This window comes from Streptomyces sp. NPDC017529 (assembly GCF_044329785.1).
GTDB lineage: Bacteria > Actinomycetota > Actinomycetes > Streptomycetales > Streptomycetaceae > Streptomyces.
On record NZ_JBIRJY010000003.1, the window covers coordinates 645,797 to 700,412 of the forward strand.

Here is a 54,616-nt window from a genome sequence, read left to right on the forward strand (position 1 = left end):
GTTGAGCGCTGGTGTCTTTTACTCGGGGGGGCGGGGTTTGGTGCCCCTGGCGGCGCACCTGAGTGTGGGCCTCTCGGAGCACAGCTCCGAGAGGCCCACTCGTGTTTTCCGTACCCGTCCGGTCAGAACTGGACGTCCGAACAGGCGTAGAAGGCGTTACCGGTGTCGGCGATCGTCCACACGCCGACGATCAGGTGCTTGCCGGTCTTCCCGCTGGGCAGCGTGCCCTGGTGCGTGTACGTGTACGGCGGCCGCTGCCCGTTGTACGGGACCGTGAGGAACGGCGCCGGCTCCAGGTCCGCCCTGGTCAGGGGGCGGCTGGGGTCCCACCCGTTCTTGGTGATGTAGTAGCGGAAGTCCGTGGTGGCGTGCGGGGCGGTGAACCGCCAGCCGAACGTGTACGTCCCCGCGCTCACCTTGGTCGCCGGCCACTGGCCGCCGCGCGGATCGTCCAGCTCCGCGAAGCGGCTGTTGCCGCCGGAGCAGATCTTCCCGTCGGCGGGGCCGCGGGCGGGGAAGCCCTTGGGGCCCTCGACGCTCTGCGGCTCCCACTGGATGGCGCCGCAGTTCTTCACCGTGCCGTTGGCGCACAGCTTCTGTCTGCTGACGGGGGAATCCGTGTAGCCGTGGCTACTGGCGCCGCTCGTCGACAGGACGGTCGCGCCGATGATCCCCAGGCCGATGACGGCCGCACTGATCCTTTTGCGCATGCTTCGCTCCCGAAGGATGAGGGGGTTTCCTGCGAGCCGAGTGCACTGCGGTCCAGACCAACCAGCAGAATATTCCCGCTGGTTCAGGCTGCCTAGGGGTGGCGGAGCGGTGGATCGGGGCGGGCCTCGCGGGGTGGGAGCGGGTGGGGCGGAGGGGGCCTCCCCGGAGGAAGGGACGGGGAGGCCCGGTGGGCTCCGGCGCCGGGTTACGAGAGGTTGACGTCGGAGCAGGCGTAGAACGCGTTGCCGGTGTCGGCGATGTTCCAGACGCCCAGGATGATGTGGTGGCCGGTCTTCTGGGTGGGCACGGTGCCCTGGTGCTGCACGGTCGCGGCCGGCTGACGGCCGCCCATCGGCACCGTGACGAACGGTTCAAGTTCGAGGTCCGCCCTGGTCAGGGGCTTGCTCGGGTCGTAGCTGTCCTTGGTGATGTAGTAGCGGAAGTCCGTGGTGGCGTGCCGCGCGGTCAGCCGCCACTGGAAGGTGTAGCCCTGGCCGCCCTTGAGGTTGGTGGCGGGCCACTGGCCGCCGCGCGGGTCGTCCAGTTCCTTGAAGCCGCTGTTGCCGCCGGAACATATCTTGCCGTCGGCGGGGCCGGCGGCCGGGAAGCCCTTGGGGCCCTCGACGCTCTGCGGCTCCCACTGGATCGCGCCACAGTTCTTGACGGTGCCCTTGGCGCAGAGTGCCTGGCGACTGGGGGGTGCGTCGCTGTAGCCGTGGCTGGAGGCGCTGCCGGTGGCGAACAAGGACACTCCGGCGATGCCGAGACCGACCACGGCAGCGCTGAGCTTTTTGCGCATGCTTTGCTCCTGGAGAACGAGGGGGTGTTCCGTGAGCTGCTGACTTGCGTGCTGTGCGGTCTAGACCAAACGGCAGACTAGTGACGGGGCATGAGCATGTCCAGACCAATAACAGAGGGACAATCGGTTGCCGGTGCCGTACCGCCCGCGCAACAGCCGACCGGCGAGCGCCCTCGGCGTACCGCCTTTTCACGCCATGACCTGCGCGTAAACCAGCCGACGCGATCCCCTCCCGCGGCTCTTTCGCGCCACGGACCGGCGGATCGCGCCGGCCCGGATTTCGTCCCCGGATCAGGCCGCGGCGGTCAGCGGTCCCCCGTCCGGGCGCGCGGCGCAGCACACCAGGCCCGTGTACGCGCGCCGCAGCGCGATCAGCGACTCCTGCGCCTCGCGGTAGACGGCGGCGCCCGGACCGCCCCGGTGCGCGAGAGTGCGTACGGGCGCGCAGTGCCGGTCCATCGCGCTCAGCCAGGCGCGGTGCCGGGCCGGCAGAAGGCGGCGCGCCTGCTGCCGGCTGCCGTCCCCCGCCCGGCGCGCACCCATGAGCACCGCGTCGGCGGCCTGGAGCACCGGCGGTTCCAGCATCCCCTGCGCGGCGAGCGCGGCCAGCACCGCGCACTGCCGCGCCGGTGCGGGCGCGGCCCGCAGCGCCGCCGCCTCGGACCGGAGCTGGGCGCGCAACGTGTGCTGGACCCGGATCAGGCGGCGCAGCGCCGTAGCGGTGGACGCGTCGGCGGGATCGCACCCGGCGAGCGTCTCGGCCAGCCGGAACAGCCAGCTGCCGTGTGCCTCCAACCGGGTGGTGGCCAGCATCAGCCGGTCCAGCCGGCCGAGCGGCTGCCCCTGCGGCGACCACCGCACGACGGGCACGAGCGTCTCCGTACGGGCGAGCTGGTCTATCGGCAGGTGGCGGCGCGGCTTGCGCTCGGGCGCCCAGTTCAGCAGGGCCAGAGTGGGCAGTGCGACGAACTGCTGGTGGCCGACGCGGTGCGCGACCGCCGCCCACAGGTCGAGGAAGGCCGCGTCGGCGGCGCACCGGGCGGCGGGCGCGACCGGGTCGAGGCCGGTCCAGCCGCAGGCCGCGACGGTCACCGCCACCCGCATCGCCGCGGCGTCGGCGTTGCGCGGCGACAGCCGCGAGACCCGCTGCCGCAGCGCCGTCAGCGCGCCGTCCCGCGCCGCGCGGGCGACCAGGTCGCGGGCGGTCTCCAGGTCGGGCGCGGTGGCGGCCGCGCCGGCCAGCGCGGTCAGCCGGGACCAGGTGCCGGCCATGGTCCGTACGGGTGGCCGCTCGGGCAGGAAGCCGTGGGTTCTCGGGTCATGCGCCGGTACGGGTACGGCGGCCGGGGTGGTGCCGGCGGATATCTCCGGTCCGGTCGTGGCCGTCAGCCGCAACCCGGGGGTGCGCTGAGCTGTCGACAGCATGACGAGCAACCTTTCCGTGGGAGGGACTGGTGCGCGGGGCGGCTGTGCGAAGCCGTACGGGTCAGCCGACGCGCGCGTACAAAGTGGGGTGGTAGGCGGCGAAGGACGAGACCCGGACCGCCCGGCCGGACCGCGGCGCCTCCAGGTAGCGGCCTCCGCCGAGGTAGATCGCCACGTGGTGGATGCCGGAGGAGGAGCCGTTGGACGACCAGAAGACCAGGTCGCCGCGGCGCAGCTGGGAGCGGGCGATCGGCGTCGCGGCCCGGTACTGGGCGCCGGCGACGCGCGGCAGCGAGATGCCCGCGCGCTGGTACGCCTGCTGGACCAGGCCCGAACAGTCGAAGGAGTACGGGCCGTTGCCGCCCCACGCGTAGGGCTTGCCGAGCTGGGCCAGCGCCCACTGGACGGCGGCCTCGGTGCCGTAGCGGAGGGGGGTGCCCGTGCCGCCCGCGGAACCGGGACCGGAACTGGTGCGTCCGGGGGTGCCGACCGATCCTCCCGACATGCCGGTACGGGCCTCGTAGCGGTCCCGGCGGCTGGTCCACCACCAGCTGCCGCCCTGCTGGTACCAGTACACCCGGTCCGTGGCGTCCCAGCCGGACCTGCCCCGGAACGTGGGACGGGGGTTGTGCCCGCGCTTGGCCTTGCCGGCGGAGGGGGCCACGGCGGACGCGCCGGTCCTGCCGCCGCCCGACCCGCCCGCGTGCCGCTGGTACGTGGCATACCGGCTGGTCCAGCGCCACCAGCCGGTGGCGTCCCGGTACCAGTACTTCGCGCCGTCCCAGCCCGCGCGGGCCGGCGCCGGCTCGGCGTCCGCCGTGCCCGCCGCCGAGCCGACGAGCGTCACCGCGCCCACGGCCGCCGCGACCGCGCCCCGTACCGTGCACCGCGCCCGGCTGCCGCCGTTGCGCGCGGCGGACTCGACCGCGGCCCCGGCGCAGAAAGCGCATCCGCAGTCGGCCGGTATTACTTCGACGAATGCCGGTGTCCGCATGTGCTGCCTGCCTTTCCGCTGTGTCAGCTCTTGGCGGCGGCGCTGCCGCGCGCCGTGTAGAAGGCCACGGTCAGGTCCTTGACCAGGGCTTTTCGTTCGTAGTCATCAAGTTCCACCAGTCCTCTGCTGGTCAGCCGCTGCACGGTGTCGTCGACCGCGTCCACGACCGAGGTCAGCACGCTGTCGCGGTGCTTGGCGTCGATCGCCGCGATCTGCCGGCGCTGCATCGCCGCCGCCACCTCGGGCGCGTACTCGATCCGGGTCGGCTGGGCGGAGAAGACCTCGATGCCGACCGGGCGGCAGTCCGCCGACAGGGCCCGGGTCAGCGCCTCGCCGACCGCCTCCGCGTCGCGCAGGGTCGGCGCCTCCTCGTGGTACGCGTCGGCCGGGAGCTGCGAGAGCACCCGCGCCATCGCCGACTCGACCTGTTCACGCAGGTAAGCGGTGTGGTCCTGGACCGCGAACAGCGCCCGCGCGGTGTCCCTGACCCGCCACACGACGAGCACCACGACGCGCAGCTGGATGCCCTGCGCGTCGACCGCCGGCATCGCCTCGCTGCGCCAGTGCCGCAGCCGTACGTCCACCCGGCGGCGCAGCACGAAGGGGCTGATCCACACCAGGCCGGTGCGGCGCACGCTGCCGCGGTAGTGCCCGAAGAGGCTGAGCACCCAGGCGCTGCCGACCCGGCCGCGGGTCAGCCCGCCGAAGGCGTACAGCGCGGCCAGGCCGCCGAGCCCGACCACGGCCCACTCCCACAGGTCCGGGGCGGGTCGGACGGCGATCGGCAGGCCCAGGGTCCGTTCCACCGGGGCGGGCAGCATGTCCCGCCACCACAGGAACGCCACCGAGCAGGCGACCGCCAGCAGGCCGAGGAACAGGGCCAGCCAGCCGGACAGGGACGGGCCGCGCCGTTCGGCCAGGCCGTCCTCCTCGTCGGGGGCCCGGCGCACGGCGGACCGCGACAGCTCCCGCAGGAGCGCGGAACGGTTGGCCGCGGTGGCGTCCGTACCGCGGCCCGCGTGCCGGTCGGCCGCCGCGCCGTCCGTACGGGCCCGGCTGCCCGCGTCGACCACGCCGAGGGCGTCGTCGAGTGCGGCGCGCTCCGCGGTGTCCAGCAGGTCGGTCGCCGCCGCGATGCCGGCCACGGCGGCGTCGGCGGGGGTGAGCCGGGCTTCCCGGGCCGGCTGCGGGGCGGTGATCCGCGGCTGTTCGGTGGTGTCCGCCTCGCTGAACGCGACGTCCGCCGGGCCGCCGGCGCCCTGGCCGCCCGCCGTGTCCTGCGGGCCGTCCGGGCCCGCTGCCCTGGGGCCGGACGGCTCGCCGCCGTTCGGGCGGCGCGGGCCCTTGGTGAAGTCCAGCTCCCGACCGGTCCGGGCGGGGGCCGCCTCGTCCGCTTCCGGTTCGGCACGGAAGAGCAGGTCCATGGGGATGCCGTCGCCGTGCCCGACGGGGCGGGAGCGCGCCGTCCAGAGGGGAGGCCGGGCGGGCGATTCCGGGTCGGTTGCTGAGGCCGGATCAGGCCGGGGCGTGGAGTCGGGAACTGAGGCCTGGTCAGGCTGGCCGTCCGGGTCCAGGGAGATCGTCACCTCCGGCTCGGGGGTCGGACCCGGTTCCGGTTCCGGTTCCGGTTCCGCATGTGCCGGTTCGCTGCGCGCCTCCCCCTCCTCCACCGCGTCCCCCACCGGCCCGCCGCTGACCTGCGTGGCGCCCGCGTCCGTACCCGCCACCGCGCCGTCCCCCGCGCCGGTGTTCGCTGCCCCGGTGTCCGCTGCCGCGCCGCCTCCTGCCCCGTTTTCAGACGTTCTGGGGTTGTTGTCCGCTGTCTCGATCTTCGTTGCCATCGTGCGCTCCGTCATCGGAAGAGTCGCCGCCATGTCTCGGGGCCGGGGTAGCCGTCCGCGTCCTGGCCGGTCCAGCCCTGGGCCCGCTGGAACGCCTCGACGTTGCGGCGGTCCGCCTCCGTCCACCGGGGTCCGGGGCCGGAGGTGTAGTACTTGCCGAAACCTTTTCTCACCAGCTGCTTTCCCAGCGCCGTGACATAGCCGTTGGACTGGCCGGGCCGGAAATATCCCGTCCCGGGGAAGACCGTGACACCGCCCGCGGCCTCGCCGATGTCCCGGCCCACCCCGTTGACCAGGTACGACCAGGTCGACGGGCCCGGAATGCCGTCCGCTTCCGCACCGCGCCAGCCCTGCGCCCGCTGGAACGCCTCGGTGGCCCGGCGGTCCGCCTCGCTCCAGCGCGGGCCGGGACCCGACGTGTAGAAGCCTCCCCCGCCACGGGCCACCAGCATCCGGCCCAGCCGGGTGACGTACGCGTTGTCCGCACCGGGTCCGAAAAGCCCGGCGCCGGGAAACGCCGACGTGTCACCGCCCGTACCGCCGTCCGAATTCCCGCCGTCGGTCAGACCGCGGTAGCGAAAGGCGACGTACCTTCCGGAATTGCTCCAATAGGCGTACGGAGTCGGCCGTTTCACCGCGTGCGGCCGGGTCTGCTCGTATGCGATGTAGCGCGTGCGGGAGGAATCCGTCCAGCCGCCGAAGAGGGTGACGTGGGAGCCCGCGCCCGGATTCGCCGCGTTGTGGAACAGCAGCATGTCACCGGGCCGCAGTTCGCTCTTCGGTATACGGATTCCGAACTCGGCGAGGCTTCCGGTCCACTGGTTGCGGCCGAGGTTCCAGGCCATCGAGATGAATCCGGAGCAGTCCTGGCGGTAGCCGTCCGACCAGTAGCGGTACATGTTGTACGGGACCCGGGCGGCGACCCAGCGCTGGGCCCGCTCGATGATCTGCGCACGGGTGAGGGGCCGGACAGCGGCGGCCGCGACGACGCCGCGCGCGCTGCCGACACCCCCGTACAGCCCGCCGACCGGGCCTTGCGGGGTTTCTTCGGACGCCGCGGTGGGGGGTGGCACGGCCGGACCGGCCACCGGGGCCCGCAGGAGGCCGGGGCCAGGGGGACCCGCGGGGAGGGCGGAAGCGCGCCCGGGGCCGCCGGCCTGGCCCGTACCGGTCCAGCCGCCGAGCGCCACGGCCTGCGCCGCCGTGGAAACGCCGCTGCTCAGGACGGTTCCGGCGGTCGCGACGAGGACCAGCGCACGGCGGGCGCCGTGCGCGCCGGGGTGCCCGCCGTCGCGGACGGCCCGGGCGTGCTGGAGTGCGCGCCGCTCCTGGACGCAGCCGCCGCAGGAGCAGCTGCCCGCGGGGTCGAATTCCACGAATCCCGGCACTGTCATTCCAGTTCCCCTCCAGGCCCGTTCCGTTCTCATTCGCCTTCGCACCTGCCACAGCTTCTCAACTGGTAGGAGATACCGCATGTTGACGGGGCAACTGATGATCATGCACTACGAAACGATACTCACAGACCAAATCGGGCAGGCGCTCCGGCGAAGGTCCCGAGATCCCGGGACTTTCGCCCCGGTGGCCCAGGGATTCCGGCGCGACGGAAAAGCCCGCCGGGCCGCCGCCGCCCCGGTGACCGAGGTCACACATTCGGCGGGTGGGAGCGGCGGCGCAGGTGGTCAGAAGCACCCCCGGAGTTCGTGTAAAGTTTTCTACGTCAGCGCGCGCCGCTAGCTCAGTTGGTTAGAGCAGCTGACTCTTAATCAGCGGGTCCGGGGTTCGAGTCCCTGGCGGCGCACGTCACACCGAGGCCCCTCGCAGCTGCGAGGGGCCTCGGTGCTTTTCCCGGCCAGTCGGGCGGCACCCGGTGTTTTCCGGCACTCCCCCGCCGCTTTCCGGGCGCCCGGCCGGTGTATCGCTGGTCAAAACGGTGATCGGGGTGCACAGTCGCACAATGGCGCGCGACAACCAGGAGCGGATCAAGAAGCTCATCATCGACCGGCGGCTGGCCCCCGGGGACCCGCTGCCGACCGAGACGGACCTGATGGAGCTGCTCGGGGTCAGCCGGAACTCCGTCCGCGAGGCCCTCAAGGCGTTGCAGGCGATGGGCATCGTGGAGATCCGGCACGGCTTCGGCACGTACGTCGGGCCGATGTCGATGGCCCCGATGACCGAGGGGCTGGCCTTCCGCACGGTGGCCGGCCACTACCGCGGCGAGGACAGCCTGCTCCAGCTGCTGGAGCTGCGCGAGGCGGTGGAGACCGGCCTGATCGCGCGGCTGGCGGGCCGGGTGCCGGCGGCGGACCTCGCGGAGCTCGACGAGCTGGTGGAACGGATGGCCGCCGAGGCCGCGGGGGGCGCCGTGCGGGCCGACACCGACCGGGCCTTTCACGCCGCGCTCTACCGGGGGCTGGACAACCGCTTGCTGAGCGAGGTGCTGGACGCGTTCTGGGACGCCTTCCACCGCGTCCGTACGGACTTGGCCGGCCTGCCGGCCGACCCCCGCGTCACCCACCGGCAGCACGGGGAAATCCTCGCGGCGGTCCGGGACGGCGACGCGCTGCGCGCCGAACAGGCCGTACGTCTCCATTTCGACAACATCCGTCAGCGGCTGAGCAGTTCGGGTTCCAAATAAGACCCACTGCGACCTAACCCGTCCACCAATGCACTCGCATGTCCGGTAAACACCTCGTTTAACCCTTGCGATCAAGATATGAGGTTCGGGACCCTGACGAGAGACTGGAGCCCAACTGAGCCTGTTAGCGCTCAAGTTGGGTGACACACCGGTTGCGTCGAATGTGGGAGTGGGGGCTCCGCCGCACAGACGGAAGTCGGGGCGGGCATCATGCAACCGGAAGACGGCCGTCACGCGTCCAACGACGTAGGCGGCCGACACCATTTGCGCCCGGGTCGGTCGAGGGGGACCGGAGGCTCGGGCCAGGAGAAGACGGGCACGCAGCCAGCATGCGTGCCGGGGGGATGGACTCATGACGTCGCCGCCTACCGGCGCCCGGCAGGAGCACCAGTACGACCCGTCCGCGACGACACGCCTGCGCGTGCCGCGCCAGCACTGGCAGCGCAGGCAGACGCGCAAACCGCTGCCGCGCTACGACTACGAGCACTACAGCCGTCTCGCCGGGCCGCTGACCCAGCCGGACCCCGACCGGCCCTACAAGGTGCGCTACCGCAGCCTCTTGGCGGACGAACCGCACCGAATACGCGCGGCGCTCCTGCTCGGCGCCGCCCCCCTGCTCTCGCTCGGCCTGCTCGCCTGGCTGATGCAGCCGGCCCACTGGACCGACCGCGACCACCCCGCCTACGACTTCCTGCCGGTGCTGGACATCGTCATGCTGGTCTCGATCGGCCTGATCGAGTTCTTCCGCTGCATGAACGTGCTCTCCAACGCCCACGCCACCCTGGTGGCCCGCGACCCCATCCCGGTCGTCCCTGAGCACGGCACCCGCGTCGCCTTCCTCACCTCGTTCGTACCCGGCAAAGAGCCGCTGGAGATGGTGACGAAGACGCTGGAGGCCGCCGTCAAGATCCGCCACCGCGGCCTGCTGCACGTCTGGCTGCTCGACGAGGGCGACGACCCGGACGTCAAAGCGGTCTGCGAACGCCTCGGGGTGCACCACTTCACCCGCAAGGGCATCCCGCAGTGGAACCGGAAGAAGGGCCCGCACCGCGCCAAGACCAAGCACGGCAACTACAACGCCTGGCTCCAGGCGCACGGTGACGCCTACGACTACTTCGCCTCCGTCGACACCGACCACGTGCCGCTGCCCAACTACCTGGAACGGATGCTCGGCTTCTTCCGCGACCCGGACGTCGGGTTCGTCATCGGCCCGCAGGTGTACGGCAATTACGACACGTTCGTCACCAAGGCGGCCGAGTCGCAGCAGTTCCTCTTCCACGCACTGATCCAGCGGGCCGGCAACCGCTACGGCGCGCCCATGTTCGTCGGCACCTCCAACGCCGTACGCATCAAGGCCCTCAAGCAGATCGGCGGCCTGTACGACTCGATCACCGAGGACATGGCGACCGGGTTCGAGATGCACCGGCACCGCAACCCGGACACGGGCAGGAAGTGGCGCTCGGTCTACACGCCCGACGTCCTCGCGGTCGGCGAGGGCCCCACCGCCTGGACGGACTTCTTCACCCAGCAACTGCGCTGGTCGCGCGGCACGTACGAGACGATACTCAAGCAGTTCTGGAAGGCGCCCTTCACGCTGCCGCCGGGCAAGTTCTTCAACTACACCATGATGGTCATCTTCTACCCGATGTCCGCCATGAACTGGATACTGGCGGCGCTCAGTTGCGCGCTGTTCCTGGGCCTGGGCGCCTCGGGCGTGCAGATCGACCCGTCGGTGTGGATGATGCTGTACGGCAACGCCTCGGCGCTCCAGATCGGACTGTACGTGTGGAACCGCCGGCACAACGTCTCGCCGCACGAACCGGAGGGCTCCGGCGGCGTGGCCGGCATGGTGATGTCCGCGCTCTCCGCGCCGATCTACGCGCGCTCGCTGTTCGACGCCGCGCTGCGCCGCAAGAGCAAGTTCGTGGTCACGCCGAAGGGCGACTCCTCCAGCCCGGACACCCTCTTCGGCACGTTCCGCGTCCACCTGTTCTTCATCCTGGTCTTCGGGGGCTCGCTGGGTGCCTCGTTCCACTTCGGCCACAGCCACCCGGCGATGATCACGTGGGCGACGCTGGCGCTGCTGATCACCGCGGCGCCGATCTTCGCGTGGCGCTGGGGCATGCGGCAGGACAGGCGCAAGAAGCCGGCAGGGGACCCGCCGTCCGGCGGCGGGCCGCAGCAGGCGCCGCACCCGCAGCGCCAGCCCGGCTGGGCGGCGCCCGCCGGGCGCGACGCCCCGGGTAAGCCGGAGCACCGTACCGCCGCCGGCCAGGCCGAGCAGATCGCACTTGGGGGACGCAACGCATGAAGTACCGTCCGAGCCGTCGCACCCGGCGCGTCGCGATAGGCGCGGCGGTGGTGCTGGCGCTGGCCGGGATGAACGGCCCCGCCCTGTTCAACTTCGCCTCGGAGCAGTACCACCAGTACAAGATCAACAAGCCGGAGTACAAGGCGGCGAACGGCCACTGGGACGTGGTGGACGTGCCACCCGAGTACAAGATCAATACGATCCACGCCGCGCTGCTGCACACCGGAAAGGTGCTGCTGGTCGCCGGCTCGGGGAACAACGCCAAGAACTTCGCGGCCAAGTCGTTCCGCACGGTCCTGTGGGACCCGGTGAAGAACACCTTCAAGAACATCCCCACCCCGAAGGACCTCTTCTGCGCGGGCCACACCCAGCTGCCGGACGGCAAGCTGCTGGTGGCCGGCGGCACCCAGCGCTACGAGAAGCTCGGCGGCGACGTGAAGAAGGCCGGCGGGCTGATGATCATCTACAACGAGGACCCGGACGCGCCGAAGACGTTCCCGGCCGGGACGCTGTTCACCGGCAAGCAGAACGGCAAGACCTTCGCCTCCAAGGACCCGGTCGTCGTCCCGCGCGCCAAGAAGAAGGCGGACCCGAAGACCGGCAAGGTCACGGTCACCCACAGCGAGGCCCGGGTCTACGTGGAGGCGCTCAAGGAGGGCCGCGAGCACTCCACCGGCGCCCAGGACAACTACCGCATCCACGGCCTGACCGGCGCCGACGCCCGCAACCTCTACGGCATCGCGCAGAAACTCTCCTTCGACAAGAAGGACTTCCAGGGGATCAAGGACTCGTTCGAGTTCGACCCGGTGGCCGAGCGCTACATCCCGGTCGACCCGATGAACGAGGCCCGCTGGTACCCGACGCTGACCAGCCTGGAGGACGGCAAGGTGCTGTCCACCTCGGGGCTCGACGAGATCGGCCAGGTCGTCCCGGGCAAGCAGGAGATCTACGACCCGAAGACGAAGAAGTGGACCTACCTGCCCAAGCAGCGCTTCTTCCCGACCTACCCGGCCCTCTTCCTCACCGAGAAGGGCCGGCTCCTCTACACCGGCTCCAACGCCGGATACGGCCCCGACGACATCGGGCGCACGCCCGGCATCTGGGACCTGAAGACCAACAAGTTCCAGGTCATCCCGGGGATGAGCGACCCGGACGTGCTGGAGACCTCGATGTCCGTACTGCTGCCGCCCGCGCAGGACCAGCGGTACATGGTGCTGGGCGGCGGCGGGGTCGGCGAAGACCCGAAGGCCACCGACAAGACGCGGCTGGTGGATCTCCACGCCGACCAGCCACGCTTCAGGGACGGCCCGCCGCTGTACGCGAAGGCACGCTACCCGAGCAGCGTGATCCTGCCCGACGACACGGTGCTCACCACCAACGGGTCCGGCGACTACCGGGGGCGCAGCGACAGCAACGTCCTCAAGGCCGAGCTGTACGACCCGAAGGCCAACACCTCGCGCCCGGTGGCCGATCCGCTGGTGGGGCGCAACTACCACTCCGGCGCGCTGCTGCTGCCGGACGGCCGGGTGATGACGTTCGGCTCCGACTCGCTCTTCGCCGACAAGGACAACACCAAGCCCGGCGTCTTCCAGCAGCAGATCGACATCTGGACGCCGCCGTACCTCTACCGGGACTCGCGGCCGGTACTCGCCGACCCCGGGCCCAAGACCGTGAAGCTGGGCGGCAAGGCCACGTACGGGACCAAGCACGCCTCGTCCGTCAAGAAGATGCGGCTGATCAGGCCCGGCTCGTTCACGCACGTCACCAACATCGAACAGCGGTCGATCGCCCTGGACTTCACGAAGACCAAGGACGGCGTGACGGTCACCCTCCCGAAGGACCCCACGCTGGTGCCGCCCGGCTGGTACATGCTCAACGCCGTGGACGACCAGGGCACACCGTCCAAGGCGGTCTGGATCAAGGTACCGACGGCTTCCCAGGCCGAGTTGGCGGGGCTGGGGCTGAACTGAGCCGGTGACGGCGTAGGGCCGCTCGGGCCGGCGGCCGGAGCGGCCCTACGCGTCAGTTCGGTCCGCCGTGCCTACTTCGCATTGCGGGCCAGCTCCAAGGCGTAGCTGGGCCACCATTCGCCGGCCTTGGGGCCGCCCTTGCAGGTGCCGTCCGATTCGCCGGGGCGTTTGATCCACAGGTAGGCGTCCACGAGCGGGTCGCCGGTTCGTGTCGTCGGTGTCGCGCCCAGGGCGCGGCCGCGCGGGTTGCACCAGTTCTCCGGGTCGTCGCCGCCGGGGGCCGGCCCGTTGCCGTTGCGGCTGGTGTCGATGACGAAGTGCTTGCCGCCGACCATCGCGGAGAGCTGCTTGCCGTACTTCTTGTTCTCCTCGGTGGTCTGGTAGTTGGAGATGTTGAGCGCGAAGCCGTCGGCCTTGTCGATGCCGGCCCGCTTCAGGGGCTCCACCATGCGGCCCGGGTCCTTGATCCAGTGCGGGTTTCCCGCGTCCAGGTAGACCTTGGTGTGCGGGAGTGCCTTGAGCTTGCCGACAGCCTCCGTCAGCAGGGCGTACCGCTCCTCGTGGAACTGCTCCGGGGTGCACTTGTCCTCGATGTGCGGCAGCGCGTCGGGCTCCAGCACGACCGTCGTCGCGCGGTCGCCGATGCCCTTGACGACGCCGTCCAGCCAGGCGCGGTAGGCGTTGCCGTCCGCGGCGCCGCCCTTGGAATAGCTGCCGCAGTCGCGGTGCGGGATGTTGTAGAGCACGAGCAGCGCCTCGCGGTCGGCCTTGGCCGCCGCCTCCGTGAAGCCGCGCGCCTCCCCCTGCGGGTCCTCCACGCCTATCCATTCGGCCACCGGCTGCTCGGCTATCCTCCCGATCAGGTCGGCCTCGGCGGACTTGCCGTCCTTGGCGTAGGCGGCGGCCTGCCGGACCGCCTTGCCGTCCGGGTTGACCCAGTACGGCACCGTGGACTTGGGCTGTTGGCTCGGCTTGGACGCGGTCTCACCGTCGCCCTCGCCGCCGTCGGACGAAGAGAAGCACCCGGACAGCAACAGCAGCGCCCCCAACGCCGATGCCGTGCCGAATGCGCCGCGCCGGCGGCCGGCGCGGGGCTCACCCGGGGGGCCTCCCCCGGACCCCCGAACATTGCCGTACATCCACTCCCCCCTCGGAGCACGGAACAAGACCGGTCGAATCCATCCTGGCACACGCCTCCCAACGGCAGGCCGGCCTGTGGACAACCTGTTACGCCACCGCCGAACGGGTGAAAAGCGGCCGACGCGACCGGTCCGTCCCCAACTCCCCCTAGGCGGCGCCGTTCTGCCGTTCTACAGTGAACTCCAGTGTGAACTTTCGGTTAGTCACCTGGCCCCAGCCCCCGGCCGGGCCGTGCACACGCCCGCGTACGGGCGTCACGCACCTCCCGCCGGCGGCAGGGCAACTCCCGCAGTCCTGACATCACGGCGGTCGAGGACCGGCCGGTCGGCGGTTCAGGGGGAGCGGGCCGCCGACCGGGATCGGTCTGCAGCAACGGACTCCCGGCACTCAACTCGCCGGCGCGGGCAGCGTCTTCGTGAGGTAGCCGTGGACGACGACGTTGGCGGTGTAGCTCTCCCGCTCGGCGTCGAACGTGCCGGCACAGGTGATCAGGCGGAGTTCCGCGCGTCCCGGCACATGGCCGCCGTAGACCTTCTCCGGAGCGAAGTTCGCACTGTCGTAGATCTTGACGTCCTCGACGGTGAACCGCGCGGTGCTGCCGTCCGCCCTGCGGACGTCCACCCGCTGCCCCGTCTTCATGCTGCCCAGCCGGTGGAAGACCGCGCGCCCGCTGGTCGTGTCCACGTGCCCGGTCAGTACCGCGGCGCCCGCCGCCCCTGGTTGCGGCCCTCTCGCGTACCAGCCGACGAGGCCGGGGGTGCGGTACGGCGGCGTGGCCACCGCGCCGCTCGCGTCCAGCCCGCTCTCGACGACCCGGGCCCGCACGCCCAGCGCGGCGATCTCGACCTGGGCGGGGCGGCCGTCCGGGGAGGTGGCCAGCGGGTCGTGCGCCGGGGGCAGTTCCGCTGCGAGCGGGCGGCCGACGGCCGCGACGTCGCCGGTGGTCGGCGGCTGCGCCAGGCTGCTGCCGTCCGTCAGGCCGCGGCCCCACAGCCACAGCCCCAGCAGCAGTGCGGCCCAGGCCACGCCGGCGGCCATCCGGCGGTGGCAGTGGCCGTGCGGGGGGCGGCGGTCCGCCACCGGGTGGTCCTCAGCCGGCATCGCCATCGCCCGATCCCTTGCGCCGCCGCCGGATGCGCAGCAGCTGTCCGGTGAGCGCGAGGACCGCGCCCCCTGCCAGCACGAGTCCCACCGCGTACGCGCCGTCGCCTTCGCGGCTCGCCGCCGTCCGTACGAGCGTGGTCCGCAACGCCTTCGGGGGCGCCGCGGTCACGCGGTGCGCGGCCGTCCGCACCGTCCGGCTCGCGGCCGGGTGCCGCCGCGGCGCCGTACCGCCGCCGCCGGCTCGTACCGGAGCGGTGGGCGAGGCGGGCGGCACGGCGGCGTCCTCGGCCGTGCGGGCGTACGCGGCGGTGCCGGCGTCTTCGGGAGGCGCGGGGGACGCGGAGGTGACCTCGATCGTGCCCGCGGCCCGCGCGTCCTCGCCGTCGCAGTTGACGGCGACGGCGTACGCGCCGGGCTCCGCCGAGGAGCGCACCCGCGCGTCGCCCACCAGGCCCGCGGCGACCCGCCCGAGCGGTACCGCGTCGACGAAGACCTCGGAGGTGGCGCGGCCCGTGCGACCCGCGCAGCCGGTGACCTGGAGAGCCGCCTCGGTACCCGGTCCGACGGCCGAAGGCGTGACCGCGACCGCCCCGGCCGCGGCGCCCGGGGCCCGGCCGGCGGCCGTCGCGGGCGCCGGGGTCAGCGCCGCCACCGCGAGAGCGGCACAGAGTGTGAATGCCGGTGTGCGCATGGTGAACCTCCGAACACTTCCGAAGGTCCGCCCGGCGGCGCGGTCCCGCATCCGCTGGGGCCCGTGGCTGGGCCGTCCGGGTGAGTGGCCGCCCCTGCGGGGCCGCCGCGCCCGGGGCGCGTCCGGTCTACACCAGGTCGACGAGGTCGGCGATGGAGTCCACGACCCGCGAGGGCCGGAACGGGTGGCGTTCGATGTCGCCCTTCGCGGTGAGCCCGGTCAGCACCAGGAACGTCTCCATGCCGGCCTCCAGGCCGGCCAGCACGTCGGTGTCCATCCGGTCGCCGATCATCGCGGAGGTCTCGCTGTGCGCGCCGATGACGTTCAGGCCGTGCCGCATCATCAGCGGGTTGGGCTTGCCGACGAAGTACGGCTCCACGCCCGTCGCCTTGGTGATCAGCGCGGCGACCGAGCCGGTCGCGGGCAGTGCGCCCTGCGCCGAGGGGCCGGTCTCGTCCGGGTTGGTGGCTATGAAGCGGGCGCCGTCGTTGATGAGCCGGATGGCCTTGGTGAGCGCCTCGAAGCTGTAGGTGCGGGTCTCGCCGAGCACGACGTAGTCGGGTTCGTGGTCGGTGAGCACGTATCCGATGTCGTGCAGGGCGGTGGTCAGGCCGGCCTCGCCGATGACGTACGCGGTGCCGGACGGCCGCTGCTCGTCCAGGAACTGGGCGGTGGCCAGCGCGGAGGTCCAGATGGACTCCCAGGGCACGTCCAGGCCGATGCGGTTCAACCGGGCGTGCAGGTCGCGCGGGGTGTAGATGGAGTTGTTGGTCAGCACGAGGAAGGGCTTGCCCGATTCCCGCAGGCGCTTGATGAAGGCGTCGGCGCCGGGCACGGGGATGCCTTCGTGCATCAGCACCCCGTCCATGTCGGTCAGCCATGACTCGATCGGCTTGCGCTCTGCCACTGCCGGTCTCCCGCCGTGCGTGTCTGCCAGGGGTGCCGGCCGCGCCCGCGCCGTCGCGGGTCCCGTACGCGCCGCACACCACAGCGGTGACCTGCGTCTCGTACGTATGGCCGACGCCCCCAGCCTAAATCAGCCACCGCGATCTCGACCCCGCCGGACGCCCGGAACCCGGGGCCGCGCCCGCGGCGGGTGCGGCGGTCAGCTGCCCGTCGCGGACTTCCAGGCATCGAGGTAGGTGGACAGGTTCTTGTCGATGTCGTTCCAGTCCGGCCGGAAGACCTCGACGCCGTCCATGATCTTGGCGAGTTCGGCGGCGTTCCGGTCGGCGGGCCTGATGTCCGTACGGGCCGCGAACCCGCCGCCGACCGCGGAGACCTGCTTCTGGACCTCGGGGGACAGCAGGTGGTCCAGGAACTTCCTGGCCCGGGCCGCGTGCGGTGCGTTCTTGACCAGGCCGGCCGCGTACGGCAGCGCGAACGTGGACGGTTTGCCGCCGGGCCCGGCGGCGGGGAAGAAGATGCCCTGGTTCGGCATGGACTTCGTGTTGGCGTAGTTCATCTGCACGTCGCCGTTGGCGACGAGGAGTTCGCCCTTGTCGGTCTTGGGAGCGAGTTGTCCGGTGGAGGAGGCCGGGCCGACGTTGTTGGCCTGGAGCTTCTGGAGGAACTCCATGGCCGGGCCCTGGCCGCCGAAGTCGTGCAGCGCCTTGACGACGACGGCGGTGCCGTCGCCGGCGACGCCCGGCGTGGAGTACTGGAGCTTGTTCTTGAAGCGGGCGTCCGTCAGGTCCTGCCAGGTGCGCGGCGGCTGCTTGAGCTGCTGCTTGTTGTAGATGAAGCAGAAGTAGTTGTTGACGACGGCGGTCCACTTGCCGTTCGGGTCCTTGTCCGCGGCGGCGACCCGTTCCGCGCCCTTGGGGCGGTAGGTGTCCAGCAGGCCCTTGCCGTCGGCCTGCTGGATGAACGGCGGCAGTGTGACGAGGATGTCCGCCTTGGTGTTGGCCTTCTCGCGCGCCAGCCGCTGTACGGCGGCGCCGGAACCGCTCTCCACGAGGTTGACCTTGATGCCGGTCTTCTTCTCGTAGTCGGCGAAGACCCGGTCGTAGAAGCCGTCACCCTTCTCGCCGCGGAGGCCGTCGGCGCTGTAGACGGTGATCTCCTTGGCGTCGGCGCGGGACACGCCTGGCGGCCGGGCCGCCGGCCCTGCTTCCGTACGCCCTCGGTGTAACTCGCCAGGGACAGCGGCTGCTCCAGCTTCGGCCCCGCGACGACGGTGCCGCGCCCGAGACGCCGCAGCCGCCCCTCCAGGTGGAGTTCGCGCAGCGCCTGGCGCAGGGTCTCCCGCGAGACCTCGAAGCGCAGGGCCAGGTCGCGTTCGGTGGGCAGGGCCTGCCCTTCGCCCAGCTCGGCGAGCAGGGCCGCCAACCGGGCCTTCGCCGCGTAGTACTTGGGGATGCGCCCGTGTTCGGGAATGCCGGAGCGGATCGGTGCGCCAGGTTCCTGGCCGTTCGGGTAGTCCACCGGGCGATCCTCGCACTCCCGGCAGCACGCGGACCGGCGGGCTCAGCGCCGGCGGAGGCGGCGGGCCGCCGTCACGAGGAGCGCGCCGGCGGACAAGGACACCAGGGCGGCGGCCCCCACGCGGCTCACGGACGCCGAACCGGTGTCCGCGAGGTGGGGCGGGCGGTGGGGACGGGCGGGCGCGCGGACCGCCTCGCTCGCCGCGGGGAACGGCCCGGCCGTCACCCGCTCCCCCGCTCCCTGCCCGGTGCCCCCGGCGGCGGCCGCGTCCGGGCACGCCAGGGAGACGGCGGCCAGCAGCACGGCCGAGACGGTGGCGCGCACCAGCGCGCGGGGCGGACGCACGGGCATGACGGACGCTCCTGCTCGATCAGCTCAGGCGGCGCGGACCACGCCAGGCCGCTCGTATGACCGGTCGGTTCCGGACCCTGCCACGTGCGGCCGTCACCACGGCACCGACGCCCCCGGCGACGGCTCCCGATCGCCCGAATGCCGCGCGTTCAGCGCAGTTCCGCCGCCGAACGGCGCGCCGGGCGCCCCGAACAGCGGCGCCAGGACGAGCTGCGCCGCGCCGTCCGCCACCGCCCGCGCGCCCCCCGCGGCCAGCGCCACCGGGACCGCGGGCGCGCTGCCGTCCCCACGCGTGCGGGCCTGTTCGGCCAGGGCGCCGGCCACGCCGCGTACGTAGACGCCGGGGTCCGCCAGCACCGCGCGGCCGCCGAGCAGCACCCGGTCGACGTCGAGCAGCTCCACCAGGTTGGCCGCGCCGACGCCCAGGACGCGCGCCGCCTCGGCGGGCCTGCCACGCTCCGCGCTGTCCAGGCACAGGGCCTCGATACAGCCACGCTTGCCGCACTCGCAGCGCGGGCCGTCCAGTTGCAGCACCTGGTGACCGAACTCGCCCGCGCCGGTCCTGGCCCCCCGGTACAGCGCGCCGCCGAGCACCAGCCCCGCGCCCAGCCCCGTACCGAGGTGGAGGTAGCCGAAGGAGCCCCCGCCGCCGGACTCCCGCTGCGCCAGCCCGAGCGCCGCGGCGTTGGTGTCCTTGTCGAGGACGACGGGCAGGCCGAGCCGGTGGGCGAGCGCTTCGCCCAGCGGGAAGCCGTCCCAGTCCGGGAAGCCGGTGACCCGGCGCAGCACCCCGGCCTCGTGATCCAGCGGACCCGGGCAGGCGGCGCCGAGCCCCAGCACACGCGGCGAGCGGGCCTCGTCCGGCAGCGCCGCGAGCTGCGCGGCCACCGTGTCGAGCACCGCCCGCGCGCCCGCGCCGAAGTCCAGCGGGGCGGTCCGTTCGGCGACGGTGGTGCCCGCGAGGTCGGCGAGCACCACGGTCAGCTCGTCGCGGTCCAGGTGCAGCCCGATCGCGTAGCGGGCCTCGGGCACCAGGCGCAGCACCGTACGCGGCTTGCCGCCGGTGGAGGCGCGCCGGCCCGCCTCGGCCGCCAGGCCCCCGTCCCGCAGCCGGGCGGTGATCTTGCTGACGGCCTGCGGGGTCAGCCCGGTGTGCGCGGCGAGCTCCAGCCGGCTGACGCCCGACGGCCCCGCCGCGCGCAGCAGGCCCAGCACCAGCGCGGTGTTGTGGCCCCGCAGGGCGGACAGGCCGGCTCCGCCGCCGGGCGGCACGGCGGCCGGGGCGGCGACACGTTCAACGGAGTCGTTGCTGGTCACCCGTCCATTGTCCGCATTGCTTGCACTTTGGCAACAGCGTTGCTTAAGTGGGATCCATGAACGACTCCACCGGCACACCCCTCCGCGTCGGCCTCATCGGCTACGGCCTGGCCGGCTCGGTCTTCCACGCCCCCCTGATCGCCGCCACCGACGGCCTGGCCCTGGACACCGTCTCCACCAGCAGCCAGGACCGGCAGGCCCAGGCCCGCGCCGAGCACCCCCGGGTCCGTACCGTCGCCACCCCCGACGAGGTCCTGGCCCGTGCCGCCGAGCTGGACCTGATCGTCGTCGCGTCCCCCAACAAGACCCACGTCCCGCTCGCCGCCGCCGCGCTGGAAGCCGGGCTGCCGGTGGTCGTCGACAAGCCGCTCGCCGCGACGGCCGCCGAGGCCGACCGGCTGGCCGCCCTCGCCGACGACCGCGGCCTGCTGCTCTCCGTCTTCCAGAACCGCCGCTGGGACAACGACTTCCGTACGGTGCGCAAGCTCATCGCCGAGGACGCGCTCGGCGACGTCCAGCGCTTCGAGTCGCGCTTCGAACGCTGGCGGCCGAAACCCAAGGGCGGCTGGCGCGAGTCCGGCGACCCCGCGGAGATCGGCGGCCTGCTGTACGACCTCGGCAGCCACGTCGCCGACCAGGCGATCGCCCTCTTCGGACCGGTCACCCAGGTCTACGCCGAGTCCGACGTACGCCGTCCGGGCGCCGAGGCCGACGACGACACGTTCCTGGCCCTCACGCACGCCAACGGCGTCCGCTCACACCTGTGGGTGAGCGCCACCACCGCACAGCTCGGCCCGCGGTTCCGCGTGCTGGGCAGCCGGGCGGGTTACGTGAAGTACGGCCTGGACCCGCAGGAGGCGGCGCTGCGCGACGGCCGTCGGCCGGGCGACGACCGGGCCGGCTGGGGCGTGGAACCGCGGGAGGCGTGGGGCCGGATCGGCGCCGGGGAATCCCCGCGGACCGGCGGCGGCGAGCCCGTACCGACGCTGCCCGGCGACTACCCCGCGTACTACGCGGCCGTCGCCGAGGCGCTGCGCACCGGAGGCCGACCGCCGGTGAGCGCGGCCGAAGCCGCGGCCACGCTGCGCGTCCTGGAAGCGGCCAAGACATCGGCGGCCGAGGGCCGCACGGTTCGGATCGAGGAGTCGGGATGAACGGCATGAACGGTACGGGCGGCGTCGGCGTGCTGAACGGCGGGGACGAGCGCGAGGCGGCGCGCCACCAGGTCCGCGAACTGGAGGAACAGGAGCGGCGCCTGGTACTGGACAGCTTCGGCAACGAGGACGCCTGGTGGCTCGGCTGCCTGCTGACGGACCTGGCGCGCGAGCGCGGCGCGGCCGTGACGGTGGACATCCGGCGCGGCGCGCAGCAGCTGTTCCACTGCGCGCTGCCCGGCACGTCCGCGGACAACGACGCGTGGATCGAGCGCAAGTGCCGCGTCGTCGAACGGTACGGGGAGTCCTCCTACCTGGTCGGCGCCCGCTTCCGCGCGAAGGGCCGCACCTTCGAGGAATCGTCCCGCCTCGACCCGGACCGCTACGCCGCGCACGGCGGCGCCTTCCCCGTACGGCTGCGCGGCACGGGAGTGGTCGGCACGGTCGCGGTCTCCGGCCTCCCCCAGGGCGACGACCACGCGCTGGTGGCCGACGCCCTGGGACGCTACATCGAGCAGCGGGCGGCGGGCTGACTCCGGGTCAGCCGGAGCGGCGGCGCGTACGGATGATCAGTACGAGCACCACACCGCTGACGACGGCGGCCGCGGCCGCCCCGATGAACAGCGGGTCCTGGAAGGCACTGCCGCTGTGCGCCAGCTGGTCCCCGTCATCCGTCGGCCCGGGACTGGGCACGGGACTCGGCACGGGGGTGCCGGAGGAGTCCGTGGGGGACGGGGTCGGGGTCGGGGTCGAGGTCGGTTCCGTCGGGGTGGCGGTCGGCTCCGTGGGGGCCGGGGTCGGCTCCGTGGGAGGCGCGGTCGGCTCCGTGGGCGTGGGCTCCGGCTCGGTGGGGGCCGGGGTCGGGTCCGGGTCGGTGGGACTCGGGGTCGGGTCCGGGTCGGTGGGCGTAGGTGTGGGGTCGGTGGGCGTCGGGGTCGGCTCGTCCGTCGGCTCCGTCGGGCTCGGGGTCGGCTCCGTCGGGCTCGGGGTCGGCTCCGTAGGACTCGGCGTGGGAGACGGGCTTGGCTCCGTGGGAGACGGGCTCGGCTCGGTCGGCGTGGGCGTGGGCTCGTCCGTCGGTGATGGCGTGGGCGACGGCTCGTCCGTCGGCGTGGGCGACGGCTCGTCGGTCGGCGACGGCGTGGGCGACGGCTCATCCGTCGGCGTCGGTGACGGCTCGTCCGTCGGCTCCGTAGGACTGGGAGTCGGCTCCGTAGGACTGGGTGACGGCTCCGTAGGACTGGGTGACGGCTCCGTAGGACTGGGTGACGGCTCATCGGTCGGCGACGGCGACGGTTCGGTCGGCGACGGGGTCGGTTCGGTCGGTGACGGGGTCGGTTCGCCGCAGTCCGGCAGGTCCCCGGTGAACGGGTAGTTGTGGATCTCCGCGCCGGAGGTCGAGGTGTGGTTCAGCGAACCCACGGTGAAGAACCTGCCGTTCATGCCCGGCATGGACACCGTCGTCGTACTGCCCTGCCTGCCGACCAGCACGCTCCCCTGGAACTGCGCGCCGCCCTTGAAATCCACGGTGTTCGCGTCCGGGAAGTTCCACAGCAGCCGTTCGCGGATGCCGGGCGGCTGGAGGTCGTGGCCGATGTACGAGTTGATCGTGCGGGCCTCGCCGACCATGTTGACCAGGACCGTCGCGCCGGCCGGGATGCCCGTGAAGGTGATGCCCTGGGCTCCGCCGTTGCGGCCCACCAGGTCGAAGTCGACGTTGAAGACCTGGAGGGCGGACGTGCCGTCGCCGGTGAAGACCGTCGAGTAGCCCTGGTTGACCGCCGTGCCGGTCGCGGGCCGCGGCCCGTCGCCGGTGCGCGCGTAGCACTGGCTGCTCGCCGTGAGCGCGGGGACCAGCCCGCGGTACGGGTCGGCGGCGCCGGGCCGCTGGTCCGCCTGGGGGATCACCGTGCCGCTGAGCCTGCCTTCGTAGGCGACGACGCCGTGCGTGCTGCCTTCCTCGGCGAGCAGCCGCTGTCCGGGCGCGATGGTGACGTCACCGCCCACGGTCAGGAAGTCCGAGCCGTTGGGCGGTGGCACGCGTGAGCCGACGCCGACGATGCCCACGTTGTAGACGCTGGAGCCGCCGGTCTTGTTCATGTCGAAGCCGCCGAGTGTGACGATCTTCCCTTCGGCCTCGGCGGCCGATCCGCCGACGCGGAAGTCACCGCCGACGAAGATGTTGAGGTTCTCGTCCCGCCCCGCGACCGGCCCGTTGTTCGGATCGTCGTACGAGGATGGGCACTGGCTTCCCAGGCAGGGGCCGAGTCCGCCGGGCAGCGGGGCCGCGAAGCCGAACGCCGCGAAGAGCCCGAGGAGCAGTGCGGCGACGGCTCCCAGCGCGGCGGCGGCCACCACATGGGACCGTTTTGTCTTTTTTGCAGGCATATAGGCACTATGTGCGCGGACCGGCCGGGCGGCCGGGCGGCCCGCGCACCCGACCGGCAAGACCCCCTGGTCAGCGGACAGCCGACCGCCGCAGGAGCCACCGGACCTGAGGGCCCGTCAGGCCGTACGCCTCAGGCCCCCTTCAGCTCCTGCCGCTGCCGCCCCAGCCCGTCGATCTCCAGTTCCACCACGTCACCGGCGCGCAGGTACGGCTTCGGCTCCGGGTGCCCCATCGCCACGCCCGCCGGGGTGCCGGTGTTGACGACGTCGCCCGGGTACAGCGTCATGAACCGGCTGAGGTAGCGGATCACTTCGGCCACCGGGAAGATCTGCTCGGCGGTCGTGCCGTCCTGCCGCAGCATCCCGTTGACCCACAGGCGTACGCCCAGGGCCTGCGGGTCGGGCACCTCGTCCGCCGTCACCAGCCAGGGGCCCAGCGGGTTGAACGTCTCGCAGTTCTTGCCCTTGTCCCACTGGCCGCCGCGCTCGATCTGGAACTCCCGTTCGGATACGTCGTGGGCGATCGCGTACCCGGCGATGGCGGCGCGGGCCTCGTCGTCGGTCTCCAGGTAGCGCGCGGTACGGCCGATGACGACGGCCAGTTCGACTTCCCAGTCGGTCTTCACGCTGCCGCGCGGCACCAGCACCGTGTCGTCGGGGCCGACGACCGTGTCGGCCGCTTTCAGGAAGACGATCGGCTCGGCCGGCACGGCGGCGCCGGTCTCGCGGGCGTGGTCGTGGTAGTTCAGCCCGATGCACACGACCTTGCCGATCCGGGCGACGGGCGGGCCGGTGCGCAACCCGGCGGGATCGAGGCGCGGCAGCCCGCCGGCGGCGGCCGCCGCCCGTACCGCGTCGAGGGCCGGGCCGTCCGCGAGCAGCGCCCCGTCGATGTCCGTGACCAGCGACGACAGGTCCCGCAGGGTGCCGTCCTCGTCGAGCAGCGCCGGGCGTTCCGCCCCCACCGGACCGACACGCAGCAGCTTCATCGGTACAACTCCCGTGGTCGAAGGGTCGGTCCGGAAGGGCTCTCCCGGACCGGCCGATGGGGACGGCCATCGAGCGATTCGGACGATCGTCCAAGAACGGCGTCCACTCCGCAAGACCCGGTTCACGTGCTGGACCGTTACCCGGCGGTACGGCCCGGGGCCGCGGCGACCGGAGCGGCCGGGACCCGATCACCGTCACCGTCGCCGTCCGCGTGCCGGCCCCGGTCGCGGTCCCGGTGCAGCAGCGCCCGCTCGCACGCCGTCCACGTCGTGGTCGTCACCAGGTAGAGCGCGGCCGCCAGCGGCAGCACCGCGACGCTGGCCAGCGTCCCGAAGGACAGCAGCGGCAGCACCTTCGCCAGGCCGGCGAGGCCGGGCACCGCACCGCCGTCAGGGGCCGACGCCGCACCCGTCGCGAGGTTCCGCGCCACCGGCGTACGCGCCCGCCGGTAGTTCCAGGTGGCGACGGCCGCGACCAGGGCGAACAGCGCGCAGTACACCAGCCCGTGCGGTCCGAACACCCCGCTGTCCGCGAGGGCCTGCGTCCAGTGCCCGCCGAGCGGCGCGCCCAGCAGCGTGTGCCCGAGCAGGCCGCTGCCGTCGCTGGTGAACAGGTGGTACATGACGAAGAAGACCGGGAGTTGCAGGAGGGCCGGCAGGCAGCCGGCCAGGGGCGAGGAGCCGGATTCGGCGTAGAGCGCGGCCGTGGCCTCCCGCAGCCGCTCCGGGTCCTTCCCGTGCTTGCGCCGCAGCTCGGCCAGGCGCGGGGCGTGTGCGGCGCGGGCCTTCTCGCCACGGGCGGCGGCGCGGGCGAGCGGGTGCAGTGCGGCGCGTACGCACAGGGTGCAGAGGATGATCGCGGCGGCCGTCGCCGAGCCGCCGAAGAGCGGTTCGATGAGGTCGGCGGCCTGGGACAGCGCGCCGCCCAGGATGGAGAAAACGGACATGGGTGAGCCCTCCGCGGGTCTCGTCGTGCCGGGGAACGGGAGTCGGCGTGACGAGCCGCACGGGCAGAAGCCCACGCACCGTGCGAGAGGTGGGTGCCTACGCGGCCGTCGGGAGGGGACGGCCGGGTGCCCGCGGCCGGGGGCGGCCCGCGGCGTCGGGGTCGCGCTGCGGCAGGAAGGCCGTACGGCGTTCCCGGTCGCGGATGGCGGTACGGACGCGGCCCGGCGGTTCGGGCCTGGCGAGCGCGGCGGCCAGGAAGGCGCGGCACAGCAGCAGTACGGCGGCGGTGGTCGCGGCGGCGGCGAGCGTCGAGGTCAGGCCGCTCTGGGCGAGCGCGAACCCGGAGAGCAGGAAGAAGAGCGCGCCCACGTACAGCCGCCAGGCGTCGGCGCAGCGCTGCATGTGTTCACTCCTCCCCGGTACCACCAGTGTTGTCCGCCCCAGGGTAACGGCAGCGCCGCCGCGCGGGGCGGCGGCCCCGGAGGGGAGCCCGGGGCCGCCGCGTTCGGGGGTCCGTCACAGCCCGTTGACCCGGGCCTCCCTGGCCACGCCCAGCGGGCGGATGGTGGAGGCGACGGCCCGCGCCCGGCGGCCGGCCCGTGAGCGGTAGCGCCGTACGTGGGCCATCAGGCGGCGGCTGCGCAGCGCCATCTCCAGCTCGAAGCGGGTACGCGGGTCGCGCAGCGCGGGCCCGAAGAGCTTCTCGATCTGCCGCAGGCGGTAGCGCACCGTCTGCGGGTGCACCTGGAGCACCTTGGCCGCTTCGGGTGCGCCGCCGCCCTCCAGCCAGGCCAGCAGGGTGACCTCCAGGCGTTCGCTCTGCCGTGGTGTCAGGTCGTCGAGCGGGCTCAGCCAGCGCGAGGACAGGGCGCGGGCCAGGGATTCGTCCTGGAGGAGGAGCAGCGCGGAGAGGTGGTCGTCGACGAAGGCCGGGCGCGCGTCGGGTCCGCCGCGGCCGGGTGACAGCGCGAGCAGGGCGCGTGCCCAGCGCAGCGAGGAGGCGGTGTCGCCGGCCGGCACGGCGTGGCCGACCGCCGCGGCGCGGCCCTTGAGCGCGGCCTCCAGCCGGGCGCGGGTCTGCGTTGCGGGGTCGGGGACGAAGAGGCAGGTGTCGCCGTCCACCGTGCCGGTCAGGGCGTCGCCGAGGGCGGCGGCCAGTTGGGGGGCTTCGGCGGGCGAGGCGAGGGCGATGGCCTGGACGAGCCGCGGTACGGGCCAGCCGGCGCAGCGGGCCACCTCGGCGAGGGCGAGGTCGGAGACGTCCTTGATCCCGGCGAGGGCGGCGAACAGCTCGCGGCGGGCGGGCGCCACCGGCAGCGGGGTGACGACGAGGTCCTTGGGCCGCCGTACGCGTTCCGTGGTTTCCTGGTAGCCGAGTGCCACCAGCATGGCCTGTTCCACGGCCCGGCGGGACTCTTCGGCGCCCATTTCCGCGAGCAGCGCGGAAAAGGCGGGAAACCCGCTCCGCAGCTCCTCGGTCATCTTCTCGGCGAGCGCCGGGAGTTCCTTTCTCAGCACGCGGGTCCATTCACCACGGGGGCGTGACCAGATGCGGTTCAGGAGATCACACATCGCTACCTCGTTCCTGGCGTGATGCGGAGGGGGGTACGGCCCTGCTGCCCGAAAGCGCCGTGCGGAGTGCCCCGGGCGGGAGTCGTGCTCGGAGGGGCACCATCCGGAGTTACCTTGCGTAACTTCGATGCCGGTGCAGGAATTTGTCACAGCGCGATAAACCGCAGGACGGCCCGGAGGCGTTCGGTGATGCTGCTGGGCACCCCGATCACCGGCGATTGGCACACACCTTTGCGCGCCCCGGCGGGGCGCGGCGCATAAAGCGGTGGCGAAAAGCCCCGGCGACCCCGGCGGCCCGCGTGCCGAATCCGCTGCCCACGCCGAACCCGGCGCCTCCGGCGGGCCGTTTGCCGCTGCCCCTCCTCACCTCCACGGCATCCCGCGCCCGCGCCCCATCTCTCCCCCGCACCCTCCTCAAGGAGGCCTCATGCCCGCGTCCCGCTTGCGGACCGCCCTGCGCCCCGCCCTGCCTGCGGCCGTGCTCCTCTTCCTGGCCGTGGCCGCCCAGGCCGGTGCGCCCCAACGCGCGCTCGAATTCCTGGACTTCGGCGCCGGCGTGCTCGCGCTGGTCGCGCTCACCGGCACCGTGCTGTGGGGCCTGGCCGCCACCGACCGGCTGCTGCTGCACTCCGGGCACCGGCTGGTCGCCCAGGCCGTGCACCGCGGCACCGGAGTCGCCGGGCTCGGCTTCCTCGCCCTGCACATCGGGGTGAAGGTCGCCCGCGCCCGTACGAGCGGCACGGCCGCGGTGGTGCCGTTCGCCGACGACGGCCGGCCACTGCTCATCGGCCTCGGCACGCTGGCCGGCTACCTCTTCCTCGCGGCGGCCGTGACGGGCGCGGTACGCGGCGCGTTCACCTCGCGCCGGGGGTCGCGGTGGTGGCGGATGCTGCACATGGGCGCGTACGTGGCGTGGTGTGCCGCGCTGGTGCACGGGCTGAAGTCCGGCCGCCCGGCGGCGGATTGGGTGACGGCCGGGTACATGCTGTGTGTGGCCGGGGTCGCCGTGGCGCTCGTCCTGCGGCTTCGGGCGCCGCGGCGGACGGCAGGGCCCGGCGCCGGACCGCCGGGGGGCGATGCCGGTACATCACGGGCCGCGGCCCGGTCCGCCCGGCACACACGCGGAGCGCGCTCATGACGCTCCTCGCCCCGGCCGCCACCGCCCCCCTGCCCGCCGTCGGGCAGCCTCCCGTCCCCACCCTGGCCGCGCTCGGGCCGCCCCGGCTGCTGGCCGGGCTGGAGGGGACCGAGCGCCTGGACCGGGTGGCGCACCTGGCCCGGCACGGCAGCCCGCCCGACCTGTCCGCGAGCGAACTCGTCGCGCTGGCCGAGGACACCGGGCTGCGCGGCCGCGGCGGCGCCGGATTCCCCTTCGCCCGCAAACTGGGTGCCGTCGTGGTGGGGCAGCGCCGCTCGGGCGGGCGTGCCGCCGTGGTCGTCAACGGCAGCGAGGGCGAGCCCGGTTGCCTCAAGGACACGGCGTTGCTGCTGTACGCGCCGCACCTCGTGCTGGACGGCGCGCTGCTGGCCGCGCGGGCGCTCGGCGCGGAGGAGGTCGCGATCGGGGTGACGCGCGCCGACGTCGCCCGGTCGGTGCGCCGGGCCGTAGCCGAACGCGGGCCGCTGTCCACGCCGGTACGCGCCGAGCTGCTGGCGGAACGTTTCGTCACGGGCGAGGGCACCGCGCTCACCGACGGCCTCAGCCGGGGCCCCGGGCTGCCCTCCGGCCGCAAGGTCCGCTCCAGCGAGCGCGGCCTGAACGGCCTGCCCACCCTGCTGTCCAACACCGAGACGTACGCACAGCTGGCCGTCGCCGCGCGGATGGGCGCCCTGGGCTACCGCGCCACGGGCGACCCGGCCGAGCCCGGCACGGTCCTGCTGACCGTGGGCGGCGAGCGGGTCGTGGAGGCACCGACCGGCGCGCCGCTCGCCCGCGTCCTGGCGCTGTGCGGGCTCGGCCCCGGCCAGGGCGTACTGGTCGGCGGCTATCACGGCACCTGGCTGCCGGCGTCCGCCGCCCACACGGCCTTCCTCACCCGGGACTCCCTGGCCGCCCACGACGCGGTGCTCGGAGCGGGTGCGGTGCTGCCGCTGCCGGAGGGGACCTGCCCGGCGGGTGAGACCGTACGCGTCGCGCGCTGGATGGCCGCCGAGTCCGCAGGCCAGTGCGGGCCCTGCTTCCTGGGGCTGCCCGCGCTCGCCGACGCCCTCGGCCAGGCCGTCTGCGGTGGTGGGCAGCGCGCGCTGGACGCCGTACGGGCCCGGATGCGGGCCGTCGAACGGCGCGGTGCGTGCAGCCACCCCGACGGCACCGCGCGCTTCGTCGCCTCGGCCCTGGCCGCCTTCCCCGAGGAGTTCGCCGGCCACGCGCACGGCGGCGGCTGCGGGCGGCCGGTGCTCGGCGCGCTGCCGGTGACCGGTGACGCGTACGGCACCGGCAGCGCACCTGAAGGCGGCGGGCGGCACGCGGGCGGCGCCACCCGGCCGCGCGCGCCCGAGCAGCGGCTGCTCGTGGACTGGACGCTGTGCCAGGGCCACGGCCTGTGCGCCGACCTCGCGCCCGGCGTGGTCCGGCTGGGCGCCGACGGCTACCCGGAGCGGGCCGCCATGCCGCTGCCCGCCCGGATGCGCCGCCGCGCGCAGCTCGCGGTGCGCCGCTGCCCGGCACTCGCCCTGCGCATCCAGGACAGCGGATGACCCGTACGACCGCGGTACGGACGCGACTTCGACGCGGTTTCTGTCCTCCGATGACAACTTCCGCCCCGCCTGAACACCGGGCCCCCACCCCTCGTACCCCCGCAGACGACACACCGGACAACCCACCCGCACCCCCCGAGGAGTCAGCGATGAACCAGCACACGGACACCGGCACGGCACGGCACGCGGCACTGGCCGTGACGGCCGCCGCCGTCATGGTGCTCACCACCGCCTGCGGCACCGGCGACAGCACCAACGCCGCGCCGGTGGCCAACGACAAGGTCCGGGCCGGCAGCGGCAGTCCGTCCGGATACGGATCGAGCGGCGGCTACGGGTCGGCGCGCGACAGCAACCAGCCCGCCGCGCCGGGCGCCCCCGCCGAGACCCTCGCCCTGCGCCAGTCCCCCGGCCTCGGCCCGGTCGTCACCGACAGCAAGGGCATGACCCTCTACCGCTTCGACAAGGACACCGCCAAGCCGCCCAACTCCGCCTGCTCCGGCGCCTGCGCGACCACCTGGCCCCCGGTGCCCGCCGAGGACGCCACCGCCGCCTCCGGCATGGCCGCGAGCGCCCTCGGCTCGGTCACCCGCGCCGACGGCACCAAGCAGCTGACCATCGGCGGCTGGCCCGTGTACCGCTACGCCAAGGACACCGCGCCCGGCGACACCAAGGGCCACGGCGTCGGCGGCACCTGGAACGCGCTCGCCGCCGACGGCAAGAAGGCCACCGCGGGACCGGCCGCCGACGTGTCCGTCTTCGACCAGCCCCAGCTGGGCAAGCTGCTCGTCGACCAGCAGGGCCGCACGGTCTACCGCTTCAACAAGGACAGCGCCTGGCCGATGAGGTTCGGCTGCAACGACGCCTGCCTGGACACCTGGAAACCCGTCGGCCCGGCCGACAAGAGCAAGCTGGAGGGCGTACCCGCCAAGCTGATCAGCACCGTCACCCGCCCCGACGGCACCAAGCAGCTGGCGGTGGACTGCTGGCCCGTCTACACCTTCAGCGGCGACAAGCAGCCCGGAGACGTCAAGGGGCAGGGGAAGATGGGCACCTGGTTCGCCGTCTCCCCGGAGGGCAAGAAGATCACTTCACCGGCGACGGGCTGACCCCGGCCGCCGCGGCGCCGTCCTCCGGTTCCAGGTCCGACGCCAGCACCTCGGCGTCCGGCCGGTCGTCCACGGGCCGCGGGCCCAGCCAGGTCACCGCGAGCGCCACCACCAGGTTCACCGCGAGCCCCACGATCCCCGCGTTGACGCCCCACACCGGGTCGTGCTCGGTGAAGACCAGCCCGCAGACCACCGCCAGGCCCGCGACCAGGCCGCCGACGGCCCCGTACAGCGTCAGCCGCCGCCACACCAGCCCCAGCAGAATCATCGGTACGAGCTGCGCCATCCCCTCGTACGAGATGAGCGAGAGCCGTACGAGGGTGTTCGGCGCGGTGTACGTCAGCAACAGCGCCAGCGCGCCCGCCACCACGACGACCACCTGCGACCACAGCTTCTGGCGATTCGCCAGCCGGGGCACCGCGCCCAGCACGCTCCTCCCCCACATCGTGCCGATGACCAGCATGAACACGGCCATCGGCACGATGGAGGAGAGCGCCGCCGCGACTCCCGTGACACCCACGAGCCAGGCCGGCAGCGAGTCCACCACCAGCTTGAACAGCGCCAGGTTGGAGTCGGCGCCGGTCAGCCCCGGCACGACGAACAAGGCCGCCATGCCCAGCAGCATCGGCACGAACAGCAGCACGTTGTAGAAGGGCAGCAGCACCGCGTTGCGCCGCAGGGCGTCGGCGCTGCGCGCGCCCAGGTAGCCCGCGACGGTCGTCGGGAAGATGACGACGGTCAGCGAGTTCAGGAGGGAGGTGGTGATGAACCAGCCCTGGCCCAGGCCGCCCGACTCGTGTCCCGGGAAGGTCAGCCACTGCGGCTTCTCGGCGACGATCCGGTCCAGGAAGGGCCCGTAGCCGTCGAAGTAGTGCAGCGGTACGTACACGGCCAGGAAGGCGAGGGTCGCGATGACCAGGATGTCCTTCAGCACGGACACCCAAGCGCTGCCGCGCAGGCCGCTGACCACGACGAAGAGGGTGGTCACCGCGAAGCCGATGAAGTAGGCCCAGTTCAGGCTGATCGCCCCGTAGGAGATGGTCGTCACGACCACGCCCATGCCGGTGATCTGGAGCTGGATGTACGGCAGCAGACAGACGGTGGCCAGGACCGCCACGGCCGTGCCGAGCCAGCGCCGCCCGTAGCGGTGCGCCACCAGGTCGGTGATGCCGACCAGGCCGTGCCGGCGCGCGTACGACCAGAGCATCGGGCCGACCACGAAGCCGACCGCGTAGCCGCAGGACATGTATGCGAGGACGTAGAGGACCGGGGCGCCGAAGTTGTAGCCCCAGCCCGCCGCGCCCAGGTAGCTGAAGCTGGTGTAGCTCTCGCCCGCCATCAGCACCCAGATGAAGACCGTGCCGAGGCTGCGGCCGCCCACCGACCACTCGGCGAGCCCGCCCTTGCGGCGCCCGCCGCCGCGGACCGCCAGCAGGCCCAGGGCCAGCGTCAGCACCATGAACGCCGCGAAGATGGAGGTGGCGATCGTCGCGTTCACGCCGCACCCCGCTCCGCGGCCCGCCGCGCCGCCCGCCTGCGGTCGCCACGCCAGGCCAGCCACACCGAGGCGGGCGTCAGCAGGGTCGCGAGCAGCATCCAGAAGACGAGGAAGGGCAGCCCGAACACGGTCGGCGTCACGCGGTTCACCAGCGGCAGCACGCCGAGGTAGAGCACGTGAGGGACCAGGAGCCACAGCAGCGTGGGACGTTTCAGCACAGCGCGAGAGCCTATCGGGGCGCGGCGCCCGTCAGCCGCCCCCACACCACCAGCCGGTACGCGGAGGAGTACTCGGGCGCGCAGGTCGTCAGCGTCAGATAGGCGCGCGGCTCGGTGTAGCGGTAGGCCGGGTGGGCGGTGCTGTACGGGACCGGGGCGGTGACCGTGCCGTCGGCGGGCGAGGTGCGCGCCAGGGTCCGGTCGACCGCGTACGTGTAGCGGACGGCCGCGGTCGCCACCTCCACCGTGTCACCGGGCCGCAGCCGGTTCAGGAAGCGGAACGGTTCGCCGTGTGCGTTGCGGTGCCCGGCCAGCGCGAAGTTCCCCTGCTCGCCCGGCTGCGCGGTGTGCGCGTAGTGGCCCGCGTAGCCCTTGTTCAGGACGGCGGTCCTGCTGGTGCCCTCGGCGACGGGCACGGTCAGGCCGAGGCGCGGGATGCGCAGGACCGCGTACGCGGCGTCCCGGCGCGGGCGCGGCGGCGAAACCTCCTCCGGCACCGCGCGGGACTCCTGTCCCGTGCGGGCCTCCTGCTCCGCGCGGGCCCCGTGCCGCTCCGCCGGCGCGGAGGCGACGGGGCCGGGAGACGGACCTGCGGACGGCGGCTGCCGCGCGTCCCACTGCCGCTCCAGCCGGCTCACCTGGTCCCGTGCGCTCGCCTGCGCCTGCCGGTTGGTCCAGTACAGCTGGTGCACGACCAGCAGCAGGACGAGCACCCCGAACGTCACCACCAGCTCCGCACCGGCCCACAGCACCCGTACGGCGGGCGGGCGCCGTCGCCTGCCCCTGCACCACCACCGGAATCCGCTCGCGCACGCGGTGCACGGTAGGGCCTGGGCCGTGAGACTTCCATAGGCGGCGCCGCCCGGCGCTACCCCCCGAGCAGCCGCGACACCGCGTAGATGAACAGCCCGGCGAGCGCGCCGACGACCGTGCCGTTGATCCGGATGAACTGGAGGTCGCGCCCGATGTGCGCCTCGATCTTCTTCGAGGTGTGCTCGGCGTCCCAGCTCGCGACGGTGTCGGTGATCAGCGAGGTGATCTCGTCGCGGTACGTCGTCACGACGTAGACCGCGGCGCCCTCCAGCCAGCCGTCCACCTTGCCCTGGAGCCGGCCGTCACCGGCCATCCGCTGCCCCAGCGACAGCAGGGCCGCCCGGGTCCGCAGCCGCAGCTCGCTGTTCTCGTCCTCCGCCGCCGACACGATCATCGCGCGCACCGAGCCCCACGCCGAGGCGATCAGGTCCTGCACCTCGCCGCGTCCCAGCACCTCCGACTTCAGGCGCTCCACCCGCTCGCGGGTGTCGGTGTCGGCCTGGAGGTCGCCCGCGAAGTCCTTGAGGAAACGGTCCACCGCGCCGCGCGCAGGGTGTTCGGGCATGTCCCGCATCTCGGTGACGAAGCGCAGCAGCTCCTTGTAGACCCGCTCGCCGACCTTGCGGTCCACGAAGCGCGGCGTCCAGCCCGGCGCGCCGCCGGAGACCGCCGTCATCACCGAGTCGCTGTGCACGGTCAGCCACTCGTGGGCCCGTACGCAGATCAGGTCCACCACCCGCTTGTGCCCGCCGTCCGCGACCACCTTCTCCAGCATCTTGCCCAGGCCCGGCGCCACCTCCTGCGCGTCGGCGCGCCGGGTGATCGCCTCGCCGACCACCGCCTGCACGTCGGAGTCGCGCAGCACGGTCAGCGCGCCGCGCAGCGCGGTGGACAGCTCCGCCGTCACCCGGTCGGCGTTCTTCGGCTCGGCGAGCCAGGCGCCCAGCCTGCGGCCGATGCCGACCTTGCGCAGCCGCAGCCGTACGACCTCGCCGGACAGGAAGTTCTCGCCGACGAACTCGCCGAGGCTCACGCCCAGCTGGTCCTTCTTCGTCGGGATGATGGCGGTGTGCGGGATGGGCAGTCCCAGGGGGCGCTTGAACAGGGCGGTCACCGCGAACCAGTCGGCCAGAGCGCCGACCATGCCGGCCTCGGCCGCCGCCGCCACGTACCCCGCCCAGCCGCCCGCGCCGGCCGCCTTCGCCCAGGTGGCCAGGGCGTAGACCAGGGCCACGCCCAGCAGCAGGCAGGTCGCCAGGGTCTTCATGCGCCGTACGCCGCGCCGCTTCTCCTCGTCGGCGGGGCTGTAGGGGAAGCCGCCGGGCGGTACCGGGCCGTGCGCCGGTACCGGGCCGTGCGCCGGACCCGCGCCCGCGTGCGCGCCCGCCGGTGCCCCGCCCGGCCCCGCGGCCGTATCCGCGCCGGGAACCACGTCCGTTTTTGTCCGTTCCATCCGCTCCACCCGCTCGAACCCGTCTGCGTCGTACGTACAGGCATATGCCCTGCTTCATGCCGGCCGTGCGTTCAACTGTGTCCTACTCCGGCAACGAACCACGAGTTCCCCGCCTCCGGGGAACCAGGGCGCCGGGCGCCTCCGCGGCCGTGCGTGCGAGCATGAGAGAACCGATCGGACCGCAACGGCGCCGCTGATCACACGCTGCCCTGTGCCCGCCCGGAGCACGCCGCTCCGCCTCCCCCAGGAGACTGTGCCGCATGTCCTCAAGAGTGGGCCCGACCCTGCTCGCCGGCTTGGCGGCCCTGGTGGTGCTGGTCTCGGCCGTGGTCTGCCTCGGCTCCCGCGGCGACGGCACCCAGGATCCGGCAGGACGCGACCCGCGCCCGGCCGGACGCTGGGCCGGTACGTGGTCGGCCGCCGCGACCGCCGCCGAACCCGGCAGCCTCGACGGCTACGCGGGCATGTCGATACGCAACGTGGTGCACACCAGCATCGGCGGCACCAGCGCTCGCATCCAGCTCTCCAACCTCTACGGCACCCGCCCGCTGCCCGTCAGCCACGCCACCCTCGCCCTGGCCGCCGCCCCGGGCAAGGCCGCGGCGGCGGCCGGCACCATGCGCCGGCTGACCTTCTCCGGACGCCCCGCCGTCACCGTCCCCGCGGGCGGCGCGGTCAGCAGCGACCCCGTCACGCTCGACGTACCGGCCGCCGCCGACCTCCTGGTCACCACCTACTCCCCGTCCCCCTCCGGGCCTGCCACCTACCACCCGTACGCCCGGCAGGACTCCTACCTGGCGCGCGGCGACCGGGCCGGGGACACCACCGGCGCCGCCTACACCGAGCAGACCCCGTCCTGGCGCTACCTGACCGGCGTGGACGTCCGCAACGCCCAGGCCGAGGGCACCGTCGTCGCCATCGGCGACTCCCTCACCGACGGCATCACCTCCACCACGGGCGCCAACCACCGCTGGACGGACTTCCTCGCGGCGCGGCTGCGCACCGAGCGCGGCGCGCCGCGCTACGGCGTCCTCAACCAGGGCATCAGCGGCAACCGCCTGCTGATCGACGGCAGCCGCTACTCCCCCAACAACGGGCCCGGCGTGCTGTCCCGCCTGGAGCGCGACGCGCTGTCCCGCACGGGCGTGAAAGCCGTGATCGTCGAGATCGGCCTCAACGACCTGTTCAAGTCCCCGCGCCAGCTCGACCCGGAGAAGCTGGCCGAGGGCATGCGGGAGATCGTGCGCCAGGCGCGGGAGCGCGGGCTGCGCGTCATCGGCAGCACGCTCACCCCGTTCGGCGGCCACCCCGCCTACCAGCCGGAACTCGACACCGTACGCAAAGCGCTGAACGCCAAGATCCGCGCCGGGCAGGTCTACGACCAGTACGCGGACTTCGACGAGGCGCTGCGCGACCCCGGCGACCCGGTGCGGCTGCGGCCCGCCTACGACTCGGGCGACCACCTCCACCCGAGCGACGCGGGCTACCGGGCGATGGCCGACGCGATCGATCTGCGCCAGCTCAAGGGAGCGGTGCGGGCGGCGCTGTGACGGGGCCGCGCGGCGCGCGCGGCCCGGCGGCCCCCACCCGTACGCGCCGCGCCGTCACCCCAGTTCCTTGCGCCGCCGCTCCGTCACCTCACGGCCGTACGGCTGGGCCTCCCGGCCCAGCGGCTCCGCCTGCCGCTCCCGCTCCCGTTCCGCCTTCAGCCGCTGCTTCTCCAGCTTGGACACCTTGCGCCGGAACCCGACGCCGCCCATCATCGCGAAACCGGTGATCCTCACCCGCGGCGCGCCCGGCTCACCGACGGCGCTGTCGTCGGGCTCGAAGCCGCCCATGAAGCCCCAGCCCGTCACCTGGACCTCGACGCCCGGCGGCACGACGACCTCCATGCCGCCCATGAGCGCGAAGCAGCGCAGCGTGACCTCGTCCGCCTCGAAGTTCGCGTCCCGCAGGTCGATCTGCCCGCCGGCCTGGAACACCCCGGCGGTGAACGTACGCGGCACCGTCCACCGGCCCTTGCGCACGAAGCCGCTCCAGAAGGCGAACGCCCGACGGGAGGAGGGCTCACCGCCGATCCGCTCCCGCCACGCCGGCTGCCCCGGGCCGCCACGGGCCGCCGGCACGCCGCCGTGGCCCGGCTGCGGCAGGTCCGCGACCAGCGGCCGCAGCGCACCGACCGTACGGGCCTGGTACGCGGCCGTCAGCCGCTCGTCGAACTCCTCCATCGCCAGCCGCCCCTCGGCGAGGGCGTCACGCAGGATCTCGGCGACGCGGTCACGGTCGGCGTCCGAGGCGCGCAGATCGGGGAGTTCGTCAGTCATACGGACAGATTAATCCTTCTCGGTGGCGTACTGTCCGGGTAGGAATGGAAGATCATCTTCCCGAAGTCCGACGGGAGCGCACCGGCCTGACGACCCGCCAGGTGAGCGGCGGGCCGGGGCGGTACGGGCCGGCGAACGACGACCACCGCCGCCCGCAATCGCCCGTTCCGGTGAGCCGTACGCCCCATTCGGCCGGTCACGGAGCGGTCACAGGTGCGCGCCGCCCCTCGTGGCGGAAGGGCATGATGCGAGAGTTTCGTATCGGGCGACAGTTCCTTTTCCGGCTTTGGGCGCGAATCGCCCGACACGTCACCGATCCGCCGCGGTACAACCGTCGGCGGCGGCCGAGGAGTCCTTACAGACATGAGCGACGATCCGCAGCAGGACGGCAAGGGCGGGCCCCGCGTCCCGGGGTGGGCCGCACGCTCCGCGGCGCCCCAGGCCGCCGGCGAGGACGGCCCGGCGGGCGCCGGGGCCGGCGAGGGCGGCGGCAAGGGCGGCAAGTCCCGGCGCGGGCGCACCGGCTGGCGCCGCGCCATCCCCACCTGGCGCATGGTGGTGGGCGGCTGCCTGCTGGTCCTGCTGCTGATCGCGGGCGGCCTCGCGGCCGGATACGTCCTCGTCGAGATCCCCGCCGCCAACCGGGCCGCCCAGGCGCAGAGCAACGTCTACCTGTACGCGGACGGCAGCCAGATCGCCCGCGACGGCAAGGTCAACCGCGAGAACGTACCGCTGGCCCAGGTACCCAAGACCACCCAGGAAGCCGTACTCGCCGCCGAGGACCGCGACTTCTACTCCGAGTCCGCCGTCGACCCCGTCGCCATGCTCCGCGCCGCCTGGAACACCGTCACCGGCAAGGGCAAGCAGTCCGGCTCCACCATCACCCAGCAGTACGTGAAGAACTACTACCTCGGGCAGGAGCAGACCCTCACCCGCAAGGCCAAGGAGTTCTTCATCTCGATCAAGCTGGACCGCGAGCGCAGCAAGTCCGAGATCCTGGAGGGCTACCTCAACACCAGCTACTACGGACGCAACGCCTACGGCATCCAGGCCGCGGCCCAGGCGTACTACAGCAAGAACTCCGACCAGCTCACCACCGCCGAGGGCGCCTACCTCGCCACCCTGCTCAACGCCCCCAGCGCCTACGACGTCGCCGCCCACCCCGAGAACCGGCAGCGCGCCCTGGACCGCTGGAACTACGTGCTCGACGGCATGGTCAAGAAGAAGTGGCTCAGCCAGTCCGAACGGGCCACGCTGAAGTTCCCCGCCCCCGGCGAGGCCAAGCCGCCCACCGGCCTGTCCGGCCAGCGCGGGTACCTCGTCGAAGCCGTCCGGGACTACCTGACCAACAACAAGATCATCGATGACCGGACGCTGGCCGCCGGCGGCTACCGCATCACCACCACCATCGACAAGAAGCGGCAGGACGCCCTGGTCAAAGCCGTGGACGACAAGCTGATGGACCAGCTCGGCACCTCGGGACCGGACCGCTACGTACGGGCCGGCGGCGCCTCCGTCGACCCCGCCACCGGCAACGTCGTGGCCATGTACGGCGGCATCGACTACGCCAAGCAGTACGTCAACAGCGCCACCCGCCGCGACTACCAGGTCGGCTCGATCTTCAAGCCGATCGTCTTCGCCTCCGCCGTCGCCAACGACGCCACCACCCAGGACGGCCGCCGGATCACCCCGAACACGGTCTACGACGGCACCAACAAGCGCGAGGTGGTGAGCGACGGCAAGGGCACCCGCTTCGCCCCCGAGAACGAGGACAACCGCTCCTACGGCCCGATCACGGTGTCCACCGCCACCGACAAGTCCGTCAACGCCGTCTACGCCCAGATGGGCATGGACGTCGGCACACAGAAGGTCAAGGACACCGCCGTCGCCCTCGGCGTCCCCAAGGACACACCGAGCCTCAACTCCTCCCAGGGCGCGATCTCGCTCGGCACCGCCACACCCAGCGTGCTGGACATGACGCAGGTGTACGCGACCCTCGCCAACCACGGCAAGGAACACGCGTACAGCCTCGTCGGCAAGGCCACCAAGGGCGGCGAGAACGTCGAACTACCGGACCGCGGCGCGAAGACCGCGGTACCGCGCAACGCCGCCGACACCACCACCTCGATCCTGCGCAGCGTCATCGAGAGCCCCGGCGGCACCGGCTCGGCGGCCCGCGCCGCCGGACGGCCCGCGGCCGGCAAGACCGGCACCGCGGAGCAGGACAAGGCCGCCTGGTTCGCGGGCTACACGCCCGACCTGGCCACCGTCGTCGCCGTACTGGGCCAGGACCCGGACACCGCGGCGCAGAAGTCCCTCTACGGCGCCGCCGGACTGCCCCGCGTCAACGGCGGCGGCTTCCCCGCCGAGATCTGGGCGCAGTACACGGCGGCGGCCCTGGAGGGGAAGCCGGCCAAGGACTTCGACCTGGAGATGGAGGAAGGCGTGAACGAGACGCCTTCGGAGGAGCCGACCACGTCCGGGGAGCCGTCCGGCCCCAGCAGCGCGCCGCCGGCCGACGGCACTCCGAGCACGGGCCCCACCGGCGCCCCGCCCACCACCCCGACGACGCGGCCCACCGGCCGGCCGAGCATCCCGCCGTTCCCGACCACCCGGCCGACGACCGCCCCCACCGACGACTTCCCCACCTTCGAGCCGCCCACCGGAGGCAGCGAGGGCGGCATCGGCGGAGGCCGGGGCGGCGGCATCGGCGGAGGGATGGGCGGGGTCGGCGGCTGGGAGGACTTCGCCAACCCGTGACCGGACGGAGCCGTACGGATCAGTGGCCGGACGTCATCTTCAAGCCCACCACCGCCACCAGCAACAGGCAGATGAAAAAGATCCGGGCGGCGGTGGCGGGCTCGCCGAGCACGAGCATGCCGACGACCGCCGCGCCGGCCGCGCCGATGCCGACCCATACGCCGTACGCGGTACCGATCGGCAGCGTCCGCGCGGCGGAGGAGAGCAGCATCATGCTGGCGACGATGCCCGCGCCGGTGAAGACGCTGGGCCACAGCCGGGTGAAACCGTCCGTGAACTTCATGCCGATCGACCAGCCGACCTCAAGCAGACCGGCGACGGCGAGCAGGATCCATGCCATGACGGCACCTCCGTGGAAAACGAGCTTCTACAGGGGTGCGTCGTCTTGTCGTGACCCGGTACGGCGCGTCTCGTCGGGATGCTTCCGACTCTAGCAAAAGGCAGGCAAAACGGGCGGTGACCCCGGTCACCGCCCGCCCTCACGTCCATGCCGCCGCGGCCGTTCCGCCCCGTGCGGCGCCGTCCGGCTACAGGTACAGGCCCGTGGCGTCCTCGGCGCCCTCCAGGCGCTCGGCCGCCACCGCGTGCAGATCGCGCTCCCGCATCAGTACGTACGCGACGCCGCGCACCTCGACCTCGGCCCGGTCCTCCGGGTCGTACAGCACCCGGTCGCCCGGCTCCACGGTCCGCACGTTCTGCCCCACCGCGACCACCTCGGCCCAGGCCAGGCGGCGGCCTACCGCCGCGGTCGCGGGAATGACGATGCCGCCGCTGGAGCGGCGCTCGCCCTCGGCGATGTCGGTACGTACCAGCACCCGGTCGTGCAGCATCCGGATGGGCAGCTTGTCGTGGGTGTCCTTGGCGTTGTTCGGGCTCACGGCATGACCGTACCTGCCCGCGCGGCCCTCCGGCGCCCTCCCTGCCCGGAGCCGGTGGCTAACGCCGGCGCTTGGAACCCACCACCAGCAGCCCCACGACGGCCACGCCGATCATCGCCAGCGGCACCACCCGCTCCAGGCGGGGTGCGCCGTCCTCCGACACCAGCTGGGCGCGGATGTCCGAGACCGCCCGGTTGGCGGCCACGTACGCCCGCCCCGCCGTCCGGTCCACGGCCGCCGCCGTCTTCACCTTCGCGTCCCCGATGATCGTTTTCGGGTGCAGGCGGACACCGATCTCGTCCAGCGTCACGGCGAGGTCCTGCCGCCTGCGGGCGATGTCCTGCTCGATCTGCGCAGGGGTCCTGGCTTCCGACACCGCGCTGCCTCCGGTCGTCTCGATCCGTCTCCGTGCGCACAGTCTGTCAGCACACGGGTCGCGGCGCCCCACAGCACCCCCTTTTCGGGCGGCTCAGTAATCTCGGGCGTAGCGACATCCGGGGCGCGACGCGCCCGTCCCCGTACGTGACCCACGCGTGCCGGCCCACCCACGCACAAGGAGAACCATGAGCGAGCGACTGCAGCCCGGCGACACCGCACCCGCCTTCACCCTCCCCGACGCGGACGGCAAGCAGGTCTCGCTCGCCGACCACAAGGGCCGCAAGGTCATCGTCTACTTCTACCCCGCCGCGCTCACCCCCGGCTGCACCAAGCAGGCCTGCGACTTCACCGACAACCTCGACTTCCTGGCCGGCCACGGCTACGACGTCATCGGCATCTCCCCCGACAAGCCGGAGAAGCTCGCCAAGTTCCGCGAGAAGGAGGAGCTGTCGGTCACGCTCCTCGGCGACCCGGAGAAGCAGGTCCTGGAGGCATACGGCGCGTACGGCGAGAAGAAGCTGTACGGCAAGGTCGTGACCGGCGTCATCCGCTCCACCGTGATCGTCGACGAGGCGGGCAAGGTCGAGCGCGCGCTGTACAACGTGAAGGCCACCGGCCACGTCGCCAAGATCATCAAGGATCTGGGGCTGTAAGGGCCTGGCGCCCGGGGGGCGCGGCGGCCCGGCCTCACGGCGCCGCCACCGCCCCCTGCTCCACCCCGGCCCCACGCTCCACCACCGGCGGCTCCGGCAGCTCCAGCACCGCCTCCGCGCCACCGCCCTCGGCGGCACCGAACACCAGCCGGCCGCCCAGCACCTCCGCCTGCCCGGCCGCGATCGTCAGCCCCAGACCGTGCCCGGTACCGCGCTCCGGCGCCGCCGTACGGAACCGCCGCGGCCCCTCCGCACACAGCTCCGGCGGATACCCGGGGCCGTGGTCCCGCACCACGATCCGCGCGCCCTCGACCCGCACCTCCACCGGCGGCCTGCCGTGCTTGGCCGCGTTCGCCAGCAGGTTGACCAGCACCCGCTCCACCCGGCGCCGGTCGGTCTCCACCACCCGGGCCGGGCCCGCCACGACGACCTCGACACCCGCGATACCGCGCACCCGCTCCGCCCGGCCCACGATGCCGCGCACCAGCGACGGCAGGTCCACCGCGTCGAGCTGCGCGGACTCCACGCCCGCGTCCAGCCGGGACACCTCCAGCAGGTCCTCCACCAGATTGCGCATGGTCTGCGCCCGGTCCCGCACCAGCTCGACGGCCCGCTCGTGCGGCAGCAGCTCGGCCGCCGCGACCAGCCCCGCCACCGGCGTACGCAACTCGTGCGCCACGTCGGCGGTGAACTTCCGCTCCGCCTCCACCCGCGCCGCCAGCGACGCCGCCATATGGTGCACCGAACGCCCCAGCTCGGCCACCTCGTCCCGGCCGCCGGCCGCCAGCGCGTCCGCGTCCGGCGGCTCGCCCGCCGCGATCCGGCGCGCCGCGGCCGCACTGTGCCGCAGCCGCCGGGACAGCCGCTGCGCCACGAACCACGACACCACCGCCATCAGCACCACCGTGCCGACACCCGCGACCAGCAGCGCCCGGTCCAGCGCCACCTGGGCCGGATCGTCGTCCGGGAACGCCGCCGACACCGACAGCGTCCGCCCGGTGGCACCCGAACCGCCGCCCACCCCGGTGGCGGCCCACACCCGCGGATCCTCACCCTGGCTCAGGTACGTCCCCGACTTCCCGTCGAACACCGCGGCACGCAGCGGACCCGGCAGCGTCGCGTCGTCCAGCTGGGCGCCCAGCGCCAGCGTGCCGTCCCGCTCGTAGATCTGCAGCGCCGAACTGAGCCGGTCGTCCTGGTAGGCGCGCGCCGAGCGCTCCCGCTCCGCGTCCGCGATGTGGTGCACCGCGAAACCGAGCACCACCACCGCCAACGCCGTCACACTCGAAATGGCCAGGGCGATCCGGCCTCGGATGCCCATCACGCGAGGTTGTACATCTCCGTCGAGTCACCGAGCGGCGTCGAACCCTCGTACGTGACCTCCAGCCCCGTGAACGCCCGCGCCCCGTCCACCGTCCTGGCCCCGTACAGCCGGAACGTCGCCGGGAACCCGGCGTCCGCCCCCGCCCCCGCGGCAGCCTTCTCCACCTGCACCACACCCTCGCCCTCGGCCTCCGCCGCGCCGTACCGCCGCCAGGTGATCCCGGTCGCCACCATGCCGGCGTCGGCGCACGTCAGCGTAATGACCTGCGGCTTGATCTCCGGCTCGCCGAAGCCGCAGTCGCGCACCCCCGGCAGCCCGCCCGCCGCCTTCGCCGAGGACTTCACGTCCCGCACCGCCGACGTCTTCGGCGCCGCGTCCACCGCCGACGCGCGGTCCACCGCCTGGCTGAACCACACGCCGCCGGCCGCGAGCGCGGTGACCGCGGCGAAGGCCGCCAGCGCGGTGCGCCCGCCGAACCGGCGGGAGCCTTCGCGGTCGGTCATGAACTTCTCCTTCCGGGGCGGCGGCCCCGTGCCGGCGCGGGACGGGACACCACAGCCGAACACGTCACGCGCGCGCGAAACGAGGTGCACCGGATGCACAGGTGCACGGGGTCCCAGCAGAGCGAACGGTTCGGAGCATAAGGGCGGATTCGATACCCGCAACTCTCCCCCGCCCGCCACACGGGCTGATTGCCCGGACGCTTCGGTGACCACGCGGCTTTGTACCAGTTCTGTAACAGCGGCCGTCACACCCCTGGCGAAAACCACCCCGAAACCTGGAGAAACCGCTGCTCCGGACGGCGCATGTCACGTGACGTACATCGCGTTGTGGGGTCAGAGTGGTTTGAGCCGCGCTCTGCTGCGCAGGCGCTCCTGTCGTACGACCACCTTTGTGATCTCCGACCGCCGGCCGTCACGCCGACCGCCGACGGGTACCGACCACAACGACGCCGACGACCGCTGCGACCCACCTGCCGCGCATCGAGCGCGCTGACCGACCGAGAGGACTCGACTCGTGCCGACCGGCAGCACCGAAGCCGAACCCACGACCGACCGGGATCCTGCGGCGTTCAAACGCCACAGAAACCTGTTCCGTGCCGTCGCCCGCCGCCGGAACCCCCGGCTCCGCCGCACCGACATCACGGTGACCGACGAGCGCGTCGTCAAACGCGCCGTGAAGGCCGCCGCGCTCGGCAACGCCATGGAATGGTTCGACTTCGGCATCTACAGCTACCTCGCGGTCACCATCGGCAAGGTGTTCTTCCCCGGGGGCAGCGACACCACCAGCCTGCTGTCCTCCTTCGCCACCTTCGCCGTCGCCTTCCTCGTACGGCCCATCGGCGGCGCGTTCTTCGGCCCCCTCGGCGACCGCGTCGGCCGCAAGAAGGTCCTCGCCCTCACCATGATCATGATGGCCGCCGGCACCCTGTGCATCGGCCTGATCCCCTCGTACGCCAGCATCGGCCTGTGGGCCCCGATCCTGCTGATCGTCTTCCGCATGATCCAGGGCTTCTCCACCGGCGGCGAGTACGGCGGCGCCTCGACCTTCATCGCCGAGTACGCGCCCGACAAGAAGCGCGGCTTCTTCGGCAGCTTCCTCGAAATGGGCACCCTCGCCGGCTACACCGGCGCCGCCGGCCTGGTCCTGATCCTCAACACCTGGCTCGGCTCCGAGACCATGCACGACTGGGGCTGGCGCATCCCCTTCCTCGTCGCCGGACCGCTCGGCCTCGTCGGCCTCTACCTCCGGATGAAGCTCGACGAGACCCCCGCCTTCCAGAAGCTCGAAGCGGCCCAGACCCACAACGGCGACACCTCCGTCACCGAGACCGAGGCCGACTTCTCCCACCTCTCGGAGAACGCCCCCAAGAAGAAGCTCGGCGAGATCTTCTCGCAGCAGTGGCCGATGCTGATCCTGTGCATCGCGCTGGTCGGCGCGTACAACATCTGCCACTACATGCTGCTCTCCTACATGCCGACCTACCTGACCGACACCCTCCACTACGACGAGGCGCACGGCCTGCTGATCGTCATCGGCACCATGGCCGTCCTGATGTGCATCATCAGCTCCGTCGGCCGGCTCAACGACCGCTACGGCCGCAAGCCCCTCCTGATGGCCGGCATGCTGGGCTTCTTCCTCCTCTCCGCCCCCGCCTTCCTGCTGGTCAAGCAGGGCAGCATGGCCGCGATCATCCCCGGCATGCTGATGCTCGGCCTCTCCCTGGTCTGCCTCCTGGGCACCATGTCCGCGGCGCTGCCCGCCCTCTTTCCCACCAGCGTCCGCTACGGCTCCCTGTCCATCGGCTACAACCTCGCGGTCTCCCTCTTCGGCGGCACGACCCCCCTCGTCATCACCGCCCTCATGGACGGCTTCGGCGGCAACGACATGATCCCCGCCTACTACGCGATGGGCGCGGCCCTGGTCGGCGTCATCGCCGTGATCTGCATGAAGGAAACCGCCCAACAGCCCCTGGAAGGCTCCCCGCCGGCGGTGGCCACAAAGGAGGAAGCGGTGGAAATGGTGACGTCGCAGTCGCCGGACCCCCGGTTCTGACCCGGTTCTGATTCCAGACCGCGGCCCTCGTCCTCAGCGGGCGGGGGTCGTTGGCGTTTTCCGTTGGGCCGTATGGCGTAACCGGCCACCACCTGCGGTCGTTGGAGAGTTCGAGGCCGCGACACACGAGCGGACAGCGCTCATCGGGCCCGACGAAAGCGGGGGCCATGGTGATCAAGTACACGCGCGAACTGCTCGGCGAGGCCGCGCTCAGGTCTTCGTCGTACGACGACGTCGCACGCCACTGCGGCAGTGCGCCGACACCAGGTGTCCGGTGCTACATCAGCCGCAGAATGGCCGAGGAAAAGATCGACACCTCGCACTTCACGAACAAGGCCGTCCGCCATTCCGAAGCCACACTGCGCGAGGTGGTCGCCCTCTCCCGCAGCACTGCCGAGGCCGTGCGCCGCCTCGGCATCCATCCGGTGGGCGGCAACCAGGCCCACGTCGCCCGCCGGATCGCCGAACTGGGCATCGACACGAGCCACTTCACGTCCGTTCGTCCCCGGCGGCCGAAGCGTCCCTTCGCCGACCGGCTGGTTCTGGGGACGCCGGCCGCGGGACGGCTGCCCGGCGACCGTCTGCGCCAGGTACTGCTGCGACAGGGAGTACGGGAGCAGTGCGCGATGTGCGGTACGGGCCCGGAGTGGAACGGAAAATCCCTGCGTCTGGAGGTCGACCACCTGAACGGCGACTGGTGGGACAACCGCCCGGCGAACCTGCGCCTCCTGTGCCCCAACTGCCACGCGGTGACCGACACTTACCGCGGCCGCAAACCGCGCGGGCCCCGCGGAATCGGGACATGACGGCCCACCGGCGCTACGCCCGCGAGCTTCTCGCCCGTACGGCCGCGGAGTCCACCGGGCCCGTGGACATGCTGCGGCGCCTCGGTACACCTCTGGGCAGCGGAACCCTCCGGTATCTCCATCGCCGCCTGGCCCACTATGGCATCGACACCGCGCACTTCGTCCACGAAGAGCTGCCACCGCGTCCTCCGCAGACGTATACGAAGGAGCGTTTGGAAGAGGCGGCTGCCCGGTCCCACAGCATCCGGGAGGTGCTGGAGAACCTGGGCGTCCCGCCGTACGACAGCGCCTACTGCCACATCCGCAGGAAGCTGGAACGATTCGGCATCAGCACGGCGCACCTCACCGAGCGCGGCACCCGCCGGGAGCTGCTACCGCGCGACGCACTCACCACCGCCGTGGCCGGTTCGAAGAGCCGCGCCGCGACGCTCCGGCTGCTCGGCCGCCCCGTCACCACCACTACCCGCCGGCTCCTGGACCGGAGCATCTCGGCCTACGGCCTCTCGACGGCGCACTTCACCGGACAGGGACACGCCCGCGGTCGCCCTTCCCCGGCCCGCAGGCCGGCGGACGACATCCTCCGGCAGCTGGCTCCCGGTTCCCGCCGGACGAAGACGTCCCTGCTGCGCCGCGCCCTGGACGACAAGTCGGTCCCACGCCGGTGCGGCGCCTGCGGTCTCGGGGACACCTGGCAGGGCAGACGGCTGGTCCTGGAGATCGATCACATCAACGGGGACCGGCTCGACAACCGGATCAGGAACCTCCGTTACCTGTGTCCGTCGTGCCACAGCCAGACGCGCACGTTCTCCCGGCGGTCCGCGCGAACCGAAGATCCCCTCACGGCCGCGCGACGAGGCACAGTACAGTAGGCGCCGCGGGTCCGTACCCCAGCTGGCAAGAGGGCGCCGGTTTAGGTCCGGTGTGTCGTGGGTTCGAATCCCACCGGGCCCACCGTCACGAAGTGGCCGCCACCTTCCACGGAAGGTGGCGGCCACTTCGTCGTTCCCCGGGCAGCCCCCTCAGCCCAGCAGTTCCCGCACCACCGGCACCAGCCCCCGGAAGGCCTTGCCTCGGTGGCTGATGGCGTTTTTTTCGGCGGCGGTCAGTTCGGCGCAGGTGCGGGTGTCGCCGAGAGGCTGGAGGATCGGGTCGTAGCCGAAGCCGCCGGTGCCGGCGGGGGTGTGGCGGAGGGTGCCTTCGAGGCGGCCTTCGACGACGCGTTCGGTGCCGTCGGGGAGGGCCAGGGCCGCGGCGCAGGCGAAGTGGGCCGCGCGGTGGTCGTCGGGGATGTCGGAGAGCTGGGCGAGGAGCAGGTCGAGGTTGGCCTGGTCGTCGCCGTGCCGGCCCGACCAGCGGGCGGAGAGGATGCCGGGTGCGCCGCCGAGGACGTCGACGCACAGGCCCGAGTCGTCGGCGACGGCCGGGTGGCCGGTGGCCTGGGCGAGGGCGTGGGCCTTGAGCAGGGCGTTCTCGGCGAAGGTGACGCCGGTTTCCTTGACGTCGGGGACGTCCGGGTACGCGTCGGCGCCGACGAGTTCGACGTCGAGGTCGGCGGCGGCCAGGATGGCGCGGAGTTCGGTGATTTTGCCGGCGTTGCGGGTGGCGAGGATCAGGCGGTTCATGGGGCCGATTATCCCGGGCCGGGTCAGCCGGGGGCGCAGGTCCTGGTGAGTGCGCCGGCCGCGTCCCGCAGGGCGGTGAGGTCGGGGGCCTTGCCGTCGCGTACGGCGTCGTCGGCCTTGTCCAGTGCGTCGGTCAGGCCGCTGAGCGCCTTCTGGACCTCGGGGTCGTCCGTCGCCTTCTGGATCTTGCCGAGGTCCTTGTTCAGCCGGTCGATGGCGCGCTCGGCGTCCTGGGGGCTGTCGGCGGCGTTGCTCAGGTCCCCTGTGAGGGAGGACAGGTCGTTGGCGAACGTCGTGGCGGTCTGGGCGCAGCCGACGGCCTTTTCGACCGCTCCGCAGCCGGTGAGGAGGGGTACGGCCACGGCGGCCGCCACCAGGACGGCGGCGGTGGTCGTGGAGCGGCGGCGCGCGGCGCTGCGGCGTAGAGCCATGGAACGGTTCCTCCCCTGGGTGTGCCGTGCACTGGTGTGCATCGGTACGGAACGCCGCACCGGTACGGGGCGGTGCGTCGGTATCAGGGAGAACGCCGGGCGGGCGGTTTTGGTTGCCCGGACGCGGCACGGAACGGGCGTGCGCCGGAGTGCCTCAGGTGGTGTGGGGGGGTCACACCAGGCCGGTCTGGGTGAGCAGCATGGCCAGGACGACGACGAAGGTCCAGCCGGCGAGGTGTTCCAGCAGGTTGTGGTCGTCCTTGGGGCCGCCGGTGCGGGCCCGGGACGCGGTGACGGATGCGTCGGCTGTGGCAGCCGTGGCAGCGGTGGTGGACATGGGTTCCACGGTGCGCGGCCGGCTGCCGTATTCCTAGAGACGCAGATCCCACGAGGGAAAGGTCACAGCGCAGGCCCGGCGGGGCGGTGGGCGGCGTGCCGGCCCGCCCTTGCGGGGGCCGGCACGTCAAGGTCCGTACGGCGGGTGGTGGGCGCCGCGGCGCGCGTCACAGTGTGCGGGCGAGGGCCTCGCGCTGGGCGGCGTCCAGGGTCGCGCAGCCGGCGACGGCGAGGTCGAGGAGCGAGTTGAGCTCCTCGCGGGCGAAGGGCTCGGCCTCGGCGGTGCCCTGGACCTCGACGAAGCGGCCGTCGCCGGTGCAGACGACGTTCATGTCGGTCTCGGCGCGCACGTCCTCCTCGTAGCAGAGGTCGAGCATCGGTACGCCGCCGACGATGCCGACGCTGACGGCGGAGACGGTGCCGACCAGCGGCTGGCGGCCGGCCTTGATGCTCTTCTTGGCCTGGGCCCAGCTGATGGCGTCGGCGAGTGCGACGTAGGCGCCGGTGATGGCGGCGGTGCGGGTGCCGCCGTCGGCCTGGAGGACGTCGCAGTCCAGGACGACGGTGTTCTCGCCGAGGGCCTTGAAGTCGATGACGGCGCGCAGCGAGCGGCCGATGAGGCGGGAGATCTCGTGCGTACGGCCGCCGATCTTGCCGCGTACGGATTCGCGGTCGCCGCGGGTGTTGGTGGAGCGCGGCAGCATCGAGTACTCGGCGGTGACCCAGCCCTCGCCGCTGCCCTTGCGCCAGCGCGGGACGCCCTCGGTGAGGGAGGCGGTGCAGAAGACCTTGGTGTCGCCGAAGGAGATGAGCACGGAGCCTTCGGCGTGCTTGCTCCAGCCGCGTTCCATGGTGACGGGGCGGAGCTGGTCGGGGGTGCGGCCGTCGATACGAGACATGGCTCAGACCCTATCGGCTCGGCCGAGGGGCGCGTTCCGGTTCGCGGAGGCGCTTCGGGGCGGGAGCGCGCCGAGGGCCCCGGTCCGCGGCCGGGTGCGGCGCGGGCCGGGGCCCTCGGTCGAAGGAGTGTCTCAGCGGCTCACATCATGTCTTCGATCTCGGCGGCGATCGGGTCCGCGTCGGTGCCGATGACGACCTGGATGGCGGTGCCCATCTTGACGACGCCGTGGGCGCCGGCGGCCTTCAGCGCGGCCTCGTCGACGAGCGAGGGGTCGGCCACCTCGGTGCGGAGGCGGGTGATGCAGCCTTCGACCTCTTCGATGTTGTCGAGGCCGCCGAGCCCGGCGACGATCTTCTCAGCCTTGCTGGCCATGTCCACTCCTGCTTGTCTCGGCCGCCGGCGGTTCCGCCGCGCGGTGGTCACACGGTAACGCACGTTTAGCCCAGCTACCCGGGCATATGTCCGTTGTCTGGCGCATGATGGCGACCACCCGGCAGCGCTTTCCGGGGGCCCGAAACGCACCACAAGTGGTCTACACCACCAGTATGCGGCAAGCACCGAGCCGGCCCGCGACGGGTCGGCGGCCGGGAGGACGCAGATGAGCTCGAACGCGGCGGCGGCACCGGGGAAGAAGTGGTCGGCGGGCCTCTTCCAGGGGCTGCAGAAAATGGGGCGCAGCCTCCAGCTCCCCATCGCCGTCCTGCCCGCCGCGGGCATCCTCAACCGTCTCGGCCAGCCGGACGTCTTCGGCACGGACGGTCTGGGCTGGGAGAACGTGGCAAAGGTGTTCGCGGGTGCGGGCGGCGCGCTGCTGGACTCCTCGCTCGGTCTGCCGCTGCTGTTCTGCGTCGGCGTGGCGATCGGCATGGCGAAGAAGGCGGACGGGTCGACGGCGCTGGCCGCGGTGGTGGGCTTCCTGGTCTATTACTCGGTGCTGCACCAGTTCCCGCAGGACTGCGCGGCCGGTTCGGCGTACGCCTCGGCCGGGCAGTGGAGCGGGGTGTGCGTCGACGGGGACGGCAAGGCCGCTCCGGCGGGCTTCCAGAACCCGGGGGTGTTCGGCGGCATCGTGACGGGGTTCTTCGCCGCCTGGATCTGGCAGCGCTACCACCGGGTGAAGCTGGTGGACTGGCTGGGCTTCTTCAACGGGCGCCGGCTGGTGCCGATCATCATGGCGTTCGTGGGGCTGGCCTTCGCGGCGCTGTGCCTGTGGGTGTGGCCGCCCATCGGTGACGCGCTGACCAGCTTCAGCAAGTGGCTGACGGATCTGGGTGCCACCGGTTCGGGGATCTTCGGTATCGCCAACCGCGCGCTGCTGGTGATCGGCATGCACCAGTTCCTGAACACGTTCATGTGGTTCCAGTTCGGCGATTTCACCAAGCCGGACGGTACGTCGGTGCACGGCGACATCAACCGTTTCCTGGCGGGGGACCCGACGGCCGGGCAGTTCACCACCGGCTTCTTCCCGATCATGATGTTCGCGCTGCCGGCCGCGGCGCTGGCGATCACGCACTGCGCCAAGCCGCACCGCCGCAAGGAGATCGGCGGCATGATGCTCTCGGTCGGCCTGACCTCGTTCGTCACCGGTGTGACCGAGCCGATCGAGTACTCGTTCCTGTTCATCGCGCCGGCCCTGTACGCGCTGCACGCCGTGCTGACCGGTGTGTCGATGGCGGTGAGCTGGGCGCTCGGCGTCAAGGACGGCTTCAGTTTCTCGGCCGGGCTGATCGACTACGTGATCAATTGGGGGCTGGCGACCAAGCCGTGGATGATCATTCCGATCGGCCTGTGCTTCGCGGTCGTGTATTACGTGCTGTTCCGCTTCGTGATCACCAAGTTCGACCTGCACACTCCGGGCCGCGAACCGGAGGAAGTGGAAGCGGAACTGGAGCAGGAGAATCTGAAGTAGGCGCCACCGGGAGAGGCCCCGTCCGGCCCGGGCCGGACGGCCCTCAAGTGGAAGCACTTGAAGGCCGCTTGGTGTGTGATCTAAACCTTGGGGAACAACGGATTCCTTTATGTGAGGGCGACATGCTAAGAATGGTCTAAACCACTCAGTGGTGTAGACCAGACCGGCGGGCCGTACCCCCTTCCCCGAGCGCCCGCCTCACCAGGAGGAATCCGATGAGTTCGGCCACCGCTACGGCGGCTCCCGACAAGAAGCGCCGCGGTCCCGGCGCCATGGCCGTCGCCCAGCGCATCGGCCGCAGCCTCATGCTGCCGATCGCGACGCTGCCGGCCGCGGCGCTGATGGTCCGGCTCGGCCAGGACGACATGCTCGGCGCCGAGTCGCTGCCCGCGTTCCTGAACAAGATCGCGGAATTCATGGCCGCCGGCGGCGGTGCGCTCCTGGACAACATGCCGCTGCTGTTCGCCGTCGGTATCGCCATCGGCTTCGCCAAGAAGGCGGACGGCTCGACCGGCCTGGCCGCGGTCGTCGGCTACCTGGTCTTCAGCAAGGTGCTGGCGACGTTCGGGGACGAGAGCCTCCCGAAGATCGCCAAGGTGGTGGACGGGAAGATAGTCCAGGAGGCCGCGCCCGCCGACGCGAAGGTGCTCGGCGGCGTGGTGATGGGCATCGTGGTGGCCCTGCTCTACCAGCGCTACAGCCGCAAGAAGCTGCCGGACTGGCTCGGCTTCTTCAGCGGCCGCCGCCTGGTGCCGATCCTGTCGTCCTTCGCGGGCCTGATCCTCGGCATCGTCTTCGGTTACATCTGGCCGGTCCTCGGCAGCGCCCTGCACGGCTTCGGCGAGTGGCTGGTCGGCTCCGGCGCGGTCGGCGCGGGCATCTTCGGCGTCGCCAACCGCGGCCTGATCGCCGTCGGCATGCACCACCTGCTGAACTCCTTCCCGTGGTTCCAGGCCGGCGACTTCCACGGCAAGCACGGTGACATCGCCCGCTTCCTGGAGAAGGACCCCACCGCCGGCCAGTTCATGACCGGCTTCTTCCCGATCATGATGTTCGCGCTGCCCGCCGCCTGCCTGGCGATCGTGCACTGCGCCCGCCCCGAGCGCCGCAAGGTCGTCGGCGGCATGATGTTCTCGCTCGCGCTCACCGCCTTCGTCACCGGCGTGACCGAGCCCATCGAGTTCACGTTCATGTTCATCGCCCCGGTGCTGTACGCGGTCCACGCCGTACTGACCGGTGTGTCGATGGCGCTGACCTGGGCGCTGGGCATGAAGGACGGCTTCGGCTTCTCGGCCGGCGCGATCGACTACGCGCTGAACTTCGGCATCGCGAGCAATCCGCTGGGGCTGGCCGTGGTCGGCCTGTGCTTTGCCGCCCTGTACTACGTGATCTTCCGGTTCGCGATCACCAAGTTCAACCTGAAGACGCCGGGCCGCGAGTCCGACGAGGAGATCGCCGAGATGCAGAAGGCCGAGGGCAAGTAGGCCCCGGCCGGACCTTGTGACGGCAGGCCCCCGTGACCACCCGGTCGCGGGGGCCTGCCGCGTACCCGGGGCCTGAGGCGTACCCGGGGCCTGCCGCGTGCCGGCGGCCGGGTTCAGATCTCGTAGACCGCCCCTGCCTTGGCGACCTCGACCGGGCCTTCGAAGACCTCCTGCGCGTCCCGCAGGTTGACGCCAGGGTCGGTCCACGGCGGGATGTGGGTCAGGACCAGCCGGCCCGCGCCGGCGCGCGCGGCGTGCGCGCCGGCCTCGCGCCCGTTGAGGTGCAGGTCCGGGATGTCCTCCTTGCCGTGCGTGAAGGACGCCTCGCACAGGAAGAAGTCGGTCCCCTCGGCGAGCCCGTCCAGGGCGTCGCAGACCCCGGTGTCCCCGGAGTACGTCAGTGATTTGCCGTCGTGTTCGATACGGAAGCCGAACGCCTCGACGGGGTGGCTGACCAGGTCCGTACGGATCGTGAAGGGGCCGACGGCGAAGGTGCCGGGGGTCAGCGTGCGGAAGTCGAAGACCTCGCTCATCGCCCGGTCGGTCGGCAGATCGGCGTGCGCCGCGGTCAGCCGGCGTTCGGTGCCGGCCGGCCCGTACACGGGCATCGGCGCGCACCGGCCGCCGTCGGGCCGGTAGTAGCGCACGACGAAGTAGCCGCACAGGTCGATGCAGTGATCGGCGTGCAGGTGCGACAGGAGTACGGCGTCGAGGTCGTAGAGACCGCAGTGGCGCTGCAGCTCGCCCAGGGCGCCGTTGCCCATGTCGATGAGCAGCCTGAAGCCGTCGGCCTCCAAGAGGTAGCTCGAACAGGCCGATTCCGTGGAAGGGAACGACCCCGAGCAACCGACGACAGTGAGCTTCATGCGGGCGTGAACCTCCGTGGCTGGGGGCGGAGCGGCGGGTCCATGCGGGGCTGCGGCGGGGGGCGTTCACAGGTCCTCGCCGGTCCTCGTCCGGCGGGCGTCCTTGCCGGGTCCTGAACGGTCATTGCGGTGCCCACGAGCGTAAGGCGCGAAAGGGCCGGTGGCTCCTCCGGCGGGGCGAGCTGTGGGCGGAATCACCAGTGCGGGTGGATGTGTACAGAGGCGTGTTCCCCCGTGTCGTTCCCCCTCGGACGCATGCCTGCGCGGGGGCGCCGTCCGTCCGCCGCGGCCGTGCCGCGGAGCGGTCCCGGCCGGTACGGTCGCCGGGGAGCCGGGATCTTGGAGGGAGCGGGCGTGGACGTCTCGGTGTGGTGGCCGGCGCTGGTGGCGGTGGCCGCGCTGGCGCTGGTGGCGGCGGTCGTCGACGGACGGGCGCGAGCACGGGGCGCACAGGGGCGGTGGGGCGCGCGCTTTCGGCCAAGAACGCGGGCACGCGACCGTACGCGCCCGGGCGGGCGGACCACGGACACCGCGCGGCCCGGTGCGCGCACGCCGCTCGCGGGGGAGATCTGGTGGGCCCTGGTGCCGTACGAGGACGGGCCGGGCGCGAAGGACCGGCCGTGCCTGGTGCTGTCGGTACGCGACGGCACGGCGCACGTCGCCAAGATCACCAGCCGGCACCACCCGGACCGGCCGGGTGTGCTCCCCCTGCCGCCCGGGGCGGTCGGCGACGGACGGCGGCGCGCGAGCTTCCTGGAGACGGACGAGCTGCGGGACGTGCCGCTGCGGGACTTCCGCCGCCGCGCGGGGGCCGTCGACGGTGCCGTGTGGAAGCG

General features: G+C 72.5%; 51 protein-coding genes, 2 tRNA genes, 1 pseudogene and 1 riboswitch (1 of these 55 only partly in view). Of the genes and pseudogenes, 19 read left to right on the top strand and 35 right to left on the bottom strand.

Features of this window, described 5'->3' with window-relative positions; genetic code table 11:
- Positions 1-122: 122 nt before the first annotated feature.
- From ACH4K4_RS10100 to ACH4K4_RS10125, 6 genes are all read right to left on the bottom strand, one after another.
- Positions 123-710, bottom strand: coding sequence for a lytic polysaccharide monooxygenase (locus tag ACH4K4_RS10100; RefSeq protein WP_398166151.1), 588 nt, complete (start codon positions 708-710; stop codon positions 123-125).
- A 206-nt stretch (positions 711-916) separates the two neighbouring features.
- On the bottom strand, positions 917-1,510 hold the full coding sequence (locus tag ACH4K4_RS10105) for a lytic polysaccharide monooxygenase (RefSeq protein ID WP_398166152.1): 594 nt from the start codon (positions 1,508-1,510) through the stop codon (positions 917-919).
- A gap of 291 nt (positions 1,511-1,801) precedes the next feature.
- Positions 1,802-2,935, bottom strand: a complete 1,134-nt coding sequence (locus ACH4K4_RS10110; RefSeq protein ID WP_398166153.1) for a hypothetical protein — start codon at positions 2,933-2,935, stop codon at positions 1,802-1,804.
- 61 nt (positions 2,936-2,996) lie between these two features.
- On the bottom strand, positions 2,997-3,929 hold the full coding sequence (locus ACH4K4_RS10115; RefSeq protein WP_398166155.1) for a C40 family peptidase: 933 nt from the start codon (positions 3,927-3,929) through the stop codon (positions 2,997-2,999).
- Positions 3,930-3,952: 23 nt separating this feature from the next.
- The gene (locus ACH4K4_RS10120; RefSeq protein ID WP_398166156.1) at positions 3,953-5,770 is read right to left on the bottom strand and encodes an SPFH domain-containing protein; all 1,818 of its coding nucleotides are present in this window, start codon (positions 5,768-5,770) and stop codon (positions 3,953-3,955) included.
- A gap of 11 nt (positions 5,771-5,781) precedes the next feature.
- Positions 5,782-7,164, bottom strand: coding sequence for a peptidoglycan-binding protein (locus tag ACH4K4_RS10125; protein ID WP_398166157.1), 1,383 nt, complete (start codon positions 7,162-7,164; stop codon positions 5,782-5,784).
- A 330-nt stretch (positions 7,165-7,494) separates the two neighbouring features.
- Here ACH4K4_RS10125 and ACH4K4_RS10130 point away from each other — a divergent pair.
- From ACH4K4_RS10130 to ACH4K4_RS10145, 4 genes are all read left to right on the top strand, one after another.
- A tRNA-Lys gene (locus tag ACH4K4_RS10130) sits at positions 7,495-7,568 on the top strand.
- 156 nt (positions 7,569-7,724) lie between these two features.
- Positions 7,725-8,405: a FadR/GntR family transcriptional regulator gene (locus tag ACH4K4_RS10135; RefSeq protein ID WP_398166159.1), complete on the top strand. Its 681-nt coding sequence runs from the start codon at positions 7,725-7,727 to the stop codon at positions 8,403-8,405.
- Positions 8,406-8,757: 352 nt separating this feature from the next.
- Positions 8,758-10,716 carry a glycosyltransferase family 2 protein gene (locus tag ACH4K4_RS10140; protein WP_398166160.1) on the top strand — a complete coding sequence of 653 codons (1,959 nt, stop codon included), beginning with the start codon at positions 8,758-8,760 and terminating at the stop codon, positions 10,714-10,716.
- On the top strand, positions 10,713-12,686 hold the full coding sequence (locus ACH4K4_RS10145; RefSeq protein WP_398166161.1) for a galactose oxidase-like domain-containing protein: 1,974 nt from the start codon (positions 10,713-10,715) through the stop codon (positions 12,684-12,686). Before ACH4K4_RS10140 ends, ACH4K4_RS10145 begins: the two co-directional genes overlap by 4 nt.
- A gap of 71 nt (positions 12,687-12,757) precedes the next feature.
- Here the strand turns inward: ACH4K4_RS10145 and ACH4K4_RS10150 are convergent, their stop codons facing one another.
- The 8 genes and pseudogenes from ACH4K4_RS10150 to ACH4K4_RS10185 all read right to left on the bottom strand — a co-directional run bounded on the left by ACH4K4_RS10150 (position 12,758) and on the right by ACH4K4_RS10185 (position 19,716).
- Complete coding sequence (locus ACH4K4_RS10150) at positions 12,758-13,825, bottom strand: glycoside hydrolase family 6 protein (protein ID WP_398166162.1); 1,068 nt, start codon at positions 13,823-13,825, stop codon at positions 12,758-12,760.
- A 388-nt stretch (positions 13,826-14,213) separates the two neighbouring features.
- On the bottom strand, positions 14,214-14,927 hold the full coding sequence (locus ACH4K4_RS10155) for a class F sortase (protein WP_398166329.1): 714 nt from the start codon (positions 14,925-14,927) through the stop codon (positions 14,214-14,216).
- The gene (locus ACH4K4_RS10160) at positions 14,917-15,621 is read right to left on the bottom strand and encodes a hypothetical protein (protein WP_398166163.1); all 705 of its coding nucleotides are present in this window, start codon (positions 15,619-15,621) and stop codon (positions 14,917-14,919) included. The genes ACH4K4_RS10155 and ACH4K4_RS10160 overlap by 11 nt, the downstream gene beginning before the upstream one ends.
- Positions 15,622-15,748: 127 nt before the next feature.
- The gene (locus ACH4K4_RS10165) at positions 15,749-16,528 is read right to left on the bottom strand and encodes an HAD-IIA family hydrolase (RefSeq protein WP_360123072.1); all 780 of its coding nucleotides are present in this window, start codon (positions 16,526-16,528) and stop codon (positions 15,749-15,751) included.
- A 198-nt stretch (positions 16,529-16,726) separates the two neighbouring features.
- Entirely contained in the window at positions 16,727-17,707 is a 981-nt protein-coding gene (locus tag ACH4K4_RS10170) for a 2-aminoethylphosphonate ABC transporter substrate-binding protein (protein WP_398166165.1), read from the bottom strand.
- Between the two features lie 5 nt (positions 17,708-17,712).
- Positions 17,713-18,048 (bottom strand): annotated as a pseudogene (locus ACH4K4_RS10175) (GntR family transcriptional regulator); the annotation flags it as partial.
- A gap of 42 nt (positions 18,049-18,090) precedes the next feature.
- Positions 18,091-18,399, bottom strand: a complete 309-nt coding sequence (locus ACH4K4_RS10180; protein ID WP_398166166.1) for a hypothetical protein — start codon at positions 18,397-18,399, stop codon at positions 18,091-18,093.
- A 93-nt stretch (positions 18,400-18,492) separates the two neighbouring features.
- Entirely contained in the window at positions 18,493-19,716 is a 1,224-nt protein-coding gene (locus ACH4K4_RS10185; RefSeq protein ID WP_398166167.1) for an ROK family protein, read from the bottom strand.
- 56 nt (positions 19,717-19,772) lie between these two features.
- Here ACH4K4_RS10185 and ACH4K4_RS10190 point away from each other — a divergent pair, with 56 nt between their 5' ends.
- On the top strand, positions 19,773-20,870 hold the full coding sequence (locus ACH4K4_RS10190) for a Gfo/Idh/MocA family oxidoreductase (protein ID WP_398166168.1): 1,098 nt from the start codon (positions 19,773-19,775) through the stop codon (positions 20,868-20,870).
- Positions 20,867-21,403 carry a heme-degrading domain-containing protein gene (locus ACH4K4_RS10195; protein ID WP_398166170.1) on the top strand — a complete coding sequence of 179 codons (537 nt, stop codon included), beginning with the start codon at positions 20,867-20,869 and terminating at the stop codon, positions 21,401-21,403. The genes ACH4K4_RS10190 and ACH4K4_RS10195 overlap by 4 nt, the downstream gene beginning before the upstream one ends.
- 7 nt (positions 21,404-21,410) lie before the next feature.
- Here the strand turns inward: ACH4K4_RS10195 and ACH4K4_RS10200 are convergent, their stop codons facing one another.
- The 5 genes from ACH4K4_RS10200 to ACH4K4_RS10220 all read right to left on the bottom strand — a co-directional run bounded on the left by ACH4K4_RS10200 (position 21,411) and on the right by ACH4K4_RS10220 (position 26,713).
- Positions 21,411-23,258 carry a choice-of-anchor A family protein gene (locus ACH4K4_RS10200; protein WP_398166172.1) on the bottom strand — a complete coding sequence of 616 codons (1,848 nt, stop codon included), beginning with the start codon at positions 23,256-23,258 and terminating at the stop codon, positions 21,411-21,413.
- A gap of 131 nt (positions 23,259-23,389) precedes the next feature.
- Positions 23,390-24,247: a fumarylacetoacetate hydrolase family protein gene (locus ACH4K4_RS10205; RefSeq protein ID WP_398166173.1), complete on the bottom strand. Its 858-nt coding sequence runs from the start codon at positions 24,245-24,247 to the stop codon at positions 23,390-23,392.
- Positions 24,248-24,384: 137 nt separating this feature from the next.
- Positions 24,385-25,194 carry a membrane protein insertase YidC gene (gene yidC, locus ACH4K4_RS10210; RefSeq protein WP_398166175.1) on the bottom strand — a complete coding sequence of 270 codons (810 nt, stop codon included), beginning with the start codon at positions 25,192-25,194 and terminating at the stop codon, positions 24,385-24,387.
- Positions 25,195-25,291: 97 nt separating this feature from the next.
- On the bottom strand, positions 25,292-25,597 hold the full coding sequence (locus tag ACH4K4_RS10215) for a DUF6412 domain-containing protein (protein WP_360123113.1): 306 nt from the start codon (positions 25,595-25,597) through the stop codon (positions 25,292-25,294).
- Between the two features lie 114 nt (positions 25,598-25,711).
- The gene (locus ACH4K4_RS10220) at positions 25,712-26,713 is read right to left on the bottom strand and encodes a PucR family transcriptional regulator (RefSeq protein WP_398166176.1); all 1,002 of its coding nucleotides are present in this window, start codon (positions 26,711-26,713) and stop codon (positions 25,712-25,714) included.
- A gap of 481 nt (positions 26,714-27,194) precedes the next feature.
- On the opposite strand from ACH4K4_RS10220, the gene ACH4K4_RS10225 reads away from it, so the two are divergent.
- The 3 genes from ACH4K4_RS10225 to ACH4K4_RS10235 all read left to right on the top strand — a co-directional run bounded on the left by ACH4K4_RS10225 (position 27,195) and on the right by ACH4K4_RS10235 (position 30,570).
- Positions 27,195-27,905, top strand: a complete 711-nt coding sequence (locus tag ACH4K4_RS10225; RefSeq protein WP_398166177.1) for a hypothetical protein — start codon at positions 27,195-27,197, stop codon at positions 27,903-27,905.
- Complete coding sequence (locus ACH4K4_RS10230; RefSeq protein ID WP_398166179.1) at positions 27,902-29,464, top strand: NADH-ubiquinone oxidoreductase-F iron-sulfur binding region domain-containing protein; 1,563 nt, start codon at positions 27,902-27,904, stop codon at positions 29,462-29,464. The genes ACH4K4_RS10225 and ACH4K4_RS10230 overlap by 4 nt, the downstream gene beginning before the upstream one ends.
- 149 nt (positions 29,465-29,613) lie before the next feature.
- Positions 29,614-30,570 (top strand): SCO0930 family lipoprotein, encoded by a 957-nt coding sequence (locus tag ACH4K4_RS10235; protein ID WP_398166180.1) that lies wholly within the window; start codon positions 29,614-29,616, stop codon positions 30,568-30,570.
- Here ACH4K4_RS10235 and ACH4K4_RS10240 read toward each other — a convergent pair.
- From ACH4K4_RS10240 to ACH4K4_RS10255, 4 genes are all read right to left on the bottom strand, one after another.
- Positions 30,548-32,068, bottom strand: coding sequence for a sodium:solute symporter (locus ACH4K4_RS10240; protein WP_398166182.1), 1,521 nt, complete (start codon positions 32,066-32,068; stop codon positions 30,548-30,550). The genes ACH4K4_RS10235 and ACH4K4_RS10240 overlap by 23 nt on opposite strands.
- Complete coding sequence (locus ACH4K4_RS10245; protein ID WP_398166183.1) at positions 32,065-32,286, bottom strand: DUF3311 domain-containing protein; 222 nt, start codon at positions 32,284-32,286, stop codon at positions 32,065-32,067. The genes ACH4K4_RS10240 and ACH4K4_RS10245 overlap by 4 nt, the downstream gene beginning before the upstream one ends.
- Positions 32,287-32,297: 11 nt before the next feature.
- On the bottom strand, positions 32,298-33,011 hold the full coding sequence (locus tag ACH4K4_RS10250) for a class E sortase (protein ID WP_398166185.1): 714 nt from the start codon (positions 33,009-33,011) through the stop codon (positions 32,298-32,300).
- Positions 33,012-33,154: 143 nt separating this feature from the next.
- Positions 33,155-34,552, bottom strand: coding sequence for a DUF445 domain-containing protein (locus ACH4K4_RS10255; RefSeq protein ID WP_398166187.1), 1,398 nt, complete (start codon positions 34,550-34,552; stop codon positions 33,155-33,157).
- A gap of 260 nt (positions 34,553-34,812) precedes the next feature.
- On the opposite strand from ACH4K4_RS10255, the gene ACH4K4_RS10260 reads away from it, so the two are divergent.
- The gene (locus ACH4K4_RS10260; RefSeq protein WP_398166188.1) at positions 34,813-36,102 is read left to right on the top strand and encodes an SGNH/GDSL hydrolase family protein; all 1,290 of its coding nucleotides are present in this window, start codon (positions 34,813-34,815) and stop codon (positions 36,100-36,102) included.
- Positions 36,103-36,156: 54 nt separating this feature from the next.
- On the opposite strand, the gene ACH4K4_RS10265 is transcribed toward ACH4K4_RS10260, so the two are convergent.
- Entirely contained in the window at positions 36,157-36,876 is a 720-nt protein-coding gene (locus ACH4K4_RS10265; RefSeq protein WP_398166190.1) for a DUF1707 domain-containing protein, read from the bottom strand.
- Positions 36,877-37,239: 363 nt separating this feature from the next.
- Here ACH4K4_RS10265 and ACH4K4_RS10270 point away from each other — a divergent pair, with 363 nt between their 5' ends.
- The gene (locus tag ACH4K4_RS10270; protein ID WP_398166192.1) at positions 37,240-39,636 is read left to right on the top strand and encodes a transglycosylase domain-containing protein; all 2,397 of its coding nucleotides are present in this window, start codon (positions 37,240-37,242) and stop codon (positions 39,634-39,636) included.
- Between the two features lie 19 nt (positions 39,637-39,655).
- On the opposite strand, the gene ACH4K4_RS10275 is transcribed toward ACH4K4_RS10270, so the two are convergent.
- The 3 genes from ACH4K4_RS10275 to ACH4K4_RS10285 all read right to left on the bottom strand — a co-directional run bounded on the left by ACH4K4_RS10275 (position 39,656) and on the right by ACH4K4_RS10285 (position 40,890).
- Positions 39,656-39,976 carry a DMT family transporter gene (locus ACH4K4_RS10275; RefSeq protein WP_398166194.1) on the bottom strand — a complete coding sequence of 107 codons (321 nt, stop codon included), beginning with the start codon at positions 39,974-39,976 and terminating at the stop codon, positions 39,656-39,658.
- A 34-nt stretch (positions 39,977-40,010) separates the two neighbouring features.
- Positions 40,011-40,076: riboswitch (guanidine-III (ykkC-III) riboswitch) on the bottom strand.
- Between the two features lie 87 nt (positions 40,077-40,163).
- Positions 40,164-40,466 (bottom strand): co-chaperone GroES, encoded by a 303-nt coding sequence (locus ACH4K4_RS10280; protein WP_176564603.1) that lies wholly within the window; start codon positions 40,464-40,466, stop codon positions 40,164-40,166.
- A gap of 106 nt (positions 40,467-40,572) precedes the next feature.
- Positions 40,573-40,890, bottom strand: coding sequence for a DUF3618 domain-containing protein (locus ACH4K4_RS10285; protein WP_398166195.1), 318 nt, complete (start codon positions 40,888-40,890; stop codon positions 40,573-40,575).
- Between the two features lie 187 nt (positions 40,891-41,077).
- Between ACH4K4_RS10285 and bcp the strand changes: the two genes are divergently transcribed.
- Positions 41,078-41,545, top strand: a complete 468-nt coding sequence (bcp, locus tag ACH4K4_RS10290; protein WP_398166196.1) for a thioredoxin-dependent thiol peroxidase — start codon at positions 41,078-41,080, stop codon at positions 41,543-41,545.
- Between the two features lie 34 nt (positions 41,546-41,579).
- Here the strand turns inward: bcp and ACH4K4_RS10295 are convergent, their stop codons facing one another.
- On the bottom strand, positions 41,580-42,866 hold the full coding sequence (locus tag ACH4K4_RS10295) for a sensor histidine kinase (RefSeq protein ID WP_398166197.1): 1,287 nt from the start codon (positions 42,864-42,866) through the stop codon (positions 41,580-41,582).
- Positions 42,866-43,372: a hypothetical protein gene (locus tag ACH4K4_RS10300; RefSeq protein WP_398166198.1), complete on the bottom strand. Its 507-nt coding sequence runs from the start codon at positions 43,370-43,372 to the stop codon at positions 42,866-42,868. The genes ACH4K4_RS10295 and ACH4K4_RS10300 overlap by 1 nt, the downstream gene beginning before the upstream one ends.
- Positions 43,373-43,886: 514 nt before the next feature.
- Here ACH4K4_RS10300 and ACH4K4_RS10305 point away from each other — a divergent pair.
- The 4 genes from ACH4K4_RS10305 to ACH4K4_RS10320 all read left to right on the top strand — a co-directional run bounded on the left by ACH4K4_RS10305 (position 43,887) and on the right by ACH4K4_RS10320 (position 47,182).
- Positions 43,887-45,425 carry an MFS transporter gene (locus tag ACH4K4_RS10305; protein WP_398166200.1) on the top strand — a complete coding sequence of 513 codons (1,539 nt, stop codon included), beginning with the start codon at positions 43,887-43,889 and terminating at the stop codon, positions 45,423-45,425.
- 167 nt (positions 45,426-45,592) lie between these two features.
- Positions 45,593-46,231 carry an HNH endonuclease gene (locus tag ACH4K4_RS10310; protein ID WP_398166201.1) on the top strand — a complete coding sequence of 213 codons (639 nt, stop codon included), beginning with the start codon at positions 45,593-45,595 and terminating at the stop codon, positions 46,229-46,231.
- Positions 46,228-47,100 (top strand): HNH endonuclease, encoded by an 873-nt coding sequence (locus ACH4K4_RS10315; RefSeq protein ID WP_398166202.1) that lies wholly within the window; start codon positions 46,228-46,230, stop codon positions 47,098-47,100. The genes ACH4K4_RS10310 and ACH4K4_RS10315 overlap by 4 nt, the downstream gene beginning before the upstream one ends.
- Before the next feature lie 7 nt (positions 47,101-47,107).
- Positions 47,108-47,182 (top strand) — tRNA-Leu (locus ACH4K4_RS10320).
- Between the two features lie 68 nt (positions 47,183-47,250).
- Here the strand turns inward: ACH4K4_RS10320 and rdgB are convergent.
- From rdgB to ACH4K4_RS10345, 5 genes are all read right to left on the bottom strand, one after another.
- Complete coding sequence (rdgB, locus tag ACH4K4_RS10325) at positions 47,251-47,853, bottom strand: RdgB/HAM1 family non-canonical purine NTP pyrophosphatase (protein WP_398166204.1); 603 nt, start codon at positions 47,851-47,853, stop codon at positions 47,251-47,253.
- Between the two features lie 23 nt (positions 47,854-47,876).
- The gene (locus ACH4K4_RS10330) at positions 47,877-48,284 is read right to left on the bottom strand and encodes a hypothetical protein (protein WP_398166205.1); all 408 of its coding nucleotides are present in this window, start codon (positions 48,282-48,284) and stop codon (positions 47,877-47,879) included.
- A 172-nt stretch (positions 48,285-48,456) separates the two neighbouring features.
- A complete protein-coding gene (locus ACH4K4_RS10335; RefSeq protein WP_398166206.1) occupies positions 48,457-48,621 on the bottom strand; it encodes an SCO1431 family membrane protein in 165 nt (54 codons plus the stop codon).
- A gap of 166 nt (positions 48,622-48,787) precedes the next feature.
- Positions 48,788-49,519 carry a ribonuclease PH gene (rph, locus tag ACH4K4_RS10340; RefSeq protein WP_398166207.1) on the bottom strand — a complete coding sequence of 244 codons (732 nt, stop codon included), beginning with the start codon at positions 49,517-49,519 and terminating at the stop codon, positions 48,788-48,790.
- Positions 49,520-49,659: 140 nt separating this feature from the next.
- Positions 49,660-50,238: a glucose PTS transporter subunit EIIB gene (locus ACH4K4_RS10345; protein ID WP_398166208.1), complete on the bottom strand. Its 579-nt coding sequence runs from the start codon at positions 50,236-50,238 to the stop codon at positions 49,660-49,662.
- Between ACH4K4_RS10345 and ACH4K4_RS10350 the strand changes: the two genes are divergently transcribed.
- A complete protein-coding gene (locus ACH4K4_RS10350; RefSeq protein ID WP_398166210.1) occupies positions 50,120-51,430 on the top strand; it encodes a PTS transporter subunit EIIC in 1,311 nt (436 codons plus the stop codon). The two genes, ACH4K4_RS10345 and ACH4K4_RS10350, sit on opposite strands and share 119 nt — an antisense overlap.
- Before the next feature lie 215 nt (positions 51,431-51,645).
- On the top strand, positions 51,646-52,914 hold the full coding sequence (locus ACH4K4_RS10355; protein ID WP_398166211.1) for a PTS transporter subunit EIIC: 1,269 nt from the start codon (positions 51,646-51,648) through the stop codon (positions 52,912-52,914).
- Between the two features lie 113 nt (positions 52,915-53,027).
- On the opposite strand, the gene ACH4K4_RS10360 is transcribed toward ACH4K4_RS10355, so the two are convergent.
- Positions 53,028-53,780: an MBL fold metallo-hydrolase gene (locus tag ACH4K4_RS10360; RefSeq protein ID WP_398166212.1), complete on the bottom strand. Its 753-nt coding sequence runs from the start codon at positions 53,778-53,780 to the stop codon at positions 53,028-53,030.
- A 354-nt stretch (positions 53,781-54,134) separates the two neighbouring features.
- Here ACH4K4_RS10360 and ACH4K4_RS10365 point away from each other — a divergent pair, with 354 nt between their 5' ends.
- Positions 54,135-54,616, top strand: partial view of a type II toxin-antitoxin system PemK/MazF family toxin gene (locus ACH4K4_RS10365; RefSeq protein WP_398166214.1) — the 5' portion only. Its footprint extends 25 nt past the window's final position; only the first 482 of its 507 coding nucleotides appear in the window; its start codon is at positions 54,135-54,137; its stop codon lies beyond the right edge, outside the window.

What these genes read in the sequence shown, in the direction of transcription:
- ACH4K4_RS10265 (WP_398166190.1), bottom strand. Translation starts at nt 36,876, where the DNA reads ATGACTGACGAACTCCCCGATCTGCGCGCCTCGGACGCCGACCGTGAC.
- ACH4K4_RS10255 (WP_398166187.1), bottom strand. Translation starts at nt 34,552, where the DNA reads ATGGAACGGACAAAAACGGACGTGGTTCCCGGCGCGGATACGGCCGCG.
- ACH4K4_RS10155 (WP_398166329.1), bottom strand. Translation starts at nt 14,927, where the DNA reads ATGCCGGCTGAGGACCACCCGGTGGCGGACCGCCGCCCCCCGCACGGC.
- ACH4K4_RS10215 (WP_360123113.1), bottom strand. Translation starts at nt 25,597, where the DNA reads ATGCAGCGCTGCGCCGACGCCTGGCGGCTGTACGTGGGCGCGCTCTTC.
- ACH4K4_RS10345 (WP_398166208.1), bottom strand. Translation starts at nt 50,238, where the DNA reads ATGCCCGCGGCGGGCAGGACGGCGATGGGGAGCTGGAGGCTGCGCCCC.
- rdgB (WP_398166204.1), bottom strand. Translation starts at nt 47,853, where the DNA reads ATGAACCGCCTGATCCTCGCCACCCGCAACGCCGGCAAAATCACCGAA.
- ACH4K4_RS10135 (WP_398166159.1), top strand. Translation starts at nt 7,725, where the DNA reads ATGGCGCGCGACAACCAGGAGCGGATCAAGAAGCTCATCATCGACCGG.
- ACH4K4_RS10145 (WP_398166161.1), top strand. Translation starts at nt 10,713, where the DNA reads ATGAAGTACCGTCCGAGCCGTCGCACCCGGCGCGTCGCGATAGGCGCG.
- ACH4K4_RS10110 (WP_398166153.1), bottom strand. Translation starts at nt 2,935, where the DNA reads ATGCTGTCGACAGCTCAGCGCACCCCCGGGTTGCGGCTGACGGCCACG.
- ACH4K4_RS10100 (WP_398166151.1), bottom strand. Translation starts at nt 710, where the DNA reads ATGCGCAAAAGGATCAGTGCGGCCGTCATCGGCCTGGGGATCATCGGC.
- ACH4K4_RS10150 (WP_398166162.1), bottom strand. Translation starts at nt 13,825, where the DNA reads ATGTACGGCAATGTTCGGGGGTCCGGGGGAGGCCCCCCGGGTGAGCCC.
- rph (WP_398166207.1), bottom strand. Translation starts at nt 49,519, where the DNA reads ATGTCTCGTATCGACGGCCGCACCCCCGACCAGCTCCGCCCCGTCACC.
- ACH4K4_RS10160 (WP_398166163.1), bottom strand. Translation starts at nt 15,621, where the DNA reads ATGCGCACACCGGCATTCACACTCTGTGCCGCTCTCGCGGTGGCGGCG.
- ACH4K4_RS10300 (WP_398166198.1), bottom strand. Translation starts at nt 43,372, where the DNA reads ATGACCGACCGCGAAGGCTCCCGCCGGTTCGGCGGGCGCACCGCGCTG.
- ACH4K4_RS10230 (WP_398166179.1), top strand. Translation starts at nt 27,902, where the DNA reads ATGACGCTCCTCGCCCCGGCCGCCACCGCCCCCCTGCCCGCCGTCGGG.
- bcp (WP_398166196.1), top strand. Translation starts at nt 41,078, where the DNA reads ATGAGCGAGCGACTGCAGCCCGGCGACACCGCACCCGCCTTCACCCTC.
- ACH4K4_RS10125 (WP_398166157.1), bottom strand. Translation starts at nt 7,164, where the DNA reads ATGACAGTGCCGGGATTCGTGGAATTCGACCCCGCGGGCAGCTGCTCC.
- ACH4K4_RS10335 (WP_398166206.1), bottom strand. Translation starts at nt 48,621, where the DNA reads ATGTCCACCACCGCTGCCACGGCTGCCACAGCCGACGCATCCGTCACC.
- ACH4K4_RS10315 (WP_398166202.1), top strand. Translation starts at nt 46,228, where the DNA reads ATGACGGCCCACCGGCGCTACGCCCGCGAGCTTCTCGCCCGTACGGCC.
- ACH4K4_RS10195 (WP_398166170.1), top strand. Translation starts at nt 20,867, where the DNA reads ATGAACGGCATGAACGGTACGGGCGGCGTCGGCGTGCTGAACGGCGGG.
- ACH4K4_RS10225 (WP_398166177.1), top strand. Translation starts at nt 27,195, where the DNA reads ATGCCCGCGTCCCGCTTGCGGACCGCCCTGCGCCCCGCCCTGCCTGCG.
- ACH4K4_RS10235 (WP_398166180.1), top strand. Translation starts at nt 29,614, where the DNA reads ATGAACCAGCACACGGACACCGGCACGGCACGGCACGCGGCACTGGCC.
- ACH4K4_RS10105 (WP_398166152.1), bottom strand. Translation starts at nt 1,510, where the DNA reads ATGCGCAAAAAGCTCAGCGCTGCCGTGGTCGGTCTCGGCATCGCCGGA.
- ACH4K4_RS10180 (WP_398166166.1), bottom strand. Translation starts at nt 18,399, where the DNA reads ATGCCCGTGCGTCCGCCCCGCGCGCTGGTGCGCGCCACCGTCTCGGCC.
- ACH4K4_RS10205 (WP_398166173.1), bottom strand. Translation starts at nt 24,247, where the DNA reads ATGAAGCTGCTGCGTGTCGGTCCGGTGGGGGCGGAACGCCCGGCGCTG.
- ACH4K4_RS10360 (WP_398166212.1), bottom strand. Translation starts at nt 53,780, where the DNA reads ATGAAGCTCACTGTCGTCGGTTGCTCGGGGTCGTTCCCTTCCACGGAA.
- ACH4K4_RS10295 (WP_398166197.1), bottom strand. Translation starts at nt 42,866, where the DNA reads ATGGGCATCCGAGGCCGGATCGCCCTGGCCATTTCGAGTGTGACGGCG.
- ACH4K4_RS10310 (WP_398166201.1), top strand. Translation starts at nt 45,593, where the DNA reads ATGGTGATCAAGTACACGCGCGAACTGCTCGGCGAGGCCGCGCTCAGG.
- ACH4K4_RS10275 (WP_398166194.1), bottom strand. Translation starts at nt 39,976, where the DNA reads ATGGCATGGATCCTGCTCGCCGTCGCCGGTCTGCTTGAGGTCGGCTGG.
- ACH4K4_RS10190 (WP_398166168.1), top strand. Translation starts at nt 19,773, where the DNA reads ATGAACGACTCCACCGGCACACCCCTCCGCGTCGGCCTCATCGGCTAC.
- ACH4K4_RS10330 (WP_398166205.1), bottom strand. Translation starts at nt 48,284, where the DNA reads ATGGCTCTACGCCGCAGCGCCGCGCGCCGCCGCTCCACGACCACCGCC.
- ACH4K4_RS10140 (WP_398166160.1), top strand. Translation starts at nt 8,758, where the DNA reads ATGACGTCGCCGCCTACCGGCGCCCGGCAGGAGCACCAGTACGACCCG.
- ACH4K4_RS10260 (WP_398166188.1), top strand. Translation starts at nt 34,813, where the DNA reads ATGTCCTCAAGAGTGGGCCCGACCCTGCTCGCCGGCTTGGCGGCCCTG.
- ACH4K4_RS10280 (WP_176564603.1), bottom strand. Translation starts at nt 40,466, where the DNA reads ATGCTGCACGACCGGGTGCTGGTACGTACCGACATCGCCGAGGGCGAG.
- ACH4K4_RS10350 (WP_398166210.1), top strand. Translation starts at nt 50,120, where the DNA reads ATGAGCTCGAACGCGGCGGCGGCACCGGGGAAGAAGTGGTCGGCGGGC.
- yidC (WP_398166175.1), bottom strand. Translation starts at nt 25,194, where the DNA reads ATGTCCGTTTTCTCCATCCTGGGCGGCGCGCTGTCCCAGGCCGCCGAC.
- ACH4K4_RS10120 (WP_398166156.1), bottom strand. Translation starts at nt 5,770, where the DNA reads ATGGCAACGAAGATCGAGACAGCGGACAACAACCCCAGAACGTCTGAA.
- ACH4K4_RS10200 (WP_398166172.1), bottom strand. Translation starts at nt 23,258, where the DNA reads ATGCCTGCAAAAAAGACAAAACGGTCCCATGTGGTGGCCGCCGCCGCG.
- ACH4K4_RS10270 (WP_398166192.1), top strand. Translation starts at nt 37,240, where the DNA reads ATGAGCGACGATCCGCAGCAGGACGGCAAGGGCGGGCCCCGCGTCCCG.
- ACH4K4_RS10115 (WP_398166155.1), bottom strand. Translation starts at nt 3,929, where the DNA reads ATGCGGACACCGGCATTCGTCGAAGTAATACCGGCCGACTGCGGATGC.
- ACH4K4_RS10355 (WP_398166211.1), top strand. Translation starts at nt 51,646, where the DNA reads ATGAGTTCGGCCACCGCTACGGCGGCTCCCGACAAGAAGCGCCGCGGT.